36 protein-coding genes (1 of these 36 cut by a window edge) are annotated in these 42,448 nt (G+C 65.5%); 26 read left to right on the top strand and 10 right to left on the bottom strand.

The window, feature by feature from the left end; genetic code table 11:
* On the top strand, positions 1 to 1,221 hold a 1,221-nt coding region (locus tag RPS27_RS31820; RefSeq protein ID WP_313754929.1), incomplete at its 5' end, for a porin.
* Positions 1,222 to 1,743: 522 nt separating this feature from the next.
* Here the strand turns inward: RPS27_RS31820 and RPS27_RS31815 are convergent.
* A complete protein-coding gene (locus RPS27_RS31815) occupies positions 1,744 to 4,152 on the bottom strand; it encodes a lytic transglycosylase domain-containing protein (RefSeq protein ID WP_212068303.1) in 2,409 nt (802 codons plus the stop codon).
* Positions 4,153 to 4,431: 279 nt separating this feature from the next.
* Between RPS27_RS31815 and dapA the strand changes: the two genes are divergently transcribed.
* The 4 genes from dapA to RPS27_RS31795 are packed head-to-tail and all read left to right on the top strand — an operon-like array spanning position 4,432 to position 6,910.
* Positions 4,432 to 5,322: a 4-hydroxy-tetrahydrodipicolinate synthase gene (gene dapA / locus RPS27_RS31810; protein WP_211416708.1), complete on the top strand. Its 891-nt coding sequence runs from the start codon at positions 4,432 to 4,434 to the stop codon at positions 5,320 to 5,322.
* Between the two features lie 54 nt (positions 5,323 to 5,376).
* Entirely contained in the window at positions 5,377 to 5,790 is a 414-nt protein-coding gene (gene mscL, locus RPS27_RS31805; protein WP_194408270.1) for a large conductance mechanosensitive channel protein MscL, read from the top strand.
* Positions 5,791 to 5,850: 60 nt separating this feature from the next.
* Entirely contained in the window at positions 5,851 to 6,324 is a 474-nt protein-coding gene (gene smpB / locus RPS27_RS31800) for an SsrA-binding protein SmpB (RefSeq protein ID WP_148773839.1), read from the top strand.
* 4 nt (positions 6,325 to 6,328) lie between these two features.
* On the top strand, positions 6,329 to 6,910 hold the full coding sequence (locus tag RPS27_RS31795; RefSeq protein WP_211416709.1) for a peroxiredoxin: 582 nt from the start codon (positions 6,329 to 6,331) through the stop codon (positions 6,908 to 6,910).
* Positions 6,911 to 6,919: 9 nt separating this feature from the next.
* Here RPS27_RS31795 and RPS27_RS31790 read toward each other — a convergent pair whose 3' ends face one another.
* Entirely contained in the window at positions 6,920 to 7,594 is a 675-nt protein-coding gene (locus RPS27_RS31790; protein WP_212068302.1) for a uracil-DNA glycosylase, read from the bottom strand.
* Positions 7,575 to 8,219, bottom strand: a complete 645-nt coding sequence (locus RPS27_RS31785; protein ID WP_028135957.1) for an NYN domain-containing protein — start codon at positions 8,217 to 8,219, stop codon at positions 7,575 to 7,577. The genes RPS27_RS31790 and RPS27_RS31785 overlap by 20 nt, the downstream gene beginning before the upstream one ends.
* Positions 8,220 to 8,548: 329 nt before the next feature.
* On the opposite strand from RPS27_RS31785, the gene rpoZ reads away from it, so the two are divergent.
* The 13 genes from rpoZ (at position 8,549) to RPS27_RS31720 (ending at position 22,278) form a co-directional block, all read left to right on the top strand.
* Positions 8,549 to 8,941: a DNA-directed RNA polymerase subunit omega gene (gene rpoZ, locus RPS27_RS31780; protein WP_008133017.1), complete on the top strand. Its 393-nt coding sequence runs from the start codon at positions 8,549 to 8,551 to the stop codon at positions 8,939 to 8,941.
* Between the two features lie 205 nt (positions 8,942 to 9,146).
* On the top strand, positions 9,147 to 11,432 hold the full coding sequence (locus tag RPS27_RS31775; protein WP_211416711.1) for a RelA/SpoT family protein: 2,286 nt from the start codon (positions 9,147 to 9,149) through the stop codon (positions 11,430 to 11,432).
* Positions 11,433 to 11,477: 45 nt separating this feature from the next.
* Complete coding sequence (locus RPS27_RS31770; protein ID WP_313754928.1) at positions 11,478 to 12,230, top strand: pyridoxine 5'-phosphate synthase; 753 nt, start codon at positions 11,478 to 11,480, stop codon at positions 12,228 to 12,230.
* A complete protein-coding gene (gene acpS / locus RPS27_RS31765) occupies positions 12,227 to 12,646 on the top strand; it encodes a holo-ACP synthase (protein WP_211416713.1) in 420 nt (139 codons plus the stop codon). Before RPS27_RS31770 ends, acpS begins: the two co-directional genes overlap by 4 nt.
* Before the next feature lie 249 nt (positions 12,647 to 12,895).
* On the top strand, positions 12,896 to 13,660 hold the full coding sequence (gene lepB / locus RPS27_RS31760; RefSeq protein ID WP_212068301.1) for a signal peptidase I: 765 nt from the start codon (positions 12,896 to 12,898) through the stop codon (positions 13,658 to 13,660).
* Positions 13,657 to 14,478 (top strand): ribonuclease III, encoded by an 822-nt coding sequence (gene rnc / locus RPS27_RS31755; protein ID WP_194407721.1) that lies wholly within the window; start codon positions 13,657 to 13,659, stop codon positions 14,476 to 14,478. Before lepB ends, rnc begins: the two co-directional genes overlap by 4 nt.
* Complete coding sequence (era, locus tag RPS27_RS31750) at positions 14,468 to 15,394, top strand: GTPase Era (RefSeq protein ID WP_194407722.1); 927 nt, start codon at positions 14,468 to 14,470, stop codon at positions 15,392 to 15,394. Before rnc ends, era begins: the two co-directional genes overlap by 11 nt.
* Before the next feature lie 21 nt (positions 15,395 to 15,415).
* Complete coding sequence (locus RPS27_RS31745; protein ID WP_212068300.1) at positions 15,416 to 15,796, top strand: hypothetical protein; 381 nt, start codon at positions 15,416 to 15,418, stop codon at positions 15,794 to 15,796.
* Positions 15,797 to 15,928: 132 nt separating this feature from the next.
* Positions 15,929 to 16,681: a DNA repair protein RecO gene (gene recO / locus RPS27_RS31740; RefSeq protein ID WP_212068299.1), complete on the top strand. Its 753-nt coding sequence runs from the start codon at positions 15,929 to 15,931 to the stop codon at positions 16,679 to 16,681.
* Between the two features lie 101 nt (positions 16,682 to 16,782).
* Positions 16,783 to 17,058: a hypothetical protein gene (locus RPS27_RS31735; RefSeq protein ID WP_194407725.1), complete on the top strand. Its 276-nt coding sequence runs from the start codon at positions 16,783 to 16,785 to the stop codon at positions 17,056 to 17,058.
* Positions 17,059 to 17,118: 60 nt separating this feature from the next.
* The gene (gene parC, locus RPS27_RS31730) at positions 17,119 to 19,377 is read left to right on the top strand and encodes a DNA topoisomerase IV subunit A (protein WP_194407726.1); all 2,259 of its coding nucleotides are present in this window, start codon (positions 17,119 to 17,121) and stop codon (positions 19,375 to 19,377) included.
* Between the two features lie 255 nt (positions 19,378 to 19,632).
* Positions 19,633 to 21,177: a GMC family oxidoreductase gene (locus RPS27_RS31725; RefSeq protein WP_212068434.1), complete on the top strand. Its 1,545-nt coding sequence runs from the start codon at positions 19,633 to 19,635 to the stop codon at positions 21,175 to 21,177.
* A gap of 915 nt (positions 21,178 to 22,092) precedes the next feature.
* A complete protein-coding gene (locus tag RPS27_RS31720; RefSeq protein ID WP_194407727.1) occupies positions 22,093 to 22,278 on the top strand; it encodes a hypothetical protein in 186 nt (61 codons plus the stop codon).
* A 1,067-nt stretch (positions 22,279 to 23,345) separates the two neighbouring features.
* On the opposite strand, the gene chrA is transcribed toward RPS27_RS31720, so the two are convergent.
* Both chrA and RPS27_RS31710 read right to left on the bottom strand, forming a co-directional pair.
* On the bottom strand, positions 23,346 to 24,731 hold the full coding sequence (gene chrA / locus RPS27_RS31715) for a chromate efflux transporter (protein WP_212068298.1): 1,386 nt from the start codon (positions 24,729 to 24,731) through the stop codon (positions 23,346 to 23,348).
* Positions 24,731 to 25,549, bottom strand: coding sequence for a chromate resistance protein ChrB domain-containing protein (locus tag RPS27_RS31710; RefSeq protein WP_212068297.1), 819 nt, complete (start codon positions 25,547 to 25,549; stop codon positions 24,731 to 24,733). Before RPS27_RS31710 ends, chrA begins: the two co-directional genes overlap by 1 nt.
* A gap of 197 nt (positions 25,550 to 25,746) precedes the next feature.
* Between RPS27_RS31710 and dmeF the strand changes: the two genes are divergently transcribed.
* Entirely contained in the window at positions 25,747 to 26,724 is a 978-nt protein-coding gene (gene dmeF, locus RPS27_RS31705) for a CDF family Co(II)/Ni(II) efflux transporter DmeF (protein ID WP_212068296.1), read from the top strand.
* 92 nt (positions 26,725 to 26,816) lie between these two features.
* A complete protein-coding gene (locus RPS27_RS31700; protein WP_212068295.1) occupies positions 26,817 to 27,638 on the top strand; it encodes an N-acyl homoserine lactonase family protein in 822 nt (273 codons plus the stop codon).
* Between the two features lie 7 nt (positions 27,639 to 27,645).
* Here the strand turns inward: RPS27_RS31700 and RPS27_RS31695 are convergent, their stop codons facing one another.
* Together RPS27_RS31695 and RPS27_RS31690 are read right to left on the bottom strand one after the other, a co-directional pair.
* Positions 27,646 to 27,837, bottom strand: a complete 192-nt coding sequence (locus RPS27_RS31695; protein ID WP_212068294.1) for a hypothetical protein — start codon at positions 27,835 to 27,837, stop codon at positions 27,646 to 27,648.
* Positions 27,838 to 27,868: 31 nt separating this feature from the next.
* Positions 27,869 to 29,026: an MFS transporter gene (locus RPS27_RS31690; protein ID WP_212068433.1), complete on the bottom strand. Its 1,158-nt coding sequence runs from the start codon at positions 29,024 to 29,026 to the stop codon at positions 27,869 to 27,871.
* A gap of 173 nt (positions 29,027 to 29,199) precedes the next feature.
* Here RPS27_RS31690 and RPS27_RS31685 point away from each other — a divergent pair, with 173 nt between their 5' ends.
* A complete protein-coding gene (locus RPS27_RS31685; RefSeq protein ID WP_194407733.1) occupies positions 29,200 to 30,459 on the top strand; it encodes an adenylate/guanylate cyclase domain-containing protein in 1,260 nt (419 codons plus the stop codon).
* Here RPS27_RS31685 and RPS27_RS31680 read toward each other — a convergent pair.
* A complete protein-coding gene (locus RPS27_RS31680) occupies positions 30,456 to 31,700 on the bottom strand; it encodes an MFS transporter (protein WP_212068293.1) in 1,245 nt (414 codons plus the stop codon). The two genes, RPS27_RS31685 and RPS27_RS31680, sit on opposite strands and share 4 nt — an antisense overlap.
* Before the next feature lie 168 nt (positions 31,701 to 31,868).
* Here RPS27_RS31680 and RPS27_RS31675 point away from each other — a divergent pair, with 168 nt between their 5' ends.
* From RPS27_RS31675 to RPS27_RS31655, 5 genes are all read left to right on the top strand, one after another.
* A complete protein-coding gene (locus tag RPS27_RS31675) occupies positions 31,869 to 33,221 on the top strand; it encodes an Nramp family divalent metal transporter (RefSeq protein WP_212068292.1) in 1,353 nt (450 codons plus the stop codon).
* 543 nt (positions 33,222 to 33,764) lie between these two features.
* Entirely contained in the window at positions 33,765 to 36,878 is a 3,114-nt protein-coding gene (locus tag RPS27_RS31670) for an adenylate/guanylate cyclase domain-containing protein (protein ID WP_313754927.1), read from the top strand.
* The gene (locus RPS27_RS31665; protein ID WP_212068290.1) at positions 36,875 to 38,161 is read left to right on the top strand and encodes a cytochrome P450; all 1,287 of its coding nucleotides are present in this window, start codon (positions 36,875 to 36,877) and stop codon (positions 38,159 to 38,161) included. The genes RPS27_RS31670 and RPS27_RS31665 overlap by 4 nt, the downstream gene beginning before the upstream one ends.
* A 19-nt stretch (positions 38,162 to 38,180) precedes the next feature.
* Entirely contained in the window at positions 38,181 to 39,992 is a 1,812-nt protein-coding gene (locus RPS27_RS31660) for a hypothetical protein (RefSeq protein ID WP_212068289.1), read from the top strand.
* Positions 39,989 to 41,431 carry a Dyp-type peroxidase domain-containing protein gene (locus RPS27_RS31655; RefSeq protein WP_212068288.1) on the top strand — a complete coding sequence of 481 codons (1,443 nt, stop codon included), beginning with the start codon at positions 39,989 to 39,991 and terminating at the stop codon, positions 41,429 to 41,431. The genes RPS27_RS31660 and RPS27_RS31655 overlap by 4 nt, the downstream gene beginning before the upstream one ends.
* A 21-nt stretch (positions 41,432 to 41,452) precedes the next feature.
* Here RPS27_RS31655 and RPS27_RS31650 read toward each other — a convergent pair whose 3' ends face one another.
* A complete protein-coding gene (locus tag RPS27_RS31650) occupies positions 41,453 to 42,229 on the bottom strand; it encodes an arginyltransferase (protein WP_063194860.1) in 777 nt (258 codons plus the stop codon).
* Positions 42,230 to 42,351: 122 nt separating this feature from the next.
* A protein-coding gene (locus RPS27_RS31645; RefSeq protein WP_194407740.1) for an RDD family protein crosses the window boundary here: on the bottom strand, positions 42,352 to 42,448 show its 3' portion. 443 nt of this gene lie beyond the right edge of the window; only the last 97 of its 540 coding nucleotides appear in the window; the start codon falls outside the window, past its right edge; its stop codon occupies positions 42,352 to 42,354.

Raw genomic sequence — 42,448 nt, 5'->3', positions numbered from 1 at the left:
GACGGCGTGTTCTCCTGGACCACCGGCAACTACGCCGGCACGGGCAGCGCGACCGGTGCCACCGCCTACAGCGGCACGCTGGCGCTCAACACCTCCGGCGCCACCCCGGCGCTCGTTGGTTCGTCGGTCAACGGCACTGACGGCAACACCTCGGGCGGTTCGCTCGGCGTGTACTACGCCTTCATCCAGTTCGCTGGCTTCACCATGGGTAAGGCCGTGTCGCAGTTCGACGCGCCCTGGACCAACTATCCCGGCAACAACTTCGACAGCCTCGTCGGCGGTTCCGGCACGGTCACTGGTGTCAACCAGTTCACCTACACCGCTGACTTCGGTCAGGGCGTGACGGCGTCGTTCTCGGCTGAAGACGCGACGGCCTACTATCAGGCCGGCAACCTGAACATGACCGGCGCTTCGGCTGCTGGCATGATCGGCGGCTCCTATGGCTCCAACGCCATCGGCGGCTCGCGTTCGCCGAACCTCGTCGGTATGGTCCGCGTCGACCAGGCCTGGGGTCTGTTCCAGGCGTCGGTCGCTGCTCACGACAACCACGTTGCCTACTACGGCGCCACCGAGCCGACTGGCCACCCCGACGACAAGTGGGGTTGGGCTGTTCAGCTCGCTCTGTCGATCAAGAACATCCCGACTGGTGCGGGTGACGTGATCAACATTTCGGGCGTCTACACCGACGGCGCGTCCCGCTACAACTTCCAGAACCTGGCGGGCGGCAGCTACTCGATGTTCGGCAACTCGGGCGTTGCCTACCAGAGCGTCGGCTTCGCCATCGCTCCGGACACCGTGTTCGTCACCGGCTCCTCGCAGGAGACTGTGAAGACCTGGGGCTTCCGTGGTGCCTACACCCACAACTGGGATCCCTACTGGAACACCGCGCTGTACGGTGCCTACGCTCAGGCGCAGTTCGGCTCGCTCGCCAAGACCACGCTTTGCGGCGCTGGCGGTGCAGGCGGCGTGTTCGGTGCGCTCGCCGGTGTCACCGGTTGTAACCCTGACTTCGCTGTGGCGCAGGTCGGTGTGATCACCCGCTGGACCCCGGTCAAGAACCTCACGTTCTCGGCTGACCTGAACTGGACCCACCTCGACCAGAAGTACTCGGGCACGGTTGGTTACGTTGGTTCCGGCACGACGGCCAAGCCGGCCGCTGTGTACGAGCTCAAGGATCAGGACACCATCACCCTGCTCCTCCGCGCTCAGCGCAACTGGTAAGTTCGGTCTAACGACCTGACAGAAGCCCCGGCGGGAAACCGCCGGGGCTTTTTCTTTTGCCGCGGCGCTTGCTCTCGCGCTTCGCGCAATTGGCCAGGTTGGTGTGTCGTTCTCCGTTGATCGGGCGTCGTTGCGATCTGACGGAAGTCGTTGCGGGAGAGGGGATCTCCACGCGTGCTCCCGACCGAGGCGCGCAAGGGAGAACGGCCGTTGGCCAGCCGGACCGTGCCAACGCCTCGCCGCCGAAAGAGGGGAGCGCTGAGCCGATGAGGGAACGGGGGGCATTGCAAACCGCACCGGCCTGATCTGGCCTTTGCAGCGGCCGCGTCTTCATCTTGGCGCAGGCGGGGCTATGGCGAGCTTGCCGCTCTGACGGCGGCTGGCGCAGCGCTCAAGGAGCGCGTCGAGCAAGGCCCGCATCAAGGAGCGCCTTCGATCGCTGGGTATGGTTCGGCGGCTGAGGTTCTGCCAGGGCAGCGAGCGTACCCAAGCTCGCGGCAGCAAATCGAAGAGTGCGGCTCGCTACTCGACGCTGCCGGCGCCGCGGCGCAAATCGGCTTCGATCTGCAAGCGCGTGCCGCCGCCGAAACGGGCGCGGTAGACCTGAAGGTTCTCCATGATCCGCTGCACGTAGTTGCGCGTCTCGGAGAACGGAATCAGCTCGACCCAATCCACCGCGTCCACCTTGGGGTCGCGAGGATCGCCGTAGCGGTCGATCCATTTCTTCACGCTGCCGCGGCCGGCATTGTAGGCGGCAAAGGTCATGATGTAGGAGCCGCGGTAATCCTCGAGCAGTCCGCCGAGCTCGGCCGAGCCGAGCGTGGCGTTATAGACCGAATCGTTCTTCAGCCGGCCGAGGTCGTAGGTCGCACCGTGCCGCTTGCAGACATAGCGCGCGGCGTCCGGCGTCACCTGCATCAGCCCGTAGGCCTGCGCCGGCGAGACCACGCGAGGGTTGAACGCGCTTTCCTGCCGCGCGATCGCATAGACAATGCTGCGCTCGACCTCGGGGCCGATCGGCGTGAATTGCGGAATGCCGTTGACGGGGTAGGCGTAGAAGTCGAACGGCAGGCCGCGATTGAGCGCGGCCTTGCCGACCAGCAGCATGCCGCGTGCGTCGTTGTAGCGCTGGGCGAGCTCGCCGAGGCCGGCAAGCGCCTCGGGATCGCCGTTCTCGCCCATGTCGGCGAGCAGGGGCACCGCGAGTTCGCGCTCGTCGAGCTCGTAGAGCAGGTGCGCAGCGCGCACGATCTCCAGACGTTCGGCGCCGCGCCCGCGCGGCTGGCTGTTGAGCTCGATCTGCGGCAGACCGAGCTTGGCCCGGGCGAGCTGGCCGTAATAGCTGGTCGATTGTTCGGCGGCGCGCGCATAGGCGTTGCGAGCCTCCTGCTGGCGTCCGGCCGCCTCCGCGGCGCGGCCCTGCCAATAGCCGGCACGTGCCAGCGCGGTCGGATTGACGCTGCCGACGCCGATGCGGGCGAAATGCTGGGTGGCCGCCGCGGGGTCGTTGAGGAAGCGCAGCGCGATCCACCCGGCAGTGAACTCCTGCTCGGTCTTGTAGATGTCGCGCGAAGGCAGCGCGGCATCGCGCGCGATCAGATAGGCGCTGCGGAATTCCTCGGTGTCGATCATCTTGCGCGCCAGGAGGCGCCGCTCGATCCACCATTCGTCGAGATTGTGGAGCCGGCCCGGATCCTTCGGCGCGGACAGCATGAGCTGGGCCGCTTCCGCAAACTTCTCCTCGCGGCGCAAGAGCTGGATCTTGCTGAAGATGAAACCGGGATCGCTGTGCAGCTCGCGCGGCACCGCGTCGAGCAGCGCGCGCGCGTTGGGCGCTTTCTTGACGGCGGCGATGCGGGCCTTGGCGAGCGCGACATAGCCGGCGCCGAGGCGCTTTGCAGCGCGCATCGCGGCCTCGTTCTCGCTGCCGTAGAGCAGGGTGTCCATCCGCGCCTTCTGGTCGCCCGGCGTCAGCAGGGCTCCGAACTGGTCGAGCGCGTTGTTCTCGGTGTCCTCTGACATCGGATCGCTGCGCCAGGCCTCGCGCACCAGCCGCTCGGCGTTGGCGCGGTCGCCGCGCGCCAGCATCGCCTTGGCGAGCGTGAAGCGGCCCTTGGCGGAGATCGGAGACTCGGTCTCGAACCACGACCACGCCACGGAATCGTCGCGCCTGTCGTCCCACATCGCCGCTTCAAGGCGCCGGCGCAGGAAGGTCTGTGACGGCCAGCTCGGATTGGCGGAGAGGAAGGCGCGGTAGCGCTCCACGGTCGCGCCGTTGTCCTCGCTGCGCAGGATGATCCATTCCGCGAGTTTTCGCGCGACGGGATCCGAGATCGACGCCGCGGCATTCGTGGCGTCACCCGCCTTGCGCTTGCGCACCAGCTCGATGACGCTCTCCAGCGTCTCCTTGTCGCCCTGCGACGTCGACGACGTCGCTGCGACCGCGGCCGGGACGACCGGCTTGCGCGGCGCGGCGTGCTGGCGCGTCGCAGGAGCCAGCACGGGAGCTGCGGCGGGTTTCGGAGCAGGGGCGGACGGTCTGACCGTGGCCGTCACGGCCGGCGCGGGGGCCGCTTTCGGATGCGCAGCGGTGGCGGCCGGGTGTGATTTCGGCGCAGGTGCCGCGGCGGCAGGTTTGGGCTTGTCTTTCGCGGCGTCTTTTCCGGCGCTCTTGCCGGTATCCTTGCCAGCGCCCTTGCCGGCATCCTTGGCCGGTTTCTTCGCAACGTCCTTGGCCGGGGGGGCGGCCGCCCCCTTGCTCGCACCCTTGGCGGTATCCTTCGCTATGTCCTTGCCGGGGCCTTTGCTGGTTCCCTTGGACGAACCCTTCGCGGCATCCGTGGCCGCAGGCTTGGCGGCCTCCGCAGGCGTCTCATTGGACTTGTCATTAGACTTGGCAAGGGCAGCGCAGCCGACAGACAGCCCTGCCATCAGGGACACGACCAGGCCGGTGGACCGCCAAGCGGCACGAGGGAATGAGGTCACGGGTATTATCGCCCCGAATCAGTCAAGTGGCTCAAGATCTAGCTGTATTTGATTGAATATGCGGACAAAATACCAACAGCCGCTTACCTCGGGCCGATTTGCACCACCACCGCGGCAAAATCGCGGCCTAAACGGTGCGTCACACGGAAGCGGGCCTTTTACCGGCGGGATAGACCCGATATGAATGGCGCTTGCTCGAGAGATAGCCGCGTACGGAGGAAGTCCATGGCAGCCAAGACGAAATTCCGGGGATCGTTCACCGCCTTGGTCACGCCGTTCAAGAACGGGTCGCTGGACGAGGCGGCGTTCCGCTCGCTGGTCAACTGGCAGATTTCCGAAGGCACCAACGGCCTGGTCCCGGTCGGCACCACCGGCGAGAGCCCGACGCTCAGCCATGACGAGCACAAGAAGGTCGTCGAATGGTGCATCGCTGAAGCCAAGGGCCGCGTGCCCGTGATCGCGGGGGCGGGCTCCAACTCGACCAAGGAGGCGATCGAGCTCTCCCAGCACGCCGAGAAGGCGGGCGCGGACGCCGTGCTGGTGGTGACGCCCTACTACAACAAGCCGACCCAGGAAGGCATGTACCAGCACTTCAAGGCGATCAACGACGCGATCGGGATTCCGATCATCATCTACAACATCCCGCCGCGCTCGGTGATCGACATGTCGGTCGACACCATGAAGCGGCTGTGGGAGCTGAAGAACATCGCCGGCGTCAAGGACGCCACCGCCAGCATGGTTCGGGTGTCGCAGCAGCGCGCGGCGATGGGCGAGGACTTCAACCAGCTCTCGGGCGAGGATGCGACCATCCTCGGTTACATGGCCCATGGCGGCCACGGCTGCATCTCGGTGACCTCGAACGTCGCGCCGCGCCTGTGCTCGGAGTTCCAGGCCGCCTGGGCGAAGGGCGACCACGCCACCGCGCTGAAGCTGCACGACAAGCTGATGCCGCTGCACAACAACCTCTTCATCGAGAGCAACCCGGCGCCGATCAAGTACGCGATGTCGCTGCTCGGCAAGTTGGACGAGACGCTGCGGTTGCCGATGGTGCCGGTAACCGAGCCGACCCGCGTTGCGGTGCGCAGCGCCATGGTGCACGCTGGCCTGATCAACTGACGCGCCAGCATATCGGGGAGCCCGTCCATGAGCGTTGACGAAAAGGGCAGGCGGATGCTCACGGAGTTCCGCGAATTCGCCATGAAGGGCAACGTCGTCGATCTCGCGGTCGGCGTCATCATCGGTGCGGCCTTCGGCGCCATCGTCACGTCGCTGGTCGGCGACATCATCATGCCGATCATCGGCGCCGCGACCGGCGGCCTCGACTTCTCGAACTACTTCGTCCCCTTGTCGAAGACGGTCACCGCCACCAACTTAGCGGATGCGAAAAAGCAAGGCGCCGTCCTTGCTTACGGCAGCTTCCTGACGCTCACGATCAACTTCATCATCGTCGCTTTCGTGTTGTTCCTGGTGATCCGCGCCATGAACACGCTGAAGCGCAAGGAGGAGGCGGCACCCGCCGCGCCGGCGAAGCCGTCGGCCGAGGTCGAGCTGCTGACCGAGATTCGCGACCTCCTCAAGAAGTGACGCGCGCGCTTCATCCGAACTGTTAGCTTTGCTGCGCATCTCGACCGGGTTTGTTCTCTCATGGCCGATAAAAACGAACGTCCAATCAAGGTCATGGCGGAGAATCGCAAGGCCCGCTTCAACTATGCGATCGAGGATACGGTCGAGGCGGGGATTGCGCTGACCGGCACCGAGGTCAAGTCCATCCGCAACGGCAAGAGCACGATCGCGGAATCCTACGCCGATTCCAAGGACGGCGAGATCTGGCTGATCAACGCCACCATTCCGGAATATCTGCAAGGAAACCGCTTCAATCACGAGCCGAAGCGGCCGCGAAAACTGCTGCTGCATCGCCGGCAGATCAACAAGCTGATGGGCGCCGTCGACCGCGAGGGCATGACGCTGATCCCGCTCAAGCTCTATTTCAACGAGCGTGGTCGCGCCAAATTGCAGCTGGCGGTTGCAAAGGGCAAGAAGCTGCACGACAAGCGCGAGACCGAGAAGAAGCGCGACTGGAGCCGGGAGAAGGGGCGCCTGATGCGGGCGAGGGGTTGACGAGATGACTCAGCGGAACCTGCTCGAGGTCGATTGGAGCCAGATTCCCCCACCCGTCGATGACGGCGCGACCGCGCATCTCACAGGCTTGGTGTTGCCTCCAATCAGCCTGCTCGCGACCAACGACACCTCGGTCACCCTGTCGGCACTGCGCGGCCGGACCGTGGTGTTTGCCTATCCGCGTACCGGCGAGCCCGGCAAGATCGCGCTGGTGGACGATTGGGACATGATCCCCGGTGCGCGCGGTTGCACGCCGCAGACCTGTGCGTTTCGCGATCTGTACGCCGAGTTGAAGGCCGCCGGTGCCGCCCACGTGTTCGGCCTCTCCACCCAGAGCAACGAATACCAGACCGAGATGGCCTCACGGCTGCATCTGCCGTTTCCTGTGCTGTCCGACGAGAAGCTGGCGCTCACGCACGCGCTGAAGCTGCCGACCATGGAGGTCGCGGGCCTGACGCTGATCAAGCGCCTCGCGCTCGTTATCGACGACGCCAGAATCACGCACGTCTTCTATCCCGTGTTTCCGCCCGACCGGAATGCCGGCGATGTGCTGGACTGGCTGAAGGCCAACCCGGCCGAGGCCTGAATCAAGGCGCTAGTCGAGGTCCGCCTTCACCTTCGCGAACACCGACCGGAACATGTCCGGCGTCAGCACGCCGGTGTTCGTGTTGTAGCGCGAGCAGTGATAGCTGTCGTAGAGCTTGAAGGCGCCGGCCTGATGCACGGCGCCATGGCCGAAGGGGGCTTGGGAGGCCTTCAGTTTCAGCGGCTTGAGCACGCTGTCGTGCGCAATTCGCCCGAGCGCGATGATCGCGCGCAGCTTCGGCATTGCCTCGAGGTTGGCGACCAGAAATTGCCGGCAGGTGTTGATCTCGACCGGCAGCGGCTTGTTCTGCGGCGGCAAGCAATGCACGGCGTTGGCGATCCGGCAGTCGACCAGCTTCAGGCCGTCATCGGGACGCGCCTGATAGGTCCCTTCGGCGAACCCGTATTCGAGCAGCGTGGCGTAGAGCAGGTCGCCGGCATAATCGCCGGTGAACGGCCGTCCCGTGCGGTTGGCGCCCTGCATCCCCGGCGCGAGGCCGACGATCAAAAGGCGCGCCTTGATGTCGCCGAAGGGCGCAACCGGCGCATTGTGCCACAAGGGCTCGCGAGCGCGGTTGGCCTCGCGAAAGGCCACCAGGCGCGGACAGAGCGGACAATCACGGTCGGGAACGACGGTGGGAGGCTGGCGGCCTGGCCGGGCCGCCTCACTCCTCGAAGTCGTCATCGCCCCTCGGCGCCATCGTGGTTGCGCGCTGGAGGAATTGCGGGGCGTGGTGGCGGGCCTCGCGCTCACCGCGGTCGCGCGGGGCGGGGCGTTCGGACGGATCACGGCCGAGCTTGGACTGCAGCTCGACGAGGTCGGTGAAGACGTCGGCCTGGCGGCGCAGCTCGTCGGCGATCATCGGCGGCTGGCTGGCGATGGTGGAGATCACCGTGACCCGTACGCCGCGGCGCTGCACGGCCTCGACCAGGGAGCGGAAGTCGCCGTCGCCGGAGAACAGCACCATCTGGTCGATGTGCTCGGCGAGCTCCATGGCGTCCACGGCGAGCTCGATATCCATGTTGCCCTTGACCTTGCGGCGGCCGGAGGCGTCGATGAATTCCTTCGTCGCCTTGGTGACGACGGTGTAGCCGTTGTAGTCCAGCCAGTCGATCAACGGGCGGATCGAGGAGTATTCCTGATCCTCGATGATGGCGGTGTAGTAGAACGCCCGGAGCAGCGTCCCGCGGCCCTGAAACTCCTTCAGAAGGCGCTTGTAATCGATGTCGAAGCCGAGAGTCTTGGCTGTCGCGTAGAGATTGGCCCCATCGATGAAGAGCGCGATCTTGTTGGTAGGAGAAGGTGACATTCAGTTGCTCGCGTAGTGTTCGTGATTGATCGTTTTATTGTTGGCGCGGCGACAGCAGGCCGCGCATTTCTAGAGTGCCGCTCAGACCCGTCGAAACCGCAAATCCGGAGAAGTCGGGGCAATCAAGGTATAGTTATGGCGGACTTGCATACACCCGGCGCCGCCCTCGATGGCAGCCCGGGAAACCACCCACCTCAGCCCCAATGTGGGGGTAGCAGAGCCGTTTGGCGAGGCCAAATCACAAATTGGCCTTGCGAAACCGGCCCGGCCCCTATAACTAGCCCCAATCATCCACATATTTCGTCCCACCCACAACGGAGCGACAGTCCATGGCTCGCGTCACCGTAGAAGATTGTATCGACAAGGTCGACAACCGGTTTGACCTGGTCCTGCTGGCCGCCCACCGTGCCCGCATGATTTCGTCCGGTTCACAACTAACGGTTGACCGCGATAACGACAAGAACCCTGTTGTGTCTTTGCGCGAAATTGCCGACACGACCATTTCGCCGGAAGACCTCCGCGAGGAGCTGGTGCACTCGCTCCAGAAGTTCGTCGAGGTCGACGAGCCCGAGCCGGATACGGTGCCGCTGATCGGTTCCGCGGGTGCGAGCGTCGATGCCGACGATACCGAAGTCGCCGTCGAGCGCATGACCGAAGAGGAGCTCCTGAAGGGTCTCGAAGGCCTTGCGCCGCCCGAGGAGCAGCCCGAGGAAGACGAGTAAATCGTCCGTCGCGATCCTCGATGTCCTGTGATTTTATCAAAGGCCCGAACCATTGTTCGGGCCTTTGCTTTTGTTGACGTTTTTGTGGTTACCATAGCGTTGTGGTTGGCGATGCGTCCTGTCACCGAATTGATCGGACACACGCGCGATCGGAGCTAAGATGTATGCAACGGGCCGGCCCAGGCTCGTTTGAAGGCAGGACGGCATGGTATATCGGCGCCGCAGATCCACGCAGATGCAGGCCGCAACCGAATCGGTTGCCGTGGCCCCGACTGCGCCGGTCGCCCGCCCGGCCAAGCCCCGCGCGCGCATGATGCGTCAATATGACCTCGTCGAGCGCGTCAGGTCCTACAATCCCAACACCAACGAAGACCTGCTCAACCGCGCCTATGTCTACGCGATGAAGGCGCATGGTTCGCAAACCCGTGCCTCAGGCGATCCGTATTTCTCGCACCCGCTCGAAGTGGCGGCGATTCTCACCGACCTGAAGCTCGACGACGCCACCATCGTGGCCGCGCTGCTGCACGACACGATCGAGGACACCGAGGCGACGCGGGCTGAGATCGACCAGATCTTCGGGCCGGAGATCGGTGCGCTGGTCGAGGGCCTGACCAAGCTGAAGCGGCTGGAGCTGGTCTCGCGGGAGGCCAAGCAGGCCGAGAATCTGCGCAAATTGTTGCTGGCCATTGCCGATGATGTCCGCGTGCTCCTGGTCAAGCTTGCCGACCGCCTGCACAACATGCGCACGCTGGACTTCGTGCCGACGGAATCGCGCCGGCGCATCGCCGAGGAGACGCTCGACATCTACGCGCCGCTGGCCGGGCGCATGGGCATGCAGGAAATGCGCGAGGAGCTGGAGGATCTGTCCTTCCGCACCCTCGATCCGGAAGCCTATTCGGTGGTGATGCAGCGCCTCGACGCGCTCGCCGAACGCAACCGCAATCTGATCGGCGAGATCGAGGACCAGCTCTCCAACAATCTGCGCCACAGGGGCCTGGGGGCGCGGGTCTACGGCCGCCGCAAGAAGCCATTCTCGATCTGGACCAAGATGGAGCGCAAATCGGTCGGCTTCGAGCAATTGTCCGACATCTTCGGCTTTCGCCTCGTCGTCAACGACATCGAGGCCTGCTATCGCGCGCTGGGCATCGTCCACACCACCTGGCCGGTCGTGCCGGGTCGCTTCAAGGACTACATCTCGACGCCGAAGCAGAACGACTACCGCTCGATCCACACCACGGTGATCGGCCCCGGCAACCAGCGCGTCGAGCTGCAGATCCGGACCGAGGCGATGGACCAGATCGCCGAGCGCGGCATCGCCGCGCACGTCTTCTACAAGGAGGGCGTGGGATCGCCGACCGAATTCCTCAAGCGCGAGTCCAATGCGTTCGCCTGGCTGCGCCACACCATCGGCATCCTCTCGGAAAGCGCCAATCCCGAGGAATTCCTCGAGCACACCAAGCTCGAGCTGTTCCACGACCAGGTGTTCTGCTTCACGCCGAAGGGCAAGCTGATCGCGCTGCCGCGCCATGCCAACGTGATCGACTTCGCCTATGCCGTGCACACCGATGTCGGCAACAGCGCGGTCGGCTGCAAGATCAACGGCCAGTTCGCGCCGCTGTCCTCGGAGCTGCAGAACGGCGACGAGGTCGAGGTGCTGACTTCGGAAGCGCAATCGGCGCCGCCCTCTGCCTGGGAGACGCTTGCGGTCACCGGCAAGGCGCGTGCCGCGATCCGCCGCGCCACGCGGACCGCGGTGCGCGATCAATATGCCGGTCTCGGCCGCCGCATCGTGGAGCGCCTGTTCGAGCGCGCCAAGATCGAATATGCCGACGACAAGCTCAAGGGCGCGCTGCCGCGGCTGGCGCGGACCTCGATCGAGGACGTGATGGCGGCCGTGGGGCGCGGCGAGATCAAGGCCTCCCACGTCGCACGTGCGATGTATCCCGACTACAAGGAGGAGCGCATCGCGCGCTACGGCGTCAAGAAGGGGCTTGCCGCTAAGCTCAAGGAGAAGTCGTCGGAGTCCCCGCGCAGCCCGGTCGCCATTCCGATCCGCGGCATCAACTCCGACCTGCCGATCAAGTTCGCGCCGAACGGCGGCGCCGTGCCGGGTGATCGCATCGTCGGCATCGTCACGCCGGGCGAGGGCATCACGATCTACCCGATCCAGGCGCCGGCCCTGAAGGATTTCGAGGAGGAGCCGGAGCGTTGGCTCGACGTCCGCTGGGACATCGAGGACTCCGCGCCGCAGCGCTTCCCGGCCCGCATCAGGGTCGAGAACGTCAACGAGCCCGGCGCGCTGGCGCAGATCGCGACCGTGATCGCCGAGCACGACGGCAACATCGACAATATCAGCATGCAGCGCCGCTCGCCTGATTTCACGGAGACGACGATCGATCTCGAAGTCTACGATCTCAAGCATTTGAGCGCGATCCTGGCCCAGCTGCGCGCGAAGGCGGTCGTCGCCAAAGTCGAACGTGTTAATGGATAGGCGCCTATCGCATGCGCCGGTCTCTCTGATTTCGTGAGTTCTGAAATGCCCGCATCGAAGCTTCGCCTCGGCGTCAATATCGATCACGTCGCAACCGTGCGTAACGCGCGCGGCGGCCGCCATCCCGATCCGGTGCGGGCCGCGCTGCTGGCGATCGAGGCCGGCGCCGACGGCATCACCGCCCATTTGCGCGAGGATCGCCGGCACATCCGCGACGAGGACATGGCGCGGTTGAAGGCCGAGATCTCCAAGCCGCTCAATTTCGAGATGGCGGCGACCGACGACATGATGCGCATCTCGCTCGCCACCAGGCCGCACGCGGTCTGCCTGGTGGCGGAACGCCGGCAGGAGGTGACCACCGAAGGCGGGCTGGACGTGGTCGGCCAGCACAACGCGCTCGCGCCCTATATCGCGCGGCTGAACGATGCCGGCATCCGCGTCTCGCTGTTCATCGCCGCCGATCCCGCCCAGATCGAGATGGCGGCGAAGCTGCGTGCGCCCGTGATCGAGATCCATACCGGCGCCTGGTGCGACGCCGTGACCGACGGCCACACCGCCAAGGCCGAGACCGAATGGCAGCGGATCGTGGCGGGCGTGAAGCTGGCGAAGGCCGCCGGCCTCGAGGTCCATGCCGGGCACGGGCTCGACTATGCGACGGCGGAGACGATCGCAGGCTTGCCTGAGATCATGGAGCTCAACATCGGCTATTACATGATCGGCGAGGCCCTGTTCGTCGGTCTTGCCGAGACCGTCCGCAGCATGCGCGCGGCGATGGACCGCGGACGGAGCCGGGCGTGATCATCGGCATCGGCTCCGACCTCATCGACATCACCCGCGTCGCCAAGGTGATGGAGCGCCATGGCGAGCGCTTCCTCGACCGCATCTTCACCGCGGCGGAGCGGGCCAAGGCGGAGCGCCGCGCCAAGAACGAGAAGATGGTGGTGGCGACCTATGCCAAGCGCTTCGCCGCCAAGGAGGCCTGCTCCAAGGCGCTCGGCACCGGGATCCGGCGCGGGGTGTGGTGGCGCGATATGGGGGTGGTCAACCTGCCGGGCGGACGGCCGACCATGCAACTGACCGGCGGCGCCCTGGCCCGGCTCCAGGCCCTGACACCTGATGGCTTCGAGGCGCGGATCGACGTGTCGATCACCGATGACTGGCCGCTGGCGCAGGCCTTCGTCATCATTTCCGCCGTGCCGCTGCCGAAACCCTGACGGGACGCCGGGATTTCTGTGATTTTCTTTGCAAATCAATATCTTACCCAATTTTGGTGCGATCCTTGATTGCGTGGCCTCCGACAACCGTCTAAAAGTCCGCGGACGCAAATCAGCCTGGGCGAATTCGGCTTTACGCCGGAATTGGCCCTCACTATCAGAATCAGGACAATCTCCTTGCGCCGCGAACCGGTGGGCCGTTCGCGGGAGGAGGGCGCTCTGTGATCGCCGGCCGGAATTGAGAGAGCAATGAGCGTGACTTCGGGAACGAAATCTGAAAGCGGCGTCGGCGAAACGATCCGGGTCGTGATCCACGCTCTCCTGATCGCGCTGGTGATCCGCACCTTCCTGTTCCAGCCCTTCAACATCCCGTCCGGCTCGATGAAGGCGACGCTGCTGGTCGGCGACTATCTGTTCGTCTCGAAATATTCCTACGGCTATAGCCACTATTCGATCCCGCTTTCACCGAACCTGTTCTCCGGGCGGATCTGGGGCTCGGACCCGCAGCGCGGCGACATCGTCGTGTTTCGCCTGCCGAAGGACGATTCCACCGATTACATCAAGCGCGTGATCGGCCTTCCCGGCGACCGCATCCAGATGCGGGACGGGCTGCTCTACATCAACGACACGCCGGTCGAGCGGCAGCGGATGAGCGAATATGTCGGCGAGGAGCCCTGCGGCTCGGAAGGCGGCGGCATGTCCCGGGTGAAGCGCTGGAAGGAAACGCTGCCGAACGGCGTGTCCTATGAGACGCTCGACTGCGCCGACAACGGCTACGTCGACAACACCAACGTCTACACCGTGCCGTCGGGCCATTTCTTCATGATGGGCGACAACCGCGACAACTCCACCGATAGCCGCTTCCTCGGCCAGGTCGGCTATGTGCCGCAGGAGAATCTGATCGGTCGCGCCCAGATGATCTTCTTCTCCATCGCCGAAGGCGAGCATGCCTGGATGTTCTGGCGCTGGCCGTGGGCAGTACGCTGGAATCGCTTCTTCAAAATCGTCCGATGAAAGACGAAGCCAAGGACATCCCGATCCAACCGACCGAGGCGCAAGCCGCTCCTGAGAGCGAAGCTGCACCGAAGACGCCTGCCAAGAAGAAGCGCGCGCGAAGCAGCAAGGCCAAGGGCACCGATGCGAACGCGGCGCTCGAGGCCCGCATCGGCCACAGCTTCAGCGATCCGAACATGCTGATGCAGGCGATCACGCATGTCTCGGCGCTGAAGTCGGGGCGCAAGCGCGGCGACAGCTACCAGCGGCTGGAATTCCTCGGCGACCACGTGCTCGGGCTCGTCGTCTCCGACATGCTCTATCATGCCTTCCCGAATGCCGACGAGGGCGAGCTCTCCAAGCGCCTTGCCGAGCTGGTGCGCAAGGAAAGCTGCGCCGACGTCGCCAAGTCGCTCGGCCTGCTCGACGACATCAAGCTCGGCTCGGTCGGCTCCAGCGCCGACGCCCGCCTGCGCAAATCCATCCTCGGCGACATCTGCGAGGCCGTGATCGGCGCCGTCTTCCTCGACGGCGGCTACGCGGCGGCGTCCGAGTTCGTCAAACGCAACTGGACCGAGCGCATGCACAAGCCGCGCCGTCCGTTGCGCGATCCCAAGACCGTGTTGCAGGAATGGGCGCAAGGCAAGGGTCTGCCGACGCCGGTTTACCGCGAGGTCGAGCGCACCGGCCCGCATCACGATCCGCAATTCCGCGTCGCGGTGGATCTGCCGGGGCTCGCGCCGGCGGAGGGCATCGGCGGCAGCAAGCGCGCAGCGGAGAAGGTGGCAGCTTCAGTGATGATCGCGCGTGAAGGTGTTGGCGGCGGCAATGACGGTTGAAGCAAGCGGCGAGACGCCGACGGCAACGCGCTGCGGCTTCGTTGCGCTGATCGGCGCGCCCAATGTCGGCAAGTCCACGCTGGTCAATGCGCTGGTCGGCGCCAAGGTCACGATCGTCTCGCGCAAGGTGCAGACCACGCGCGCGCTGATCCGCGGCATCGTGATCGAGAACAACGCGCAGATCATCCTGGTCGACACGCCCGGCATCTTCCTGCCGAAGCGCCGGCTCGACCGCGCCATGGTCTCGACCGCCTGGAGCGGGGCGCATGATGCCGATCTCGTCTGCGTGCTGCTCGACGCCAAGACCGGCATCGACGAGGAGGCCGAGGCGATCCTCACCAAGGCGGCCAGCGTCAATCACGAGAAGATTCTGGTCATCAACAAGGTCGACCTGGTCCAGCGCGAGAAGCTGCTGGCGCTGGCGCAGGCCGCCAACGAGCGCATGAAGTTCGCGCGGACCTTCATGATCGCGGCGATCTCGGGCGACGGCGTCGACGACATCCGCAAGACGCTCGCGGAAATGGTGCCGCCGGGGCCGTATCTCTATCCCGAGGACCAGATGTCGGACGCGCCGATGCGGCAGCTGGCGGCCGAGATCACGCGCGAAAAAATCTATCAGAAGCTGCACCAGGAGCTGCCCTACCAGTCCACGGTCGAGACCGACAAGTGGGAGGAGCGCAAGGACAAGTCGGTGCGGATCGAGCAAACGATCTTCGTGGAGCGCGAAAGCCAGCGCAAGATCGTGCTCGGCAAGGGCGGCGCCACCATCAAGTCGATCGGCGCGGACTCGCGGAAAGAGCTGATGCAGATCCTGGACGTGCCGGTGCATCTGTTCCTGTTCGTCAAGGTGCGCGAGAACTGGGGCGACGATCCCGATCGCTACCGCGAGATGGGCCTGGACTTCCCGAGAGAATAACCAAGAAACGATCGGTATCCGATGAGCGTGCCCAGCAACATCAGGCGCTTCGAGGCGCTGCTCTATGCATCGTTGATGCTGGACGCCCTGTCGGTGGCGGTGCAGGACCGCACGCCGAATGCCGAGATGACCGAGCAGATGATCACCACGCAGACCTTGCTCGCCGGCGGCATGATCCTGCTCCTCGTGTATTTCGTCAAGCTGGCGGCGCATCATCGCAAGAACTGGCCGCGCTTTGTGCTGGCGGCGGCGCTGGTGCTGTCGGTGATCTCGCTCGGCCAGATCATCGGCGAGAAGGGCCTGGAGCTCGACAGCGCCATCGAGATCGTGTCCTGCGTGCTGACGACGATGGGCCTGTATTTCTCCTTCAGCGGCGACGCGCAGGGCTGGTTCAACGCGTGAGGTCTTGCGCGGTGCCGTAGGGCGGATTGGCGGAGCGTAATCCGCCGTTTGATGTGCACGAGCTATTGGCGGATTACGCCTTCGGCCAATCCGCCCTACGATTGACGGGCGAAATCCGCTACACTCGATCCCATGGAATGGACCGACGAAGGCATCGTCTTGGGCGTGCGGCGGCATGGCGAATCCAGCGCCATCGTGGAGCTGCTCACGCGCGCGCATGGCCGGCATCTCGGTCTGGTGCGGGGCGGTGCCGGCTCGCGGATGCGGCCGCTTTTGCAGCCGGGGAACAGCGTCAGCGCGGTGTGGCGGGCGCGGCTCGACGAGCATCTCGGCACTTATGCGATCGAGGGATTGAAGCTGCGCGCGGCGACGCTGCTGGGATCCTCTCATGGGGTCTACGGCGTCACGCATCTCGCCTCGATTGCGCGGCTGCTGCCGGAGCGCGATCCGCACGAGGAGATCTTTGCGCTGCTCGAGCATTCGCTGGATGATTTCGACGACATCGGCGGTGCCGCCGTGCACCTGATCCATTTCGAGCTGGCGATGCTCGCCGAGCTCGGCTTCGGACTGGCGCTGGAGAATTGCGCGGTGACCGGCGAGACCACGGACCTGATCTATGTCTCGCCGAAGTCCGGCGGGGCGGTGTCGCGCGGGGCGGGCGAGCCGTGGCGGGATCGGCTGTTGCGGCTGCCGCCGTTCCTGCGCCATGGCGAAACCGCCAGCGACCTGACCGACCAGGATCTCCAGGACGGCTTCCGGCTCACCGGCCTGTTCCTGCTCCGCCATGTGCTTGAGCCGCGCGGGCAGGGCCATTCCGATGCGCGCGCCGGCTTCATCAATGCGCTGACCCGGCAACAGGCGACGGCCGCGATTCCTGCGCCATGAGTGAAACGGGACTCTGCAATCTCCGTCAAACATGGAGTTCCCGGGAACGAAATCCCGCCGAGCGGACTTGGCCTTCGGGTTCCACAACGGGGACAGCCTAAATGTTGATCAAGGGATTCGCCTTGTCCGCGGCGCTGCTCGCGTTCGCGCCTGATGCAATGGCCGGCGAGCCGCAACCCGGCGTGTTTCGCCGGGCATCCTGCACCGTCGTCCGGTATTATGTGGCCAAATATTCCGCTGCCGCTGCAGAGACATGGGCGCGGTCGAAGGGGGCCACGGAGGCCGAAATCGAGGCCGCCCGGCGTTGCCTGACCAATATGCCGGCCCCTGTCCCGGACAAGACTCAGACCGTGACAGCCGGCTGGGCCGGCCACTAGGCGGGCCCGGGGAACCAATCCATCCTTGCCCGATTCCCTTCCACGGTTTAACCGGGCGGCATGGGAAAACGAATCGTTCCGCCGGAAGAACCGGCCGAAATTCACGAGGTCCGGCTGCAGGAAGCGCTGGAAGAGCGCTATCTCGCCTATGCGCTCTCCACCATCATGCACCGCGCGCTGCCCGACGCGCGCGACGGCCTGAAGCCGGTCCACCGCCGCATCCTCTACGGCATGCGCCTGCTCAGGCTCGACCCCGGCACCGCCTTCAAGAAGTCCGCCAAGATCGTCGGCGACGTGATGGGCTCGTTCCATCCGCACGGCGACCAGGCGATCTACGACGCCATGGTGCGCCTCGCGCAGGATTTCTCCTCGCGCTACCCGCTGGTCGACGGCCAGGGCAATTTCGGCAATATCGACGGCGATAACCCCGCCGCCTACCGCTACACCGAAGCGCGCATGACCGACGTCGCGCGGCTTCTGCTCGAGGGCATCGACGAGGACGGCGTCGAGTTCCGCGCCAATTACGACGGCCAGTCGAAGGAGCCGGTCGTGCTCCCCGGCGGCTTCCCGAACCTGCTCGCCAACGGCGCGCAGGGCATCGCGGTCGGCATGGCGACCTCGATCCCGCCGCACAACGCCGCCGAGCTCTGCGAGGCCGCGCTGCATCTGATCGAGAAGCCCGACGCGAAATCCAGGGCCCTGATGAAGTGGGTGAAGGGCCCGGACTTCCCGACCGGCGGCATCTGCGTCGACTCCAAGCAGGCCATCGCCGAGGCCTACACCACCGGCCGTGGCTCGTTCCGCGTTCGCGCGCGCTGGTCGCAGGAAGAGGGCGCACGCGGCACCTGGGTCGTCGTCGTCACCGAGATCCCGTTCCTGGTGCAGAAGTCGCGGCTGATCGAGAAGGTCGCCGAGCTGCTCGATCAGAAGAAGCTGCCGCTGGTCGGCGACATCAGGGACGAGTCGGCCGAAGACGTCCGCATCGTGATCGAGCCGAAGTCGAAGAACGTCGATCCCGCGCTGATGATGGAATCGCTGTTCCGGCTCACCGAGCTCGAAAACAAGATTCCGCTGAACCTCAACGTGCTGATCAAGGGCCGAGTCCCCAAGGTGGTGGGACTTGCGGAGTGCCTGCGCGAATGGCTCGACCATCTGCGCGATGTCCTGATCCGCCGCAGCAATTATCGCAAGGCGCAGATCGAGCACCGGCTCGAAGTGCTCGGCGGCTTCCTGATCGCCTATCTGAACATCGACAAGGTGATCAAGATCATCCGCACCGAGGATGAGCCGAAGCCGGCCTTGATGAAGGAGTTCAAGCTCACCGAGGTGCAGGCCGAAGCCATCCTCAACATGCGCCTGCGCTCCTTGCGCAAGCTCGAGGAGATGGAGATCCGCACCGAGGACAAGAACCTCCGTGCCGAGCTCAAGGGCATCAATGCGGTGCTCGCCTCCGAGGCCGAGCAGTGGAAGAAGGTCGGCGAGCAGGTCGGCAAGGTCCGCGACATGTTCGGGCCGAAGACGCCGCTCGGCAAGCGCCGCACCACCTTCGCCGACGCTCCCGAGCACGATCTCGCCGCGATGGAGGAAGCCCTCGTCGAGCGCGAGCCGGTGACGGTGGTCGTGTCCGACAAGGGCTGGATCCGCACCATGAAGGGCCATGTCGAGGATCTCTCGGGCCTTGCCTTCAAGCAGGACGACAAGCTCGGCTTCGCCTTCTTCGCGGAGACCACCTCGAAACTCCTGCTGTTCGCCACCAACGGCAAGTTCTACACGCTCGACGTTGCGAAACTGCCGGGCGGCCGCGGCCATGGCGAGCCGATCCGCCTGTTCATCGACCTCGAGCAGGAGGCGGCTCCCGTCGCGCTGTTCGTCAACAAGGGCGGACGCAAATTCCTGGTCGCTAGCCACGAGGGCCAGGGTTTTGTGGTGAGCGAGGACGATTGCGTCGGTACCACCAAGAAGGGCAAGCAGGTCCTCAACGTCGACATGCCGAACGAGGCGCGCGCGATCACGGAAGTGATCGGCGACACCGTCGCCGTGATCGGCGAGAACCGCAAGATGCTGGTCTTCCCGCTCGACCAGGTGCCGGAAATGGCGCGCGGCCGCGGCGTGCGCTTGCAGAAGTACAAGGACGGCGGGCTCTCGGACGTCGCCGTGTTCGAGGCGAAGGCTGGCCTGACCTGGAAGGACTCCGCGGGCCGCGAATTCTCCGCGACCATGAAGGAGCTCGCCGAGTGGAAGGGCACCCGCGCCGACGCCGGCCGCCTGCCACCGAAGGGTTTCCCGAAGTCGAACAAGTTCGGCAAGGCGATCGGGTAGGGTGTTTTGTGTCCCGGACGCGCTGCAGCGTGCAACGCTGCTGCGCAGAGCCGGGACCACGCTGCACGGGTTGGCTGGGAGACATGGGCCCCGGCCCTGCAGCGCACCGCTGAAGTGGCGCTGCGCTGCGTCCGGGGCACGCGCACCTGCGCGCATGGGCTGCGACAGCGCCGCTCTCCAATTCGCATTCCACCGCTTAGCACCGTCTGATACCGTCCACGACGCCGGTGGTCTGGAATGTCGAGAATGAGCGCGATGTACGATGTCATTGTTGTCGGCGGCGGCTCCGCCGGCGCCGCTGTGGCCGCAAGGCTTTCCGAGGATCCTGCGCGGCGCGTGCTGCTGCTCGAAGCCGGGCTCGACTGGCGTGCCGATGAGGCGCCGTGGGAGGTGCGGACGCCGAATCCGATCCCGATCATCCACAAGCGCGAGTACCAGGAGAAATGGCAGTGGCCTGATCTGCTGTCGCGCCGGGTGGCGGGGCAGCAGCCGCGCTTCTACTGGCGCGGCAAGGGGCTCGGCGGCTCCTCGATGATGAACGGCCAGATCGCGATCCGCGGTGTTGCCGATGCCTTCGACGAATGGGCCGCCCATGGCTGCACCGGCTGGTCGGCGAAGGACGTGATGCCGCTGTTCTCCGTGATCGAGGACGATTTTGAATTCGGCGATGCCGAGGGCCACGGTCGCGGCGGTCCGCTGCCGGTCTATCGCGCGCCGCCGGAAAAATGGGGCCCGATCGACCGGGGCTTGCGCGATGCGGCGCTGGCGAGCGGCTATCCCTGGTGCGCCGATCTCAACGGCCCAGACGGCGAGGGGGTCGCCTGCTATCCCATCAACAGCCGCGACTTGCGCCGCATCAGCACCAATGAGGCATATCTCGAGCCGGCGCGTGGCCGGCCTAACCTCGAGATCCGCGGCCATGCGCTGGTCGATCGCGTGCTGATCAGCGACGGCCGCGCCACCGGCGTCCGCGTTCACGTGGAGGGGCAGGGCACCCAGGAGATCAGCGCGCGGCAGATCGTGCTGTGTGCCGGCGCGATCCATAGCCCGGCGATCCTGCTGCGCTCGGGCATTGGGCCGACCGAGGAGTTGAAGGCGATGGGCGTTGCGGTGGTGCGCGACCTGCCGGTCGGCAAGCATTACTTCGATCACCCGCTGTTTCGCGCAACCATCCAGCTCCACGAGAATCTGCGGCCCACCGATCCTGATACGCGCCACACCAATTGCTGCGTGACCTATTCCTCGGGCCTTGCGGACGGCGGCAAGCGCGACATGATCCTGATCGCCTTCAATCACCGCGGCATCGGCATGCCCGGCGCGATCGGCGCCGGGCTGTTCAACGCGTATTCCCGAGGTACGCTCAAGCTGGCCTCGACCGATCCCGCGATCGATCCTGTCGTCGAGGAGAACATGCTCGCCGATCCCCGCGACATGCTGCGCATGATCGACGCGGTGAGGCGGCTCGCGGTGATCACCTCGCAGCCGGCGCTTTCGGGCATCGCCGACTGGATCCGGCTCGCCGATACCGACCTGACGCTGCCGCAGGCAGCCGCCCTGCCGGATCACGAGCTCGACGCGGTGCTGCGCCGTGAGACCGGTGACATCCAGCACGCTGCCGGCAGCTGCCGGATGAGCGGCATCAATGATGCCGACGGCGTGGTCAACCCTGATGGCACGGTGAAGGGCATCTCGGGTCTGCGCGTCGCCGACGCCTCGATCATGCCGTCCGACTGCCGCGCCAACACGCATTTCACGACGGTGGTGATCGGGGAGGCGATCGCGCGGATGATGATGCGGTAGCGCGGCAACGACGGTGTTCGCGGTTCCCTCCGCGTCATTGCGAGCGTACTGACCTGTCCGCCGTTCGTGACGATCGCGATCCGCCCCTTGTCTCGGGCCAGGGTGTTTTGCTTGTGCGACAACTCCGAATTTCGGTAAAGTGGAATATTTTTGCAGGAAGAGGCTTGACAGGCGGCCTCGTCGGAATGCCGAGCTGTTTTGCCCGACGGCAGCTTGCGCCAGCACGGGAAGAACAGTGCCGTTGCGAGCGACAGCACGACCATTTGCCCGCGGAGCCCTGCGCCCCTCCGAGCATAACCCGATAAAGCGTCAGGCCGAGCCCGCCGCCGAGGAGAGCCGCGCATCGATGGACAGGTCGGTCGTGCACTCATCCAAGGTAAGTTGTTCCTGGCAATGGAAGCTAACCCTGGCGAAAAGGCCCCGCTTTAAGCATTTCACGCTGGAGTCGCGTTCCGGCCGCCGGCGGCAAGTTGCTCAAAACGGGTCGACGAGGTTTCCTTTTTGCCCACTTTCCTCCATAGTTCGGCATGGCAAAAATAAGAGTGAGCTTCAAACCGCTTCGTAAATCTGAGGGCGACTGGGTCATCGTCGCCGAGTATCCAGGCTCAGAACCCCGAGAAATAACCGGCTTTGCGAGCAAAGCCGAAATCGACGATTGGATGAACGGAGAGCGTCGGATTTCTTGGCTCCGGTCACAGGGCTACGCCAAGTGAGATGAAATCCGTCCGGCCATCGCGTCCGTCTGACCTACGGCTGCGGTGAACGTCTGCCCGTCCTTTTGCGATCCGAGCTCCCTCGACCGAAGCCGCGACTCTCGCTGGCGGCCGAAGCTCTCACGGCAAACGGGGTGATCAACACTTGTGGCCCACGCCATACCTCCCGCCGCGTCAAATCTACGGGTGCAAGGATCCAGTCATGACCAAATCGAAACGCTCAGCCGAGCAGCAGATCGCCGATGAAGCCGACCGCAGGGCGCAAAACCCGAACGCAGCGCGGCAGTCGATCGCGGATAGCCAAGCCGATCCCCAGTTTCATGAAAACCACAAGCGTCTGAGAGCGGAGCGGTTGGCGCGAGACGAGGCGCGCAAGCCGTCCAAATGAACACATGGCCGCATGTGTGCTCCTTGCTGCCTCTCCCACGCTGTGGGAGTCCGACAGGCAGGTGCGGGAAGGATGCGGGAATTCACTGAAAATACGAAACTGATCCACCCTAACGACGCGCTCGATCGTCGCAGCAAAAGCGAGGCTACATTAGCTCGAAGGATGGGTAGCTCGTAGGATGGGTCGAGCGTAAGCGAAACCCATCAATCCCCCTGAAGGGAGCGAACGCTTAAAATCTGGCTGACCCCTGCGCCCTGGGGTTGAAGGTTCCATTCTCGGAGGCTACGGTCGCCGTTGTCAACTTGGGGGTGTATTATGAAATCAATGATTGTCGCTTCCGCGTTTTTCGTCGTGTCGGCCGGGCTGACGTCTGCTCACGCCCGCGTCGTCTGTCACCACGATCCTGTGTGCCAAGCTCAGCGTGACGGCACCAGCGTGGATCAGGCCAGAAAGCGAGAACAGGGCGTAACCGACTGCGTGACCGCCGCCGGCTATACTCGCGCGGACTGGAGTGCCTACAGGGTGCCAGAGGGGCCCGCCAAAAAGGTGCGTGCCTGTCTCGCTAGGAAGGGCCTGCCCACGAGTTAACTGAGCGAGTTGATCACTAAACTTTTTGAGTAAGGAGGCCGCTGAATGTTACGCGGGTTTATTTCGCTTGCCGTCGCTTCGATCTGCTCTCAACTATTGCTGTCGGAGGCTTCGGCGCAAGATTTATCCCAATGCACCGCAAGCTTTCCGCTGGCATGCTGCAAACAGTCGTACGCAAAGCATGGCCCATTTGGTTCGCTGACTGGAGCGGCGCAGGAGGCTAGAAACTACGATATGCGGGTATGCGTAGATCGGTTAGCGAAAAAGAAGAGCCGCTGAGAGCGCTTCGCAAATTGACGTTGAACCTGTGGGACCGCCGCGCTGTCCGTTGGAGGGCGAGCGGTCCCCTGGCCGCGCCTCCGGGCCGGCGGTCTAGCTCGTAGGATGGGTGGAGCGTAAGCGAAACCCATCACCCCCTCCGCCGACGACGAGGCAGGGTGGGTTTCGCGAGAGCTCGACCCATCCTTCGCGCCAAGGCCCTAAATCACCCCCATCAACCTCAGGGCCACGCCCGCCGCGCAGCTCCCCGCCAGCACCGTCAGCATCCCCAGCTTGAACCTGAAGATCGCGGTCGCCGCCGCGATCGACAGCACCAGTGCCGGCACGTCGGCGCTCCTGAGCACCGGCATGTCGAAGTTCAGCGGAAACGCATGCACCGGCACTGTTTCGCGGAACAGCGTGTGCAGGGCGAACCAGATCGAGAGGTTCAGGATCACGCCGACCACGGCGGCGGTGATCGCGCTGAGCGCGCCGGCAAGGCCCGTGTTGCCGCGCAGGCGCTCGATATAGGGCGCGCCGACGAAGATCCACAGGAAGCAGGGCGTGAAGGTGACCCAGGTCGCGAGCAATCCGCCGAGCGCGGCCGCGAGCATTGGCGACAGGCCGCTGGGGTCGCGATAGGCCGCCATAAAGCCCACGAATTGCAGCACCATGATCAGCGGGCCCGGCGTGGTCTCGGCCATGCCGAGGCCATCCAGCATCTCGTGCGGCTTCAGCCAATGATAATGCTCGACCGCCTGCTGGGCGACATAGGCCAGCACGGCATAGGCGCCGCCGAAGGTGACTAGCGCCATCTTCGAGAAGAACAACGCGATCTGGCTGAAGACGTTGCCTTGTCCGAGGGCAAGCAACAACACGATGACAGGCACCAGCCAGAGCGCCAACCACAACGCGCCGGTTCGGATCTCGCGCGCGGTGTTGGGCTTGACGTGTTCGGGCACGGCTTCGCCGAGCATGCTGTCGATCGCGGCGCCGCTGCCGCCATGGCCGTGACCGGCCGGGGCGAACTCCGGCCGGCCGCTGCGCGCGCCGGCATAGCCGATCAGGCCGGCGGCGATGATGATGATCGGGAAGGGCACCGCGAAGAAGAAGATCGCGACGAAGGCGATCGCCGCCAGCGCGATCATGATGCGATTCTTCAGCGCGCGCCTGCCGACGCGCACCACTGCCTCGACGACGATGGCGAGCACGGCGGCCTTGAGGCCGAAGAACAATGCCTCGACAAAGCTGACATTACCGAAGGCCGCATAGATGTAGCTGAGGCCCATGATGGCGATGATGCCGGGCAGGATGAACAGCCCGCCCGCCATCAGCCCGCCGGCGGTGCGGTGCATCAGCCAGCCGACATAGGTGGCGAGCTGCTGCGCCTCCGGACCCGGCAATAGCATGCAATAGTTCAGCGCATGCAGAAAGCGGCCTTCGGAGATCCACTTCTTCTCCTCGACCAGGATGCGGTGCATCACCGCGATCTGGCCCGCGGGCCCGCCGAAGCTCAGACAGGCGACGCGAAGCCAGACGTGAAAGGCATCGCCAAAGCTGATGCCGTGACCGGCATCAGCTCCTGCTTGAACGTTACGAATGTCCATTACGCCTTCACCTTGTTGGTCGGCCAGTTGTGGGTCTCGGCCGTAGCATCGCGGCACCAACGGTAGAAGGCATCGTAGAGCAACATGCCGGCCTCGAGCTGTTCGAGGTCGTCGTCATACATCCGCGATAGCCCGAGCGAGGCCGCGAGCAGGCCCGGCGCTTCCGGCGCGAGGTCTGGCCGAGCGGTGTCGGCGCCGCGCACCAGCGTGGCGAGCCGGAGCAGAGCCGGCGTGGCGATGCCGAACTCCTCGATCATGACGTCGAAGGTGCAGAGCTCGCCGCGGTGGCTCCAGAACACGTTCTCGATGTCGAAGGGCGCCGCGTTGAAGCGTTCGCCGACCGCGACCACCTCGGACGGCGCCACATAGAGGAACACCGCGTTGGGGTCGACGAAGCGCCGGATCAGCCAGGGACAGGCGATGCGGTCGACCTTCGGCCGCGCCCGCGTGACCCAGATTGTGCGTCCCTTGGCATCGCGTGGCGGCAGCTTGCGGGCGTCGACCAGCGGCAGCTTGGCCGCCTTCCAGCCCTCGAAGCCATCTTCGAGGGTTTCGGCTTCGGCGCCGAGCTGCCTGAGCCAGGCGGCCGTGCCCTGCGCCAGCTTGGCGCCGCGCAGGCAGGAGACGATGGCGGAGCGGCCGGCAAATTCGCCGCCCCATTCCGCGACGGTCTCGTGGCTGAGCTTGATCGAGCCGGGAATCAGCCGCCGGTCGGCGGCAAAATCCTCCTCGGTGCGGACATCGATCAGCACAGGCGCGTTGGCCGTGCCGATCAGGCGCGCCAATTTATCGGATGATATGGTCGTGAACGTAGCCATGATGCGTCCTCGCATAAATCAGACGGGACGCGATACTTGGGCATGTCGCCTCGTGGGGAGATCGCTCAAATCCCCATGGCACAGATTACATCGAAACTAAGAAGCACTGTCAATCCGAGGGAGCGATTGGACCTTCGAAAAGTCCGGCCCGCCGGTCTATACTAGGCTCAACAGAGCTGAATTTCCTGGAGAATTCGATGCATTCGCATTCCATCGAACAATGGACCCACGACCACGCGTTCCTGGGCGAGAAGCACGACGAGAACGAGCGGCGCACCTGGCTCGTGGTGGTGCTGACGCTGGTCATGATGGTCGCCGAGATCGTTGCCGGCTCGGTGTTCGGCTCGATGGCGCTGCTCGCCGACGGCTGGCACATGGGCACGCATGCGGCCGCGCTGGGCATCGCCGCCTTCGCCTATCGCTTCGCGCGCCGTCACCTGGGGAATGCGCATTTCACCTTCGGTACCGGCAAGTTCGGCGATCTCGCGGCCTTCGCCAGCGCGATCATCCTCGGCCTGATCGCGGTCGAGATCGCCTATGAGAGTGTGCTGCGGCTGATCAATCCTGTGCCGATCGTCTATGGCGAGGCCATGGCGGTGGCCGCCCTCGGCCTCGGCGTCAACCTCGCCAGCGCGTGGCTGCTGCGCGGCAGCCATGATCATCACCATCACCATCACGGGCACGCGCACGGCCATGCACATGACGATCATGGGGACCACGACCACGATCGTCACGGCCATCACCACCATCATCACGACAACAATCTGCGCGTGGCCTATGTCCATGTCATGACCGATGCCGCGACCTCGGTGCTGGCAATCGCTGCGCTTGCGTTCGCGATGTATTCGGGATGGGTCTGGGCCGATCCGGCCGTCGGCCTGATCGGCAGCGTGGTGATCGGGGCTTGGGCGTTCGGCCTCGTCAAGTCGTCGGGCGCGGTGCTGCTCGACGTGCGTGCCGACGAGAAGCTGGAGCGGGTGATCCGCGCGCGCATGGAGGTCGGCGACGACCGCGTCACCGATCTGCATCTGTGGCAGGTCGGCCCCGGCCATTGCGCCGTGCTGCTCTCGGTGGTGTCGGACAGGCCGAAGACGCCTGCTATCTACAAGCGGCGGCTCGCCGGACTGAAGGGCCTCAGCCATGTCACGGTGGAGGTCGAGACCTGCCCGCATTGACGCTGATCTTTGCGGGAATTCTGCCGGCGGAGCGGGGTTGATCCGACGTTGATGCCAAGTCGCGGCCTCGTGGCCGCCAGGGAGGACCAAGGATGCGCAGGACCAAGCTCGCTCTCGCCATTGCCGCACTGGCGCTATCAGGCCCGGCGGCGCTCGCGCAATCGGCCGGCGTCGAAAAGCTCTACGTGCTCAATTGCGGGGAGGGCACCGCGGGCGACATCTCGCGCTGGACGCCCGGGCTGAACGAAGGCAAGACGATGGACTTCGTCGACAGCTGCTATCTGATCAAGCACGCCAAGGGCTGGTTCCTGTGGGACACCGGCATCGCCGATGCCGTCGCCGCGATGCCGAATGGTCTTGCGCCCGCCGATCCCAAGGCCGTCACCTGGCGGCGGCCGAAGACGCTTGCCGCCCAGCTCGAGCAGCTCGGCGTCAAGCCCGACGACGTCAAGGCCATGGCGGTCTCGCACACCCATCCGGACCATACCGGCAATGTGGAGCTGTTTCCGCAATCGATGCTCTACGTGCAGAAGGCCGAATACGACTGGCCCGGCGCCAACAATTCGCCGCGCTTCAAGCCCTCGCACCCCGTGGAGCTGCTCACCGGCGACAAGGACGTCTTCGGCGATGGCAGCGTGACCATCCTGTCGACGCCCGGCCACACGCCCGGGCACCAGTCGCTGCTGGTGAAACTGCCCAAGACCGGCGCGGTGGTGCTGTCCGGTGACGCCGTGCACTTCAGGGATAATTGGGACAATCGCCGCGTGCCCGGCATGAACGTTGACAAGGACCAGACCACGGCTTCGATGCAGAAGATCGCCGACACTCTGGCCAAGGAGAAGGCGCAGCTCTGGATCAACCACGACAAGGCCCAGCGCGACAGCCAGAAGCTGGCGCCGGAGTTTTACGATTAGCGGTGGATCAGCCTTTCGGAGCGGTCACGCCCGGCGGGCTCGCTTCCGGCGTCTTCTTCGGCTTCAGCGTGCCGACATAGAACGAGACGAGCCAGACCATGAGGATGGCGAGGAGATAGACGCCCCAGGCCTGCGGCGGCGTGGTTGCCCAGCGCAACAGGCCTTTGAAGGTGCGGGGCGGATCGTTGTTGTCGCTCATGGCCCGCTTGTGGGCGAAAGCGGCAGCGCGGTCAATCCGGCCGCGGCCTGGTGCGGATCAGGAACAGCGCGGCCAGCGCCGAGAGGCTGAGCGCGGAGGAGACGATCAGCACCTTGGCGCCCATGAGGTCGATCAAGAGGCCGAAGGCCAGCGGTGCCACCGCCTGCGCCATGCGTGCGGGAGCGCCGATGATGCCGAGACGGTAGCCAAAGTCCTTCGGGCCGAAGATCGACAGCGGCAGCGTGCCGCGCGCGATCGTCAGGATGCCATTGCCCGAGCCGTGAAACAGCGCGAACGCGCTCGCCGCGGCACCGCCGAAGATCGCCACGATCACCGCGCCGATCGGGTGGGTGAGGCAGGCAAGCCGCGTCGACCACAACGGATGGAAACGGCTGAGGAAGCCGGCCTCCAGCATGCGTGCACCGACTTGCGCCGGGCCGATCAGCGCGCCAGCCGCGATGGCCTCGGCAGGCGTCGCGCCTGTTGTCTCCAGGATTCGCGGGAAATGCGCGGCCATGGCGCCGGTGACGGTCCAGACCGCCGCGAAGATGAAGGCGAGCAGCAGCATGGTGCGGTCGAGCGGCAGATGCGGCTTTTCGGCGGTGGCCGCCGCCTGCTTGGCGCCCTTGATCGCCGGCAGCACGAAGAAGTTGAGCGGCAGGCCGATCAGGATATTGGCGGCCGCCCAGGCAAAGCAGGTCTCGCGCCAGCCGATATGGGCAAGGCCCCAGGCGGTGAGCGGCCAGCCGACGGTGGAGGCAAAGCCCGCCATCAGCGTGATGCCGGTGATGGGCCGGCGCGCCTCGGTGCCGTAGATCCGCCCCAGCGCGGCGAAGGCGGCGTCGTAGAGGCCCATCGCCATGCCGACGCCGAGCACGAGCCAGGCGATCGCCATCACGGCGACGGACTGCGAGAGGCCGAGCAGCACGAGGCCGGCCGCGATGGTGAGGTTCGAGACCGACAGCACCTGCCGCCCGCCGACGAGATCGATCTGCCGCCCGATGCGCGGGCCGAGCATCGCCGAGATCACCAGCGAAGCCGAGAACGCGCCGAAGATCCAGTTGGAGGACACGCCGAGGTCGCGCGCAATGGGGTCGGCGAGCAGGGCCGGCAGATAATAGCTCGAGGCCCAGGCCAGCGTCTGCGTGGTGCCGAGCGCCAGGATGATCGGAAGCTGGCGCTGGCTCATTCGCGCGTACTTTCGATTCTGGCCGACGAAATCATCATTGCCGGCATTTGCCGTCCGTGCGGCGAGGGCGTCAACCGCAACCTCGGCATATTCGATCTGCACGGGACGGGGAGCCTTGCGCGTGTACCCGGCTTGCGCCTTTCGCTCGTCACGAATGCACGCCATAATGGCGCATGCAAACAGCTTCGCGCCTTTCATTGATGAACTGGATCGCCAGCCAGGGGCTCACAGGCCTGCCCGAGCAGGAACTGCTCCGCGGCTTTTGCGAGCGCTGCTGCGACGAAGGGCTGGACCTGTCGCGCGGGCTCGTGATCATCGACACGCTGCATCCGATCTACGAGGGCCGCGCCTTCCGCTGGAGCGATACGCCGAGCAACGAGAGCGACGTCATCGAGTACGGCTCGACGGCGGAGGGCGACGCCGCCACGAACTGGCGCCGCTCGGTGTTCTATCATTTGCTCGAGCACGGCAACGACGAGATGGTGATCGATCTCGCCGAGGCGCCGTCGCTCGATTTTTCGCAGATCGGCGACCTCGCCGAAAACGGCCACCGGCATTTCCTGGCTTTCGTGCACCGCTTCGGCGAGAGCGGAGCGCTCGGGCAGATGGACTGCCTCTATTCCTATTGGACCACCCGGCGGGACGACGGCTTCACCGAAGCTGAACTTGCCGCGCTGCGCGATCTCGTGCCGGTGCTCGGGCTCGCGATCAAGTCGGCGCAGCAGGTCGACATCGTGCGCACTTTGGGGCGCGTCTATCTCGGCCGCGACGCCTCCGAGCAGGTGCTGCGCGGGCGCATCTCGCGCGGCGTCACCGAGCGCATCAATGCCGTGCTCTGGTACTCGGACCTGCGCGGCTCGACCGGGATCAGCGAGAGCATCGGCCCCGACGAGATCATCCCGTTCCTCAACGACTACGCGCAGGCCGTGATCGACCCGATCCACGAGGCCGGCGGCGATGTGCTGAAGCTGATCGGCGACGGCGTGCTCGCGATGTTCTGGGGCGAGGACATGGCGGATGCGCGCCGTGCCGCGCTGCGCGCCGAGCACCTGTTCCGCAAGAATATCGCGGCGCTCAATGCCCGCCGGGCGGCCGAGGGGCGTCCGACCACGTCGGCCTATATCGGCCTGCATGTCGGGCAGGTCTTCTACGGCAATATCGGCAGCGAGGACCGGCTCGATTTCACCGTGGTCGGTCCGACAGTGAACGAGGTCAGCCGTATCGCCTCGATGAGCCGCTCGGTCGACCGCGAGCTGCTGGCGTCATCGGAATTCTACAAAGGCCTCGACGCCGCCGGGCGGCGCTATCTCGTCTCCACCGGCCGCTACGCGCTGCGCGGCATCGGCCGCGCGCAGGATCTCTACACGCTCGACCCCGATGTCGACGCGAGCGAGCCGGTGACGGGGAGCTACGAGCGGTATCTGGCGAATTAGCATCGCGCCGGCACTTCGTCCCCCACCATCTCCGGCTGCCGGTCCAGCGCCACCGCCGGCGACAGCCAGATCACCAGCGCCTGCACGCCGAACACGGCCGCCGCGAGATAGAGGCACGCTTCCGCGCTCCAGAGCCCGCCGACGATCGCGCCCAGTCCCGAACCGAGCGGGCGCGCGCCGTAGCTCATGATGTTGATGGCGGAGACGCGGCCCAGAAGGCGCGGCGGCGTCACCGATTGGCGCAGCGTCGTGGTCGAGATCACCCACAGGATCGGCCCGACGCCGAGCAGGAAGAAGCTCAAACCCGCCAGCCAGGGCGAGGGGACCAGCACGGTCAACGCCATGACCATTGCGGCAATGAAGCCGGTGACGGGGCCGAGGCCGACCACGGTACCGAAGCTGATACGCTGCATCACGCGGGTGGCGAGCAGCGCGCCGATCACCATGCCGACGCCGTACATTGTCAGCACCGTGCCGACGCCCGCTGCGGTGAGGCCGAGATGGCGCACGGCGTAGGGCACGAACACGGCGATCTGCAGGAACCAGCCGGTGTTGAAGATGAACTGGGTGATGAACACCGGACGCAGCAGCGGGTGGTGAAACACGAAGGCCGCGCCTTCGCGAATGTCCTGGAACGGATGGCGGCGCGGCGCCGGCGCGCGGGCGGGCTCGAAGATGCCGGAGAGCAGCACCACGGCGATAGCCGAGAGCGCCGCGGCGAAGCCGAAGGCCGGGCTCGCGCCCCACCAGCCCACCAGCGCGCCGCCAAGCGCAGGGCCGCTGGCAAAGGCGATGGTGCGCGCCAGCTCGATCCGCGCATTCGCCGCCGGCAACAGCTCGGCGCTTACCAGTGAGGGCACCAGCGCCGGTGCGGCCACGCTGTAGACCACGGTGCCGCACACCGCGGCGAAGCCGAGCAGCGCCAGCAGCGGCAGATTGAGCGCGCCGAGCGCGAGCAGCAGCACGATGGTCGCGAGCGCCACGGCCCGCAGCGCCTCGGCTCCCGCCATCAGCGAGCGGCGTGAGATCCGGTCGGCGAGCAGGCCGGCGGGAATCGCGAACAGCACGAAGGGCAGGGTCAGCGCGGTCTGTAACAGGCCGGTCTGGCCTTCCGCGACCCCGAGCGTGAGCACCGCGACGATGGGGGCGGCGGCCAAGGCGATCTGCTCGGCCGACTGCGCGGCGAGGTTGGACCAGGCGAGCCGGGCAAAGGTATCGGGGAGGCGGGGCGGGTTTGACATGGCTCATTTCCTGCAAAGTCGGGTTGGCGCCAGTATCCGGCCCCGGGGGCCGCCAAACCCACCCGCTTCCCGACAGGGCGGCGAATAACGGCCCGGAACGGGAACCCATACCACTAGATGCAGTTGCAAATGAGTTGCAATAAGCCTCGACTTCGGTATTCTCGCCCCATGGATGCCCGATCGCCTGATTTGACCCGCGACACCGCCGGCTGGCGCACTGACGCGCCCGCCACCAAGAGCCTCGCCGAGGTCAACGCCACGGTTGCCATTCCGGCCGCGGGCCGCTGGTGGCGCCGGCTGCTCGCTTTCGTCGGCCCGGGCTATCTGGTCTCCGTCGGCTACATGGACCCCGGCAATTGGGCGACCGACCTCGCCGGTGGCTCGAAGTTCGGCTACACGCTGCTCTCCGTCATCCTGCTCTCGAATTTGATGGCGATCCTGCTGCAGTCGCTGGCGGCACGGCTCGGCATCGTCACCGACCGCGACCTCGCGCAGGCCTGCCGCGCCACCTATTCGCCGGCGACGAACTTCCTGCTCTGGCTGGCCTGCGAGGCGGCGATCATCGCCTGCGATCTCGCCGAGGTCATCGGCACCGCGATCGCGCTCAAGCTCCTGTTCGGCATTCCCCTGATCGGCGGCGCACTGCTCGCGGCGCTCGATGCCTTCCTGCTGCTGCTCCTGATGAACCGCGGCTTCCGCTTCCTCGAAGCCTTCGTCATCGCGCTGCTGGCGGTGATCGCGGTCTGCTTCGCGGTCCAGGTCGCCGCCGCCGCGCCGCCGGTGGCGGAGGTGCTGCACGGCTTCATGCCGAAGAGCGAGATCTTCACCAACCCCGAGATGCTCTACATCGCGATCGGCATCATCGGCGCGACCGTGATGCCGCACAATCTCTACCTGCACTCCTCGATCGTGCAGACGCGCGCCTATGAGCGCAACGACGAAGGCCGCCGCGAGGCGATCAAATGGGCGACGACGGATTCGACCATCGCTCTGATGCTGGCGCTGTTCATCAACGCCGCCATCCTCGTCGTCGCAGCTGCGACCTTCCACAAAAGCGGCCATTCGGATGTCGCCGAGATCGGGCAAGCCTTCGAGCTGTTGTCGCCGCTGCTGGGTCTCGGCATCGCCTCGACGCTGTTCGCGGTGGCGCTGCTCGCCTCGGGCCTGAACTCGACGGTGACGGCGACGCTCGCCGGCCAGATCGTGATGGAGGGCTTCCTCGATCTGCGCCTGCCGAGCTGGGCGCGCCGCCTGCTCACGCGCGGCATCGCCATCGTCCCCGTGATCGTCGTCACCGCGATCTATGGCGAGCGCGGCACAGCGGATCTGCTGGTGTTCAGCCAGGTCGTGCTGTCGATGCAATTGCCCTTCGCCGTCATCCCGCTGGTCCGCTTCGTCTCCGACCGCCGCAAGATGGGCAAGTTCGCGATACCCACCTACGTCGCCGCGATCGCGTGGATCGTCGCGGGCGTGATCGTGATCCTGAACCTGAAGCTGTTGTCCGACACATTGTTCGGGTGAGGGCAGGGGCTATCGCTCCGTCTGTCCGGAGCGGCCCATGACGAGCCGCCCTTGCGCGGGCTCGGTCCGGCAATTTCGGAAAAGCCGCGCCATGCGAGGGCCGACGGCTCCGGTCGCGAGCCGGCGAACTACCGCTTTTCAATTGGTGCGAAGAGGGTATACTACCTTCAATTGCTGAGGGGCCGCGTACTGACAGGCCGTATTATGACATTACGTTTTTCAGGATTGATTTTTCTCCCCGCGGGATAATCGGCGGTCCCGCGCCGGAGTAAGTGCGCCGATCCGCATTTTCTCCGGTTACGCCTATGAGTTGTGCGCGACGTCGGCGCGCGGAGCCGGTGGTGAGACCACTGGCTCAATGGATTGATTTTGACTGCGCGGGTTCACGTCCTAGGGGACGGTGATCAAGCCAGAATGCGTTGATTGCTGCGTTGATATCATTGATGAGCGTGTACTGCCGTGACCAAGTGTCCCGCATGTTCAGCCCGTGTTACTCGCGAGCATCGCTTCTGCTCTCAATGCGGCGCGCGCCTCGATCACGCCGTGGAGCAGCCCTCCGGTCCATCACTTGCCAGCATCGTCGACCGCGAGGCGCGGGTTGTTCCGCTGCACGATCATGCGACGGTTCGGTCACAGATGCTGACCGAGAACAAGCAGGTCAGCGTCCTCTTTGTCGACGTCTGCGACTCCACATCACTGCTCCAGCACTCCGACCCCGAGGAATCCCGCAACTATCTCGGCAAGACGCTGAACCATCTGGCCGAAGCGGTCGCGACCTATGGCGGCACAGTGAGCCAGTTGCTCGGCGACGGGCTGGTCGCCTTGTTCGGCGCGCCCGTGGCGCAGGAGGATCACGCCCTGCGGGCGTGCCTTGCCGCTCTCAAGATGCAGAGAGCCAACATTCCCGGCCACGCGGTTCAGGGCGTGGCCAGCCCGATGCTGCGCATCGGCATCAATTCGGGCGAAGTGCTGGTCGGCGTCGTCGGACAATACGGCTGGTCGCATTACGGGGCGGACGGCAAGACGATTCACCTCGCATCGCGGCTCGAAAAGATGGCGCCGCCCGGCGGCATTCTGATCAGTGCCGCGACGCAGCGCCTCGTCGCGCAGCAGATCGACACGCAGCCGGTGGGGACGCGGTCGGTCCGAGGGCTGGACGATCCGGTCGACCTCCATGAGGTCGTGGTCGCCACCGAAAGTTCGGCGGCCGCGCCGCTGACGCGCAAGCAGCGCTGGGCGCCCCTGGTCGGCCGCGAAGATTCCTTGCGGATCCTGGCCGGGGATCTCGACATCGTTCGAACCGGCGCGATGCGAACGATCGGGCTGTGCGGCGATGCGGGGATCGGGAAGTCTCGCCTGATTGCCGACTGGATCGCCGCGCTTGCAAGCCAGGGCATGGAGGTCTGCCTTTCGCAGGCACGAGGTTACGCGAGCGCGCGCGCCTACAGCACCGCCGCGGACCTGATCGCAAGCCTGGCCGGGTTGCCGCAAACAAGCCTGACCGATGCACATTCCGTCAGGCAGACCCTGGCCGCCGAATGGGCCACCGAGGGCGCCGCGCATCTCGCCGCGATCAACGACCTGCTGGGTCTGGCGGCGCCGGACCAGGCTTGGCTGGAGCTCAACCCGGTCCAGCGGCGGCGCCGGATTGGCGACGCGTTGCTGTGGCTCGTGCGCAGGCGCGCCCAAGCGGGCCCCTTCGTGCTCGTGCTCGAGGACGTTTTCCTGGCTGACCGCGAGAGCCGACGGTTGTTCGAGGCCCTGCTGCCAAAGCTACAGGGACTGCCGATCCTCGTCTGCGTCAGCTATCGACCTGATTTCGACCATCAGTGGCGCCAGGCCCCCTGGTTTGCCGAGCGCATGATCGAGCCGCTCCGCGATGGCGAGATGTTCAGGCTCGCGCGCGCCCTGCTGGGGGATGATCTGTCCGTGCTCGGCGCCATGAACGAATTGGTGGCGCGCGCCGACGGCAACCCCTTCTTCCTGGAGCAACTGGTCATCACGCTGATCGACGACGGATCGCTCGAGGGAACGCCCGGTGCATACCGCCTGCAGCGGCCGCCCGGGGAGCTACGCGTGCCGGGCTCGATCGCCGCGGTGATCGGCGCGCGCGTCGATAGGCTGCCTGAAGCCGCCAAGTCCGCGCTCGAGGCTGCGGCGATCCTCGGCGACCCCATCACGCGCGAGCTGATCGCCGCGATGCAGGCCGTGGACCTTGGGCGTGCCGAAGAATTGCTGGGCCTGTGCGTTGCATCCGGATTGTTGGCGGGGTCGGATCAAGCGCGCGGTCAGCTCGAGCAGCACGCATTCGCGTTTCGCCACGCATTGGTGCGCGATGTCGTGCTCGGCGCCCTCACGCGCGCGCGTCTCAAGGCGCTGCATCGACAGGCCTTCCTGGCGCTGCATGCGCGGCCGGGGGCGGCTGAAGCGGATGTCGCGCCAGCGCTGGCGCACCACGCCTTCAAAGGGGAGGAGTGGGAGCAGGCGGCGAGATTCACCGTCAAGTCGATGGCCCGTGCGATCTCGCGCTCGGCCAATCAGGAAGCCCTTCAACTGTTCGAGAAGGGTCTTCAGGCAGCGCGCCGCGTCGACGACGCCTCGATTGCCCAGACCCTGGAACTCGCGCTTCGGCTGGAAGCCATCGGGGCGATGCTGGCCCTCGGGCAGATCGACGACATCTTCAGCAACATGGAGCGCGCGGAAGCCATCGCGGTGCAGCTGAACGATCAGCGCGCACGAGCGGCGGTGTCGACCGAGACGGCGGTATTCTTGTGGATGCGCGGACGCTTCGAGCAAGGTCTGCGCTATGCTTCACGGGGGCTCGAGGCGGCCCGCCTCGCGCAGCGCCGCCATATGATGATGGCGGCGCATCAGACCCGCCTGATGAACCTCCACGCGCTCGGTCGATATGCAGAGGCGGCCACGGAAGGCCAAGTTCTGCTCTCCGACTACGGACGGGAGCTGTCGGCGCATGTCGTTCAACCCGGATGGGCCGCGATCCCCATCATCAATCTCTATGCGTTTCATGCCAGCACGCTCTGGCGGCTGGGAGACAGTGCAACCGCCCACGCGTTCTGTGCCAAGGCCTACGAGATCCTGTCGAACATCGACCATCCCTATTCCCGTTTGCTGATCGACACCGTCCAGTCGCAGATCTGGATCGAGAGCCGGGAGCTCGACAGGGCCGAGCCCTTGATGCGCGCGGGCGTGCAGCAATGCATGACGCACAACGTTCCGACCATGCTTTCGGTTTGTACGGGTGTTCTCGGCAGCGCGCTGGCGCGCAACGACAAGGCCGCCGAGGCGGCGACGATGCTGGAGAAGGGGTTCGCCGATCGCATCTACGCGGCGGCCGGACCCTACGGCAGGACGTTCATGCGCGTGAGCCTGGGCGTCGCCTATCGCAAGCTCGGCCGGTTGGATGATGCGATCGCGGTCGGTCGCAAGGCGGTCGAGGAGGCCGCCGAAGAATACGGCCACCAGACCGAAGCCTTGTACGAGCTTGCTGAGACCTTGCGGCAGGCCGGCGATCTCGCCGGCGCCGAAGCGCATTTCAAGCGGGCTGCCGATGCCGCGGAGCGTCTGGGCATGCCCCACTATCAAAGACAGGTCGCAGCGGCCCTCGCGGATTGGCGGAAGGACGGGTATGCAGCATGAAACTCTCGACCTATGAACCCGACGCGTTGCCGCCGGGAGCACGCAGCCTCTCCTATGGTCTGTTCTGCTGGCTCAATCGCCACATTACGGTCTTGCGTGCGGTCGGTGCAGTGCTTCGGCACTGGCCAGCCATCGGCGGCTGGTTCGGCCTGGCGGCACGCGCCAGTGCGGTCAAGGACGTGCTGACGCGCACGGGCAGCTTCGCCAATACGGCCCATGCGGCCAACATGGTCTCTGGCGACTACCTCATCGGGATGGATCCCGGGCCGACCTATTCGGACGATCGGGACCTGGTCCATGCGCGGTTGGCCGCTCTGAACGTCCCCGCCGATTCCGATGCCGAGGCGCAGCGGCGCATCAAGGCTCTGAGCGTGCGCGGCGCGGGCGGCTTCGACCTGATCGACGAGTACCTGATGTGGGTCGTGTTCCACGCCATGCGGCCGCTATTCGGCGCGGCAACGGGCGCGGTGGTGGCGGGGTCGGCGGCCGACGCTGCGCAGGGCGATGTCGACGAGGGCTTGCAGCGACAATACATGCTCGAAATCCGCTATGTCGCGGGGCAACTGCTGGCCGGCAGCTTGGCGACGCTCGATCTTCGGCGACGGGCGGAAGCCTGCGGGGATGCGCTGCAGACGCGGATCGATCGCGTGACCGGCCTCATCGGCGCCGCCTGGGGCGTCAAGAGCTCCTCTGCCGACATTGAACGAAACGCCGTCGGCCTTGCCTGGATCTCGCACCCGGTCACCGTCCAGTCCGGGGCTCTCGTCGTCCAGGAGCTGCTGGGACGAACGAAGGTCTACGAGGAGCTGCGATCGAAGGCCGCCAAGCTCGGCGAGCCCGCCGTCTGGACCGATCCCGAGTTCCGCAAGATCGTGCGCAACCATGTGCTCGAGCTGATGCGCTTCCGACCGATCTTTCCGCTGCTGGCGCGCGACGTGCCGCGCGACACGGAAATGAAAACCGGGGCGCGGCACAACGCCGGATGTCCTGGTGGTGGCAAGGTCTCGCTGCTGTCGATCGCAGCGCTGTTCGATCCCAACGCCGTTCCCCAGAGCGGTCGCTTCTGCCCGGAGCGCGATTGGGGCAAGAACGATGCCTTGCGCTATCTCATGTTCGGATACGGCTACCGCCAATGTCCCGCGCGGGATCACGCGGTGGAGATCCTGACCAGCGCGCTGATTGGCCTGCTCACCTTGCCGCGGCTGCAATTGGCGAGCGGCGAAGGCAAGGCCATCGCCTATGACGGGCCGCTGATGCTGTGCATGCGGATGTGTACGACCTGAGTGAGCGGAGAACACGGCCATGCTCGAGATCGTCCGGCAGCAGATGATCTGCATCGTTGCGCCAGGCTGGGCCGGCGGCGCTGAAATTCCAAAGCAACTTCATGGTGCATTGGATACCCTGCTGGACGACGTCGCGGTGGTGCACTTCGTTTCAATCGGGCTGCTGCCGGCCTTGGCCGGGGCCCCGAACCAGCAGCCGGTGCTCTTGCTCGAGCTTGCCGTAGAGGAGGGCTTGCGCCCTTACGACCTGCTGTACCGCCTCGTCTATCATCCCGACGGCGCGATGTGGACGCTGTTCGGCGGCATGGTCGCTCCCAACGTCGCCGTACCCACGGCCAAGGACAAAGAGCAATTGCTGAACCAGCTGATGGGCTGGCACAGCATCGCCGACGGCGGCTTCGTCGGCGCCCGCGACCGCTCGGTCCGGCAGATCAAGATGGAGGGCGACCTGCTGGATCAGACGCGCATTGAAGCGCGGAAGCTGAAGCAAAAATACGGCAACGATCGCACCGCATTCGCCCTGGCGCTGGCCCGGTGGGCCTACGCCAACCCACGTTTCGAGTGGGCGGCCAAACCTGCGCCGCGATCCTATTGGCGCGGGACGGGGGCGAGCATCGGTGCCAAGCTCGCTTATCCCGTGGCGGCGATCGTGCTGTGGTTCGCCGTGCTCTGGCTGCTGCGGGCACTTCCGCGCGCCTATAATTGGTTCTTCGGCGAGCCCGGTCCCGGACTGCGGGCGGTCGAAGATGCCGTCATCAAGACGAGCGCATGCCTGCATGCGATGAGCTGGCACGGGCTGGTGGCGCTCGGGGTGATCGCATTCCTCGTCTGGCTGTTCCTGGTGCCGCTGCCCGCGCAATTCGTGTCCTGGCGGCGCTGGCTGAACAGCGTTCAGCAGGAGCTCGATCGGCCGACCCAGACGCTCTCGTCACTCGCAACCTATGTGGGCGGCTGGCTGATCGGCGTGCCGCTGCTGCTGGCTGTCGCAGCCTGCGCCGTCGCCTACACATTTGCACCGTTGGCCTATGAGGTAGCTCCGGCCTATATGCATGACGTCATTGAACCGAAGCTGCCAAAGCTGACCGGATTGCAGATCACCGGCATCGCAATCGTCGCGATCGCCGCGGTGCTTTGCATCGGCGCGCTGTTCTACTGGCTCAATCGCTATTTCACCGAGCTGAGCAGAAAGTTCTTTCATCCGCTCGAAGAGGACGTTCCGCGGGCCCAGCAGATCCATCCGTCGGTCGAGCGATGCGAGGCCGATCTGGTCGGTGGCACCCAGCACATGTTCAGCCTCACGGAGCTGCGCGGTCCGCAATGGTGGAGCGCGTGGTGCATCCGGCTGGCGCTGCGCATCGTGACGTTTGCCGGACGGGTGTTCTTCACGCAAGGCTGGCTCGGCAATGCGCCGGGCATCCATTTCGGCCATTGGCACATCATCGACAACGGCCGCCGCTTTCTGTTCTGCTCGAACTATGACGGCAATTTCGGCGGCTATCTCGACGATTTCATCAACGGCGCGGCCGTCGGCACCACGCTGGCCTGGCGCTGGACCGAGCTGAATCCACGCGCCCCGGCGCTGGAGGGGCAGCCCGGCATCGCCAAGGCGCGCAGCTTTCCGCCGACGCGCTTCGTGGTGTTTCGCGGCGTGAAGTGCGAGCTGAGATTCAAGTCCTATGCGCGCGACAGCATGCTGCCGCATCTCTACCATTTCGACGCCTGCAACCGGACAGTCGACCAGATCAACCTCGCCACGGGGCTGCGCGATGCCTTGTTCGGCGAGCGCAACGAGAAGAACGACGACCTGATCATGAGGGCCATCGAGACATGAAGCACGCTCCGCGCCTCTCCGAGCAAAGCCACGACATCCAGGGCATGCTGAAGAGCGGCTTCGGCTGGCTCAAATCCAGCCGCTTCTGGCTGCTGACGATCCGCGACGGCCGCGAGGATCAGGCGCGGGCCTGGCTCGCGCGTCTCGTCGACAGCAAGCTGGTCGTCAGCGCCAAATGCGTCGCCAAGGGCAAGACCAAGAGCAAGACCAAGGGCAAGGCGGAGCCGGAAGCGTCGATCGGGGAGGCGGTGTCGGTCGCCTTCAGCTACGCGGGGCTGAAGAAGCTCGGCTGTACCGAGGCCGAGACGCATCCGTTTCCGACGCCATTCAGCTCCGGCATGGGCAGCGCGTTGCGCCAGGATCTGTTGAGAGACGCTCCGCGTGATGATTGGCGCTGGTCGGATGTCGAGGGCGCCAGCGGCCGCCAAACCGTTCACATTCTCGTTGCGCAATGGTGGGTGCTCGACGCAACCGCGCGCATGGAGGAGCCGGACCCGGCTGTGTTTATCGTCGAGACCGTCGAGAACAATCCTTGCTCGTTTGCGGATGGCCAGTTGCGTGAGCCGTTCGGCTTCCGCGACGGCCTCGCCCAACCCGTGATCCGCGATCTCCGGGACGAAGAGGGAGCGACCCCGCAGCAGGCCCGAAAGGACGCCGGCAAGCTTTATGAGGATCGTGTCGTCGAGCCCGGCGAATTCATTCTGGGCTATCGCAACGAGTACGACGAGCTCACCTACTGCCCCAACGTGAATGAATGGCCGCAAACGAAAGACCGCTTCACGCTGAACGGGAGTTATCTGGCGGTCCGGCAGATCGAGCAGTATGTCGATGCGTTCAAGCAGTTCGAAGCAGCCAATGGCCAACCGACCTGCGAAAAACTGATGGGACGTCGGAAGGACGGCATGCCGCTCGGCTGGCAGGGGCCTCCAGGGTCGAATTCGGCGGCCGACGCCTTCCGCTATCGCGTCGAGGACGCCAATGGCTTCGTCTGTCCGAAGGGCGCGCATATCCGCCGGTCCAACCCGCGCGATTCCCTCGGGATCGACGTGCCGTCGAGCATCAAATCATCGAAGCTGCACCGGCTGCTCCGCCGCGGGCGGCCCTATCGCGAGAAGACCGAGACCGGACATCGCGAAGGCATCTTCTTCATTGCGTGCAATGCCGATCTCGAGCGTCAGTTCGAATTCATCCACCAGCGCTGGCTGCAAAATCCGCGTTTCGGCACGCTCGAGAAGCAGGACGATCCGATCGTGGGGTCGCAGGCCGGCGGCAAGAGCTTCACCATTCCGGGATCGCCGAGCGGCGGCGAGGTCACGCTGGCTTCGTTCACCGGCGCGCGCGGAGGCGGCTACTTCTTCCTACCCGGGATCGCAGCGCTGAAATTCATCGCCGGCGCGAAGCTCCGCTCGACGCACCGCCTTGAAGCGGCCGCCTCCTGACAGGCACGATCCCGGAAGGTGTCAGTCCTGCGGCTCGGATGCCGCATCGCCCTGGGCGTCGATGCGCAGCCAGCCCGAGGGGGCGAGGCGCTGCTGCGGCAGGAAGCGGGCCTTGTAGTCCATCTTCTTGGAGCCCTCGATCCAGTAGCCGAGATAGACGTAAGGCAGTCCCTGCCTGCGGGCGCGGGCGATGTGGTCGAGGATCATGAAGGTGCCCATCGAGCGTGAGACCTGGCCCGGCTCGAAGAACGAATAGACCATCGACAGGCCGTCGCTGAGGACGTCCGTGAGCGCGACCGCGATCAGCTCCTCGCCGCGGCCGGTGATGCCGCTGTCGGGGCCGCGCTTGCGATACTCGATGATGCGGGTCTCGACGTGGCTGTCCTCGACCATCATGGCGTAATCGAGCACCGTCATGTCGGCCATGCCGCCGTGGCGGTGGCGGGCGTCGAGATAGGCACGGAACACGGAATACTGCTCGGAGGTCGGCACCGCGCTGCGCTGCTCGCCGATGATGTCGGCATTGCGCGCCATCACCTTGCGGAAGTTGCGGGAGGGGCGGAACTCGTTGGCAACGACCCGGACCGAGACGCAGGCGCGGCACTGGTCGCAGGCCGGCCGGTAGGCGATCGACTGGCTGCGGCGGAATCCGCCATGGGTCAGGAGGTCATTGAGGTCGCCGGCGCGCTCACCCACGAGGTGCGTAAACACCTTGCGCTCATGCCGGCCCGGCAGATAGGGGCACGGGGAGGGCGCCGTCAGGTAAAATTGGGGGGTGTCGCGCGAGTGCTGGGTCAAGGGACGTCGTGGGCCTCCGAAGTGAATGTCAGCATCGCGCTACGGAAGCCCCCGGTCAATTGGTCTGCTCGGCAAGGCAGATCAGCAGTCAGCTTAACGGATCCCGGTTAGTAGGCGGTTGATCACCAGGTCCTCGAAGCCTGCGGCACGGGCGCGCGGACGGAATTGTTGACCACGACCGTTCCCAGCACGAAATCGTGCAGCAGGCGCCGTCGGCTG

Origin of the sequence: Bradyrhizobium sp. WYCCWR 12699 (assembly GCF_032144035.1) — a bacterium.
Taxonomy (GTDB): Bacteria; Pseudomonadota; Alphaproteobacteria; order Rhizobiales; family Xanthobacteraceae; genus Bradyrhizobium.
This window is presented reverse-complemented; position numbering and strand designations above follow the sequence as displayed.

Bases quoted from the DNA above. Each gene is read 5' to 3' on its own strand.
- RPS27_RS31815 (WP_212068303.1), bottom strand. From the start codon at position 4,152: ATGGCAGGGCTGTCTGTCGGCTGCGCTGCCCTTGCCAAGTCTAATGAC.
- dapA (WP_211416708.1), top strand. From the start codon at position 4,432: ATGGCAGCCAAGACGAAATTCCGGGGATCGTTCACCGCCTTGGTCACG.
- mscL (WP_194408270.1), top strand. From the start codon at position 5,377: ATGCTCACGGAGTTCCGCGAATTCGCCATGAAGGGCAACGTCGTCGAT.
- smpB (WP_148773839.1), top strand. From the start codon at position 5,851: ATGGCCGATAAAAACGAACGTCCAATCAAGGTCATGGCGGAGAATCGC.
- RPS27_RS31795 (WP_211416709.1), top strand. From the start codon at position 6,329: ATGACTCAGCGGAACCTGCTCGAGGTCGATTGGAGCCAGATTCCCCCA.
- RPS27_RS31790 (WP_212068302.1), bottom strand. From the start codon at position 7,594: ATGACGACTTCGAGGAGTGAGGCGGCCCGGCCAGGCCGCCAGCCTCCC.
- RPS27_RS31785 (WP_028135957.1), bottom strand. From the start codon at position 8,219: ATGTCACCTTCTCCTACCAACAAGATCGCGCTCTTCATCGATGGGGCC.
- rpoZ (WP_008133017.1), top strand. From the start codon at position 8,549: ATGGCTCGCGTCACCGTAGAAGATTGTATCGACAAGGTCGACAACCGG.
- RPS27_RS31775 (WP_211416711.1), top strand. From the start codon at position 9,147: ATGGTATATCGGCGCCGCAGATCCACGCAGATGCAGGCCGCAACCGAA.
- RPS27_RS31770 (WP_313754928.1), top strand. From the start codon at position 11,478: ATGCCCGCATCGAAGCTTCGCCTCGGCGTCAATATCGATCACGTCGCA.
- lepB (WP_212068301.1), top strand. From the start codon at position 12,896: ATGAGCGTGACTTCGGGAACGAAATCTGAAAGCGGCGTCGGCGAAACG.
- rnc (WP_194407721.1), top strand. From the start codon at position 13,657: ATGAAAGACGAAGCCAAGGACATCCCGATCCAACCGACCGAGGCGCAA.
- era (WP_194407722.1), top strand. From the start codon at position 14,468: ATGACGGTTGAAGCAAGCGGCGAGACGCCGACGGCAACGCGCTGCGGC.
- RPS27_RS31745 (WP_212068300.1), top strand. From the start codon at position 15,416: ATGAGCGTGCCCAGCAACATCAGGCGCTTCGAGGCGCTGCTCTATGCA.
- recO (WP_212068299.1), top strand. From the start codon at position 15,929: ATGGAATGGACCGACGAAGGCATCGTCTTGGGCGTGCGGCGGCATGGC.
- RPS27_RS31735 (WP_194407725.1), top strand. From the start codon at position 16,783: ATGTTGATCAAGGGATTCGCCTTGTCCGCGGCGCTGCTCGCGTTCGCG.
- parC (WP_194407726.1), top strand. From the start codon at position 17,119: ATGGGAAAACGAATCGTTCCGCCGGAAGAACCGGCCGAAATTCACGAG.
- RPS27_RS31725 (WP_212068434.1), top strand. From the start codon at position 19,633: ATGTACGATGTCATTGTTGTCGGCGGCGGCTCCGCCGGCGCCGCTGTG.
- RPS27_RS31720 (WP_194407727.1), top strand. From the start codon at position 22,093: ATGACCAAATCGAAACGCTCAGCCGAGCAGCAGATCGCCGATGAAGCC.
- chrA (WP_212068298.1), bottom strand. From the start codon at position 24,731: ATGGACATTCGTAACGTTCAAGCAGGAGCTGATGCCGGTCACGGCATC.
- RPS27_RS31710 (WP_212068297.1), bottom strand. From the start codon at position 25,549: ATGGCTACGTTCACGACCATATCATCCGATAAATTGGCGCGCCTGATC.
- dmeF (WP_212068296.1), top strand. From the start codon at position 25,747: ATGCATTCGCATTCCATCGAACAATGGACCCACGACCACGCGTTCCTG.
- RPS27_RS31700 (WP_212068295.1), top strand. From the start codon at position 26,817: ATGCGCAGGACCAAGCTCGCTCTCGCCATTGCCGCACTGGCGCTATCA.
- RPS27_RS31695 (WP_212068294.1), bottom strand. From the start codon at position 27,837: ATGAGCGACAACAACGATCCGCCCCGCACCTTCAAAGGCCTGTTGCGC.
- RPS27_RS31690 (WP_212068433.1), bottom strand. From the start codon at position 29,026: ATGAGCCAGCGCCAGCTTCCGATCATCCTGGCGCTCGGCACCACGCAG.
- RPS27_RS31685 (WP_194407733.1), top strand. From the start codon at position 29,200: ATGCAAACAGCTTCGCGCCTTTCATTGATGAACTGGATCGCCAGCCAG.
- RPS27_RS31680 (WP_212068293.1), bottom strand. From the start codon at position 31,700: ATGTCAAACCCGCCCCGCCTCCCCGATACCTTTGCCCGGCTCGCCTGG.
- RPS27_RS31675 (WP_212068292.1), top strand. From the start codon at position 31,869: ATGGATGCCCGATCGCCTGATTTGACCCGCGACACCGCCGGCTGGCGC.
- RPS27_RS31665 (WP_212068290.1), top strand. From the start codon at position 36,875: ATGAAACTCTCGACCTATGAACCCGACGCGTTGCCGCCGGGAGCACGC.
- RPS27_RS31660 (WP_212068289.1), top strand. From the start codon at position 38,181: ATGCTCGAGATCGTCCGGCAGCAGATGATCTGCATCGTTGCGCCAGGC.
- RPS27_RS31655 (WP_212068288.1), top strand. From the start codon at position 39,989: ATGAAGCACGCTCCGCGCCTCTCCGAGCAAAGCCACGACATCCAGGGC.